Annotated in this window: 47 protein-coding genes, 2 tRNA genes and 2 pseudogenes; 25 read left to right on the top strand and 26 right to left on the bottom strand. The window is 67.9% G+C overall.

All coding sequences use genetic code 11. The annotated features are described in order from the left end of the window. Window positions 1–164: 164 nt before the first annotated feature. Window positions 165–2,759, top strand: coding sequence for an aminopeptidase N (pepN, locus tag H590_RS0102375; RefSeq protein ID WP_028702291.1), 2,595 nt, complete (start codon window positions 165–167; stop codon window positions 2,757–2,759). 85 nt (window positions 2,760–2,844) lie between these two features. Here pepN and H590_RS14475 read toward each other — a convergent pair whose 3' ends face one another. Next, a complete protein-coding gene (locus tag H590_RS14475; protein WP_126412796.1) occupies window positions 2,845–3,159 on the bottom strand; it encodes a hypothetical protein in 315 nt (104 codons plus the stop codon). A gap of 146 nt (window positions 3,160–3,305) precedes the next feature. Between H590_RS14475 and gndA the strand changes: the two genes are divergently transcribed. Both gndA and H590_RS14470 read left to right on the top strand, forming a co-directional pair. Continuing rightward, window positions 3,306–4,757, top strand: coding sequence for an NADP-dependent phosphogluconate dehydrogenase (gene gndA / locus H590_RS0102365; RefSeq protein ID WP_028702290.1), 1,452 nt, complete (start codon window positions 3,306–3,308; stop codon window positions 4,755–4,757). 57 nt (window positions 4,758–4,814) lie between these two features. Beyond that, a complete protein-coding gene (locus H590_RS14470; protein WP_126412795.1) occupies window positions 4,815–5,324 on the top strand; it encodes a helix-turn-helix domain-containing protein in 510 nt (169 codons plus the stop codon). Window positions 5,325–5,542: 218 nt separating this feature from the next. Here H590_RS14470 and H590_RS0102355 read toward each other — a convergent pair whose 3' ends face one another. Genes H590_RS0102355 through H590_RS0102345 form a run of 3 tightly spaced genes read right to left on the bottom strand, consistent with a single transcriptional unit; the run spans window position 5,543 to window position 10,250 of the window. Next, window positions 5,543–6,355 (bottom strand): acyl-CoA thioesterase, encoded by an 813-nt coding sequence (locus H590_RS0102355; RefSeq protein ID WP_036980791.1) that lies wholly within the window; start codon window positions 6,353–6,355, stop codon window positions 5,543–5,545. A gap of 44 nt (window positions 6,356–6,399) precedes the next feature. After that, on the bottom strand, window positions 6,400–8,319 hold the full coding sequence (locus H590_RS0102350) for an AMP-dependent synthetase/ligase (protein ID WP_028702288.1): 1,920 nt from the start codon (window positions 8,317–8,319) through the stop codon (window positions 6,400–6,402). 44 nt (window positions 8,320–8,363) lie between these two features. Next, a complete protein-coding gene (locus H590_RS0102345; RefSeq protein ID WP_036980717.1) occupies window positions 8,364–10,250 on the bottom strand; it encodes an AMP-dependent synthetase/ligase in 1,887 nt (628 codons plus the stop codon). A 326-nt stretch (window positions 10,251–10,576) separates the two neighbouring features. On the opposite strand from H590_RS0102345, the gene H590_RS0102340 reads away from it, so the two are divergent. From H590_RS0102340 to H590_RS19395, 3 genes and pseudogenes are all read left to right on the top strand, one after another. Continuing rightward, window positions 10,577–11,074, top strand: a complete 498-nt coding sequence (locus H590_RS0102340; RefSeq protein ID WP_036980714.1) for a MarR family winged helix-turn-helix transcriptional regulator — start codon at window positions 10,577–10,579, stop codon at window positions 11,072–11,074. Window positions 11,075–11,094: 20 nt separating this feature from the next. Then, window positions 11,095–13,180, top strand: a pseudogene (locus H590_RS0102335) (FAD-binding and (Fe-S)-binding domain-containing protein); the annotation flags it as partial. Between the two features lie 68 nt (window positions 13,181–13,248). After that, a pseudogene (locus tag H590_RS19395) lies at window positions 13,249–13,956 on the top strand ((Fe-S)-binding protein); the annotation flags it as partial. Between the two features lie 696 nt (window positions 13,957–14,652). Here the strand turns inward: H590_RS19395 and H590_RS0102325 are convergent. From H590_RS0102325 to H590_RS0102310, 4 genes are all read right to left on the bottom strand, one after another. Then, a complete protein-coding gene (locus H590_RS0102325) occupies window positions 14,653–15,921 on the bottom strand; it encodes an HNH endonuclease signature motif containing protein (protein WP_028702284.1) in 1,269 nt (422 codons plus the stop codon). Between the two features lie 1,706 nt (window positions 15,922–17,627). Next, window positions 17,628–18,638, bottom strand: coding sequence for a hypothetical protein (locus H590_RS0102320; RefSeq protein WP_126412794.1), 1,011 nt, complete (start codon window positions 18,636–18,638; stop codon window positions 17,628–17,630). Next, window positions 18,623–19,783 (bottom strand): sensor histidine kinase, encoded by a 1,161-nt coding sequence (locus tag H590_RS0102315; RefSeq protein ID WP_028702282.1) that lies wholly within the window; start codon window positions 19,781–19,783, stop codon window positions 18,623–18,625. The genes H590_RS0102320 and H590_RS0102315 overlap by 16 nt, the downstream gene beginning before the upstream one ends. Next, the gene (locus H590_RS0102310; protein WP_028702281.1) at window positions 19,784–20,419 is read right to left on the bottom strand and encodes a response regulator transcription factor; all 636 of its coding nucleotides are present in this window, start codon (window positions 20,417–20,419) and stop codon (window positions 19,784–19,786) included. A gap of 415 nt (window positions 20,420–20,834) precedes the next feature. Here H590_RS0102310 and H590_RS0102305 point away from each other — a divergent pair, with 415 nt between their 5' ends. From H590_RS0102305 to nhaC, 3 genes are read left to right on the top strand one after another with little or no spacing between them, the layout of a single operon-like run. Then, window positions 20,835–22,307, top strand: a complete 1,473-nt coding sequence (locus tag H590_RS0102305; RefSeq protein WP_084149217.1) for a basic amino acid/polyamine antiporter — start codon at window positions 20,835–20,837, stop codon at window positions 22,305–22,307. Window positions 22,308–22,342: 35 nt separating this feature from the next. Then, window positions 22,343–23,590, top strand: coding sequence for an arginine deiminase (locus H590_RS0102300; protein WP_028702279.1), 1,248 nt, complete (start codon window positions 22,343–22,345; stop codon window positions 23,588–23,590). 43 nt (window positions 23,591–23,633) lie between these two features. Further along, on the top strand, window positions 23,634–25,178 hold the full coding sequence (gene nhaC, locus H590_RS14465; protein ID WP_051238091.1) for a Na+/H+ antiporter NhaC: 1,545 nt from the start codon (window positions 23,634–23,636) through the stop codon (window positions 25,176–25,178). Window positions 25,179–25,261: 83 nt separating this feature from the next. Here nhaC and H590_RS0102290 read toward each other — a convergent pair whose 3' ends face one another. From H590_RS0102290 to H590_RS0102270, 5 genes are all read right to left on the bottom strand, one after another. After that, window positions 25,262–25,525: a hypothetical protein gene (locus H590_RS0102290; protein ID WP_028702278.1), complete on the bottom strand. Its 264-nt coding sequence runs from the start codon at window positions 25,523–25,525 to the stop codon at window positions 25,262–25,264. 192 nt (window positions 25,526–25,717) lie between these two features. Continuing rightward, window positions 25,718–27,406: an energy-dependent translational throttle protein EttA gene (gene ettA, locus H590_RS0102285; protein WP_028702277.1), complete on the bottom strand. Its 1,689-nt coding sequence runs from the start codon at window positions 27,404–27,406 to the stop codon at window positions 25,718–25,720. 214 nt (window positions 27,407–27,620) lie between these two features. Beyond that, entirely contained in the window at window positions 27,621–28,214 is a 594-nt protein-coding gene (locus tag H590_RS17770) for a single-stranded DNA-binding protein (RefSeq protein ID WP_084149216.1), read from the bottom strand. Window positions 28,215–28,336: 122 nt separating this feature from the next. After that, window positions 28,337–29,674, bottom strand: coding sequence for a PrsW family intramembrane metalloprotease (locus tag H590_RS14455; protein WP_036980709.1), 1,338 nt, complete (start codon window positions 29,672–29,674; stop codon window positions 28,337–28,339). Window positions 29,675–29,793: 119 nt separating this feature from the next. Next, a tRNA-Arg gene (locus H590_RS0102270) sits at window positions 29,794–29,869 on the bottom strand. Between the two features lie 75 nt (window positions 29,870–29,944). Here H590_RS0102270 and orn point away from each other — a divergent pair. Further along, window positions 29,945–30,559 carry an oligoribonuclease gene (orn, locus tag H590_RS0102265; RefSeq protein WP_028702276.1) on the top strand — a complete coding sequence of 205 codons (615 nt, stop codon included), beginning with the start codon at window positions 29,945–29,947 and terminating at the stop codon, window positions 30,557–30,559. Window positions 30,560–30,658: 99 nt separating this feature from the next. Continuing rightward, window positions 30,659–30,734: transfer RNA gene (locus tag H590_RS0102260), tRNA-His, on the top strand. A gap of 201 nt (window positions 30,735–30,935) precedes the next feature. Here H590_RS0102260 and H590_RS14450 read toward each other — a convergent pair. Next, the gene (locus H590_RS14450; protein ID WP_232020927.1) at window positions 30,936–32,351 is read right to left on the bottom strand and encodes a DHA2 family efflux MFS transporter permease subunit; all 1,416 of its coding nucleotides are present in this window, start codon (window positions 32,349–32,351) and stop codon (window positions 30,936–30,938) included. Window positions 32,352–32,442: 91 nt separating this feature from the next. Here H590_RS14450 and H590_RS14445 point away from each other — a divergent pair, with 91 nt between their 5' ends. The 3 genes from H590_RS14445 (at window position 32,443) to H590_RS14435 (ending at window position 34,356) form a co-directional block, all read left to right on the top strand. Beyond that, window positions 32,443–33,132, top strand: a complete 690-nt coding sequence (locus tag H590_RS14445) for an ArsR/SmtB family transcription factor (protein WP_036980706.1) — start codon at window positions 32,443–32,445, stop codon at window positions 33,130–33,132. A gap of 216 nt (window positions 33,133–33,348) precedes the next feature. Then, the gene (locus H590_RS14440; RefSeq protein WP_028702275.1) at window positions 33,349–33,948 is read left to right on the top strand and encodes a class I SAM-dependent methyltransferase; all 600 of its coding nucleotides are present in this window, start codon (window positions 33,349–33,351) and stop codon (window positions 33,946–33,948) included. Window positions 33,949–33,957: 9 nt separating this feature from the next. Continuing rightward, entirely contained in the window at window positions 33,958–34,356 is a 399-nt protein-coding gene (locus H590_RS14435) for a DUF2200 domain-containing protein (RefSeq protein WP_051238090.1), read from the top strand. Here H590_RS14435 and H590_RS0102235 read toward each other — a convergent pair. Beyond that, entirely contained in the window at window positions 34,350–35,444 is a 1,095-nt protein-coding gene (locus H590_RS0102235) for a VIT1/CCC1 transporter family protein (RefSeq protein WP_197720479.1), read from the bottom strand. The two genes, H590_RS14435 and H590_RS0102235, sit on opposite strands and share 7 nt — an antisense overlap. A 303-nt stretch (window positions 35,445–35,747) precedes the next feature. Next, entirely contained in the window at window positions 35,748–36,422 is a 675-nt protein-coding gene (locus tag H590_RS0102230; protein WP_028702273.1) for an NrtR DNA-binding winged helix domain-containing protein, read from the bottom strand. A gap of 92 nt (window positions 36,423–36,514) precedes the next feature. Here H590_RS0102230 and pnuC point away from each other — a divergent pair, with 92 nt between their 5' ends. Genes pnuC through H590_RS0102215 form a run of 3 tightly spaced genes read left to right on the top strand, consistent with a single transcriptional unit; the run spans window position 36,515 to window position 38,975 of the window. Further along, window positions 36,515–37,114 carry a nicotinamide riboside transporter PnuC gene (gene pnuC / locus H590_RS0102225; RefSeq protein ID WP_028702272.1) on the top strand — a complete coding sequence of 200 codons (600 nt, stop codon included), beginning with the start codon at window positions 36,515–36,517 and terminating at the stop codon, window positions 37,112–37,114. After that, on the top strand, window positions 37,111–38,127 hold the full coding sequence (locus tag H590_RS0102220) for an AAA family ATPase (RefSeq protein ID WP_028702271.1): 1,017 nt from the start codon (window positions 37,111–37,113) through the stop codon (window positions 38,125–38,127). Before pnuC ends, H590_RS0102220 begins: the two co-directional genes overlap by 4 nt. Before the next feature lie 44 nt (window positions 38,128–38,171). Continuing rightward, window positions 38,172–38,975 carry a transglutaminase-like domain-containing protein gene (locus tag H590_RS0102215; protein WP_028702270.1) on the top strand — a complete coding sequence of 268 codons (804 nt, stop codon included), beginning with the start codon at window positions 38,172–38,174 and terminating at the stop codon, window positions 38,973–38,975. A 34-nt stretch (window positions 38,976–39,009) separates the two neighbouring features. Here H590_RS0102215 and H590_RS0102210 read toward each other — a convergent pair whose 3' ends face one another. Continuing rightward, window positions 39,010–39,417: a hypothetical protein gene (locus H590_RS0102210; protein WP_028702269.1), complete on the bottom strand. Its 408-nt coding sequence runs from the start codon at window positions 39,415–39,417 to the stop codon at window positions 39,010–39,012. A 32-nt stretch (window positions 39,418–39,449) separates the two neighbouring features. Continuing rightward, window positions 39,450–41,153: a CocE/NonD family hydrolase gene (locus H590_RS0102205; RefSeq protein ID WP_028702268.1), complete on the bottom strand. Its 1,704-nt coding sequence runs from the start codon at window positions 41,151–41,153 to the stop codon at window positions 39,450–39,452. Window positions 41,154–41,327: 174 nt separating this feature from the next. Between H590_RS0102205 and H590_RS0102200 the strand changes: the two genes are divergently transcribed. Then, window positions 41,328–41,897: a dihydrofolate reductase family protein gene (locus H590_RS0102200; RefSeq protein ID WP_028702267.1), complete on the top strand. Its 570-nt coding sequence runs from the start codon at window positions 41,328–41,330 to the stop codon at window positions 41,895–41,897. A gap of 8 nt (window positions 41,898–41,905) precedes the next feature. Here the strand turns inward: H590_RS0102200 and H590_RS0102195 are convergent, their stop codons facing one another. The 3 genes from H590_RS0102195 to H590_RS0102185 form a co-directional block, all read right to left on the bottom strand. Continuing rightward, window positions 41,906–42,592: an aspartate/glutamate racemase family protein gene (locus tag H590_RS0102195; protein WP_028702266.1), complete on the bottom strand. Its 687-nt coding sequence runs from the start codon at window positions 42,590–42,592 to the stop codon at window positions 41,906–41,908. 169 nt (window positions 42,593–42,761) lie between these two features. Further along, window positions 42,762–43,406, bottom strand: coding sequence for a GyrI-like domain-containing protein (locus tag H590_RS0102190; RefSeq protein WP_028702265.1), 645 nt, complete (start codon window positions 43,404–43,406; stop codon window positions 42,762–42,764). Between the two features lie 15 nt (window positions 43,407–43,421). After that, the gene (locus H590_RS0102185) at window positions 43,422–43,625 is read right to left on the bottom strand and encodes a hypothetical protein (RefSeq protein WP_028702264.1); all 204 of its coding nucleotides are present in this window, start codon (window positions 43,623–43,625) and stop codon (window positions 43,422–43,424) included. A 145-nt stretch (window positions 43,626–43,770) separates the two neighbouring features. On the opposite strand from H590_RS0102185, the gene H590_RS0102180 reads away from it, so the two are divergent. Next, window positions 43,771–44,142: a YciI family protein gene (locus H590_RS0102180; RefSeq protein ID WP_028702263.1), complete on the top strand. Its 372-nt coding sequence runs from the start codon at window positions 43,771–43,773 to the stop codon at window positions 44,140–44,142. A 6-nt stretch (window positions 44,143–44,148) separates the two neighbouring features. On the opposite strand, the gene acuI is transcribed toward H590_RS0102180, so the two are convergent. Both acuI and H590_RS0102170 read right to left on the bottom strand, forming a co-directional pair. After that, on the bottom strand, window positions 44,149–45,135 hold the full coding sequence (gene acuI, locus H590_RS0102175; protein ID WP_028702262.1) for an acrylyl-CoA reductase (NADPH): 987 nt from the start codon (window positions 45,133–45,135) through the stop codon (window positions 44,149–44,151). Window positions 45,136–45,307: 172 nt separating this feature from the next. Further along, window positions 45,308–45,844: an HAD domain-containing protein gene (locus tag H590_RS0102170; protein ID WP_126412793.1), complete on the bottom strand. Its 537-nt coding sequence runs from the start codon at window positions 45,842–45,844 to the stop codon at window positions 45,308–45,310. Window positions 45,845–46,103: 259 nt separating this feature from the next. Between H590_RS0102170 and H590_RS0102165 the strand changes: the two genes are divergently transcribed. Then, entirely contained in the window at window positions 46,104–47,456 is a 1,353-nt protein-coding gene (locus tag H590_RS0102165) for an Nramp family divalent metal transporter (RefSeq protein WP_028702260.1), read from the top strand. Between the two features lie 144 nt (window positions 47,457–47,600). On the opposite strand, the gene H590_RS14430 is transcribed toward H590_RS0102165, so the two are convergent. Continuing rightward, on the bottom strand, window positions 47,601–48,359 hold the full coding sequence (locus H590_RS14430) for a metal-dependent transcriptional regulator (RefSeq protein WP_071161690.1): 759 nt from the start codon (window positions 48,357–48,359) through the stop codon (window positions 47,601–47,603). A 290-nt stretch (window positions 48,360–48,649) separates the two neighbouring features. Between H590_RS14430 and H590_RS14425 the strand changes: the two genes are divergently transcribed. Beyond that, the gene (locus H590_RS14425; RefSeq protein WP_036980773.1) at window positions 48,650–50,032 is read left to right on the top strand and encodes an amino acid permease; all 1,383 of its coding nucleotides are present in this window, start codon (window positions 48,650–48,652) and stop codon (window positions 50,030–50,032) included. A gap of 82 nt (window positions 50,033–50,114) precedes the next feature. Here H590_RS14425 and H590_RS0102150 read toward each other — a convergent pair whose 3' ends face one another. Both H590_RS0102150 and H590_RS14420 read right to left on the bottom strand, forming a co-directional pair. Next, window positions 50,115–50,627: a nitroreductase family protein gene (locus H590_RS0102150; RefSeq protein ID WP_028702259.1), complete on the bottom strand. Its 513-nt coding sequence runs from the start codon at window positions 50,625–50,627 to the stop codon at window positions 50,115–50,117. 57 nt (window positions 50,628–50,684) lie between these two features. Beyond that, a complete protein-coding gene (locus tag H590_RS14420; protein WP_051238087.1) occupies window positions 50,685–51,179 on the bottom strand; it encodes a VOC family protein in 495 nt (164 codons plus the stop codon). A 1,581-nt stretch (window positions 51,180–52,760) separates the two neighbouring features. Here H590_RS14420 and H590_RS19490 point away from each other — a divergent pair. From H590_RS19490 to H590_RS0102125, 4 genes are all read left to right on the top strand, one after another. After that, complete coding sequence (locus tag H590_RS19490) at window positions 52,761–53,660, top strand: AAA family ATPase (protein ID WP_331855836.1); 900 nt, start codon at window positions 52,761–52,763, stop codon at window positions 53,658–53,660. Between the two features lie 56 nt (window positions 53,661–53,716). Continuing rightward, on the top strand, window positions 53,717–55,663 hold the full coding sequence (locus H590_RS0102135; RefSeq protein WP_028702258.1) for an APC family permease: 1,947 nt from the start codon (window positions 53,717–53,719) through the stop codon (window positions 55,661–55,663). 96 nt (window positions 55,664–55,759) lie between these two features. Further along, window positions 55,760–56,191, top strand: coding sequence for a VOC family protein (locus H590_RS0102130; protein ID WP_028702257.1), 432 nt, complete (start codon window positions 55,760–55,762; stop codon window positions 56,189–56,191). Between the two features lie 363 nt (window positions 56,192–56,554). Next, window positions 56,555–56,842, top strand: coding sequence for a transposase (locus H590_RS0102125; protein WP_028702256.1), 288 nt, complete (start codon window positions 56,555–56,557; stop codon window positions 56,840–56,842). The last annotated feature ends 44 nt before the right edge of the window (window positions 56,843–56,886 follow it).

Genomic DNA, 56,886 nt, shown 5'->3' with positions numbered 1-56,886 from the left:
GGCCCGAATCGGCCTGTGGAGCGACATTTCGCCGCGCGCGCAGCTCCATGGTGTGTATCGGCGCCGTTGAGTATCGGCACCCAGGGCAAGTCGATAGAGTCTGCCCTGACAGCCACCCGACGTGGCAGCGGGCGTGTCACAAACACCTTCCGAGGAGCACCAGCATGAACCCGGTGAACATCAGCAGAGACGAAGCGCGAACTCGTTCGGACATCGTCAGGACGCTCGGTTACCGGGTGGTCGTGGACCTGTCGGGTCGCGACCCGCAGGGCAACCCGCTGGCCGATCCGACCGGCACCTTCGTCTCCTCCTCGACGATCCACTTCACCAGCACCGGGGAGCCCACCCACGCCGACCTGATCGCCGACGGGGTCTACGCCGCCGAGCTGGACGGCGTCCCGCTGGACCCGGCGGCCCATCATGACCACCGCTACCCGATCGAGGCCCCGGCCGGGGAGCACCAGCTCACCATCGTGGCGCTGTGCCGCTACTCCCACTCCGGGGAGGGTCTGCACCGGTTCGTCGATCCCGCCGACGGCAAGGTCTACCTGTACAGCCAGTTCGAGATCGCCGACGCCCGCCGGGTCTACGCCAACTTCGAGCAGCCCGACCAGAAGGGCACCTTCCAGCTCCAGGTGCTCGCCCCGACGGGCTGGACGGTGATCTCCAACTCGGCGGAGGTGACCGTCGCCCAGGGACCCTATGACGACATCTCCACCTGGCAGTTCGGCCTGACCCCGCGCATCTCGACCTACCTCACCGCCCTGGTGGCCGGCGACTACCACGTCGACGAGGGCACCGTGCGCACCCGCGAGGGCGGCGACATCCAGGCCAACATCCTGTGCCGCCAGTCGATGAAGGAGTTCCTGGACGCCGATCGGATCCGCACCACCACCCAGCGCGGTTTCGAGGTCTACGAGGCCGAGTTCGGCCACCCCTACCCGTTCAGCAAGTACGACCAGTCCTTCGTCCCCGAGTTCAACGCCGGCGCGATGGAGAATGCCGGCTGCGTCACCCACCGCGATGACTACCTGTTCCGCTCCAAGGTGACCGCGGCGGCCTACGACTCGCGCGACAACACGATCCTCCACGAGCTGGCCCACATGTGGTTCGGCGACCTGGTGACGATGACCTGGTGGGACGACCTGTGGCTCAACGAGTCCTTCGCCGAGTGGGCCTCCCACCACTGCCAGGAGAAGATCGTGGCCCGCTACGGCGGCGTCAACCCCTGGGTGTCCTTCGCCAACCAGCGCAAGACCTGGGGGTACGCCCAGGATCAGCTGCCCACCACCCACCCAATCGCCGCCGACATGGTCGACCTGGCCACCGTGGAGCAGAACTTCGACGGGATCACCTACGCCAAGGGGGCCTCGACCCTCAAGCAGCTGGTCGCCTTCGTCGGGGAGGACGCCTTCCTGGCCGGGGTGCGGGCCTACCTCAACGCCAACGCCTTCGGCAACAGCCAGCTGTCCGACCTGCTGGACCAGCTCCAGCGCTCCAGCGGCCGTGACCTGTCGCGCTTCACCGAGACCTGGCTGCGCACCCCCGGGGTCAACACGGTGCGCCCGGACTTCGATCTGGACGAGAACGGGGCCTTCACCCGGTTCGACATCATCCAGTCCGCCTCAGCGCAGTTCCCGACCCTGCGGACCCACCGACTGGGGATCGGCATCTACTCGCTCACCGACGAGGGGCTGGTGCGCACCGACGGGCTGGACGTCGACATCTTCGGGGAGCGGACGCCGATCGCCGCCCTGGTGGGTCACTCCCGCGGCGATCTCATCCTGCTCAACGATGCCGACCTCACCTACGCGAAGGTCCGGCTGGATCCGGCCAGCCTGGCCACCCTCACCGCCCACATCGGCCAGTTGGTCGATCCGCTGGCCCGGGCGCTGTGCTGGGGAGCGGCCTGGGACATGTGCCGCGACGCCGAGCTGAGGGCCCAGGACTACGTCACCCTGGTGTCCAACGGGCTGGCCTCCGAGCAGGACCTCACCGCCGTCTCCTCGCTGATCCGCCAAGCCACCGCCGCCACTCTCAACTACACCGACCCCTCGCTGCGCGAGGAGGTCCGGACCGGTCTGATCAGCACCCTTGCCACCCTGCTGCGCGACGCCCAGCCCGGGTCGGACCATCAGCTGGCCCTCACCAACGGGCTGACCGGGGCGATCGGCAGCCAGGGGGTGCCGCTGCTGGCGGGCTGGCTCAACGGCGAGGAGGTGCCCGAGGGTCTGGACGTCGATCAGGACCTCCGGTGGCGGATCGTCTCGACGCTGGCCCGGCTGGGAGCCGCCGACGAGTCCTTCATCGCCGCCGAGCAGGAGCGGGACAAGACCAGTTCCGGGGCCGAGCAGGCCGCCGGCGCCCGGGCCGCAGTGCCGACCGCCCAGGCCAAGGAGACCGCATGGAAGCGGGCGACCGATGAGGCGGGGGTGCCCAACGAGACCTACCGGTCGATCGTCAGCCACTTCAACAATCCCGACCAGGAGGAGGTGCTGAAGCCGTACGCGGCGAAGTATCTCCAGCTGTGCGAGGCGATCAACTCCGAGGAGGGTCAGTGGCGCGAGGCCGGCCATGCCCAGGTGCAGAACGCCTTGCAGTGGCTGTTCCCCGGCGAGGTGGCCGATCGCGCCTGGCTCGACGAGCTGAGCGACTGGATGTCCTCGCGGACGCTGTCCAGCACGGTGCGCCGGGTGCTTCTGGAGCAGGCCGACGGCACCGAGCGGGCGCTGCGCTGCCAGGCCTTCAGCCTGAAGTGACCTGAAGTGAGCGGTCGAGGCTGAGCGAGTACCCGCCCGGTGACGTTGCCGACCGGACGGGACACCCGACCGGTCAGGACTCGGTCTAGTGACTGCTGCCCGACTCGCCGGCAGCGACCTGGTCGGTGGGGACCCGGTCGGCCTCGGCCACCTCATCGGCCGGTGCGGCGTCGCGGCGGGCAGGATCGGCGGGCTCTGCCAGACCGGCGGCCTGCTCGGAGGCGTGGCGCTGACGCAGCCACCCCGGCGTCTTGCCGATCACCGCGAACAGGGCGGCCACCAGCAGCGGTCCGATGAAGCACAGCACGATGAAGTGGATCGGGCTGAAGGTGTACGGCGGCCATCCCGGCATCACCTTCAGGGGCACCAGGACATTCATCAACACCAGGGCTGAGCTCATGGCCGCCAGACTAGACCAGCGCGGCCACCGACGGCACCGGTCGACGAACTCCGGGATGTCGGAATCCTCCTGCCGCGAACAGGGTGGCAGAACCGGATTCGGGCCGGGCTGACACAATGAGACCGACCGATCAACAGGAGGAATTGATGTCGCAGACCAGCACTCAAGCCGCCCAGGCGGACGTCGGGGTCATCGGAATGGCGGTGATGGGGTCCAATCTTGCGCGCAACATGGCCCACAAGGGGTTCAAGGTCGCCCTGTACAACCGCACCGACGCACGCACCGACAAGGTCATCGCCGAGCACGGGTCCGAGGGCACCTTCCTCTCCTTCCATCAGCTGGCCGACTTCGTCGCCTCCCTGTCACGGCCCCGCCGCGTGGTGATGATGGTCAAGGCGGGCGGGCCGACCGACGCGGTGATCGACGAGATCGTGCCGCTGCTGGAACCCGGCGACATCCTGGTCGACGGCGGCAACTCCTTCTTCAAGGACACCCGGCGGCGCGAGGCTGCACTGCGCGAGACCGGGATCCACTACGTGGGAACCGGGATCTCCGGCGGCGAGGTGGGCGCCCTGGAGGGGCCGTCCATCATGCCGGGCGGCTCGAAGGAGTCCTACCGTGCCATCGGGCCGGTCCTGGAGAAGATCTCCGCCCATGTCGACGGGGAGCCCTGCTGCGCCTGGATGGGCACCGACGGCGCCGGTCACTTCGTGAAGATGGTTCACAATGGCATCGAGTACGCCGACATGCAGTTCATCGGCGAGGCCCACGCCCTGCTGCGCGGGGTGGGCCTGTCCAACGCCGAGGCCGCCAAGGTCTTCGCCAGCTGGAACACCGGCGACCTGGACTCCTACCTCATCGAGATCACCTCGCGGGTGCTGGCCACCCGAGATCCGCGCGACTCCTCCCGCGATCTCATCGACGTCATCGTCGACGAGGCCGGGATGAAGGGCACCGGCACCTGGACGGTGCAGTCGGCCCTGGACCTGGGGGTCGACGTCTCCACCATCGGCGAGGCGGTCTTCTCCCGCGCGGTCTCCAGCTCCCCGAAGCTGCGCGCCGCCGGCCAGCAGGCCCTCACCGGACCCGACGGGAAGATCTCGGTCGACGACCGGCAGGGATTCCTCGACGATGTCCGTGCGGCACTGTGGAGCTCGAAGGTGGTCGCCTACTCCCAGGGGCTCGACGAGATCCGCACCGCCGCCCAGGAGTACGGCTGGCAGGTCGACATGGCCAAGGTGGCCTCGATCTGGCGCGACGGGTGCATCATCCGGGCGCGTCTGCTCCAGCGGATCCATGACGAGTACGCCGCCAACGACCTCACCACCCTGCTGGAGGCCCCCTCGGTCAAGGCCGAGCTCGCCTCCTCCCAGGCCTCCTGGCGTCGGGTGGTCGCCAGGGCCGCCGAGGCCGGGGTGCCGGTGCCCGGGTTCTCCGCGGCGCTGAGCTACTACGACCAGGTCCGCGCGCCACGGCTCAACGCGGCTCTCACCCAGGGCCTGCGCGATCTGTTCGGCGCGCACACCTACCGTCGCGTCGACGACCAGGGTTCCTGGCACCTGCAGTGGAGCGGGGACGGCTCCGAGGTCAGCGCCTGAGCACTGTGGGTCCACCCGCGGCGGCTCGAGGTCGCCGCGGGTGGAAGAGTGGGGGCCATGAATGCCCTTGTGGAACGCCTCGCCGCAAACATCTCGGCGGCGCGAAAGACCCGCCGCTGGAGCCAGCAGCGGCTCTGCGACGAGCTGGCCAACCGCGGTGCCACCATCACCCCGGACCAGCTCGAACTGCTCGAGAGGGGCGAACGGGAGCCCCGGATCACCGAGGTCTCCGCGATCGCCGAAACCTTCAACACCTCGGTCGAGGCTCTGATGACCGATCCCGACGACTTCGAGCAGGCGCTGGTGTGGACCGCACTGCGCACCACCTACCGTGACACCCGCCGACGTCTGATGCAGGACTCCTCGGAGTACGAGCGGGCGGCCGAGGCGCTGTGCGACTACATGGACGGGGACGACCGGATCCCGCAGATGGAGCGCGAGGAGCTGGGCCGTCAGCTCGCCCAGTCGTGTGCGGCGGTGGCCCTGGACGGATACAACGACCGCAATCCGTGGCGCAAGCGGTGGGGCATTCCGGTGGCCGAGGACGATCCCGTCGCCCGGATGTGATCCTGGGTCCGAAGCGCCCCGGGGGCGATGGAGCCCCTAGATCAGCGCCGAAGCGCCCCGGGGCGATAGAGCCCTCCAGGTCACCGAACCCCCCGAATCACGTGACCCCTGGCAGGAGCGACCTCTGGGAGGAGTGACTCCTGACAGAAGCGACCTCTGGGATGAGCGATCCCTGAGAGAAGCCCGTCGCACACGATCTTCAGAGGGCTCGGTGAGCCTCAGCCGATGAGGTGAGCCCTCATCACCGCCCTGGTGTCCTGGTCGATCGGCACGGCGGAACCGGTGGCCGGGTCAACGCAGACCAGCACGGTGGCGGCCGACACGGCGGTGCCCTCATCGGTGGGGATAAACGCCGCCAGAGTGATCGAGGTTCGTCCCAGCCGGGTCAGGGCGGTGTGCACGGCACAGCTCCCGATGGCGGGGTGCACCTGGTGCCGGTAGGCGATGTCCTGGCGTGCCACCACCCAGTTGCGGCTGCCGGCCCGACGCATCCCCGGCGTCCAGCCGGTGGTGACCTGAATCCTGGCCTCCTGCAGGTATCCGGCCAGGGCCACATTGTTGACGTGGCCGTAGCGGTCCACATCGGACCAGCGCACCGGGATGGCGGTGACCTCCCCCGCGCCGCTGACCTCTGACAGCGGCAGATCCCCCCACACCGTCGCCGGGCCGCTCATCGCCTCGAAGGTGGCGTGCTCGGCGCGGTCCAGACGTCGGGGCCGGCCGGTGTCGAAGTCGAAGGGGCACACCCAGCCCCGGGACCGGGCGACGTCGACCCCGTGATGGCGGGCCCGGTACTCGAGGAAGACCCGCGCGATCCCCAGGTTGGAGCACCAGACATCGACGTCGAGGGGCTTCCCGTCGACCGTGAACGGGGAGATGAACTCGACATCCTGGGTCACCACGATGATCCCGGTGCCGAAGAGCTTCTCCACCGGGGTACCGATCAGCGCCAGGGAGCGGGCCTCCTGGACCAGATCGGCGATCGCGACATTGTTGACGTGGCCCTGGAAGTCCATGTCGGACCACCGCATCGGGATCTGCACCCGCACCGCCGAGGCCGGGCTCCCCTCCTCACTCACCGCTCGGGATCCTCCCGGGAGGCCGTCTGCTCATCGGCGTACAGCTCCTCGATCTCCTTCTTGTAGCGCTTGCGGACCTGGTCGCGGCGCACCTTCTGGCTCTCGGTGACCAGCCCCTTCTGACCATCCAGCTCGTGGTCGAGGATCGCGAACCGCTTGACCGTCTCCCACCGGTCCAGTCGCGAGTTCGCGACGTCGACGAAGCGCTGGATGGATCGGCGGATCTCGGGCAGCTGGGTGAGCTTCTCGTAGGAGTCGCCGGCGTGGCCGTGGTTCTCCGCCCACTTGAACAGCGCCTCGCGGTCCAGGGTGAGCAGAGCCACCGCGAACTTGTGCCCCTCCCCCAGCACCACGGCCTGAGACAAGTAGGGGCAGTTGGCCATCAGGGTGGTCTCGACCTTCTGGGGGGCGATGTACTTACCCCCGGAGGTCTTGATGAGATCGCGCTTGCGCTCGGTGACGACCAGGTAGTTCAGCTCGTCGAAGTGGCCGATGTCGCCGGTGTGGTACCAGCCGTCGGTGAAGGTCTCGGCGGTCTTCTCGGGCAGCTCGTGGTAGCCGCGGGCCACGATCGGGCCGCGCACCAGTACCTCCCCGTCCTCGGCGATCCTGGCCTCGCAGCCGGGGCAGACCGGTCCGGCGGTGCCGAACCGGGGCCCGAAGCGACCCTTCTTGGGGACGTTGAAGAAGGCGATGGCGCTGGTCTCGGTGGCGCCGTAGCCCTCCACGACCGGGATCCCGGCGGCGAAGAACCAGCGCTGGATCTGGGGGGAGAGTTTCGCCCCGCCGCAGATCATCATCCGCAGCCGGCCGCCCATGGCCTGCTTGAGTTTGGAGAAGACGAGCTTCTCGGCGAGCAGCTGCTGACCGGACAGCCGGGCCGGCAGCGGCCGGTCCTCCAGCCGGTAAGGGGCGGTGCGCTCGCCGACCCGGAAGGCCCATGACGAGATGGTGCGAGCCAGCCCCCGCGAGGTGATGACCTTGGCGCGGACCTTCTCGAAGATCCGCGGCACCCCGCACATGAAGGTGGGGTGCACCTCGCCCATCCCGGTGACGATCCGCTCCACCCGGCCGTCGACCGCCGAGCTGAAGCCGATGGTCATCTGCACCGCGATGAGGCACTTTCCGAAGACGTGGGCCAGCGGCAGCCACAAGTACTGCAGGTCTCCGGGCTCCAGCGGGTCCCAGGACTCCATCGCCACACCCATGTAGGTCCACGACTGGTGGGTCAGCTCGACCCCCTTGGGCTTACCGGTGGTGCCCGAGGTGTAGATGAGGGTGGCCAGGTGGTCGGGGGCGGTGGCGTCGATGACCCGCTGGACGGCTCCGGGATCGGCCTGCCGGGCGGCGTGTCCGCGGGCCGACAGGTCGGCCAGGGAGATCACCCGGGTGTCCTCGGCGACCAGCCGTCGGTCGGATCCGGGAGCGCCCTGGATGAGCCGGTCGTCGTCGACCAGGATGATGTGGGTGACCAGCTCGTCGAGGGCGGAGCTGTGCTCCACCTTGGCGGCCTGGGCGCTGTTCTGGGCGACGTAGATCCGCGACTCGGAGCTGGTGAGGATGTACTCGACGTCCTCGGGCTGGGAGTTGCCGTAGACGGTCGTGGTGGCCCCGCCCGCGCAGCCGATGCCCAGATCGGTGAGGATCCACCAGACGGAGGTGTCGGCGCAGATCGCCACCCGCTGCTCGGGTCCCAGTCCCAGGTCAAGCAGCCCGGCGGCGATGTCGTGGGCCCGGTCCTGGACCTCGCGCCAGGTCAACGGCGTCCACTTCTCGGGACCACTGGCGTTGTTCTCCGGGTACAGGAAGGCGGTGGCGTCGGGGGTCTGATCCACCCGGCGGCGCAGCATGTCCCCGAGGTTGCGGGCGCTGCGGGACAACAGCTCGTCTCGAATCGCCAGCGTGTCGGTCGTCATTTCTGGAATCCTCCTGCGGCTGGACGTGGCGGGCTGGGGTGGCCTCAGCCCTCGGGAACCTCATCGCCCTTGTACAAGGACTCCCACAGGTCACGATAGCGGTTGGCGACCACGTCACGCCGTACCTTGAGGCTGGTGGTGACCAGCCCCTCCTCGTCGTCGAGGTTGTGGTCGAGCATGGCGAACTTCTTGACGGTCTCCCACCGGTCCAGGTGGGCATTGGCGCGGTCGACATATCCCTGGATGGTCGATCTCACCTCGGGCTGACGGGTCAGCTCGGCGTAGGACATCTGGGGGTGGCCGTGCCGGCGTCCCCAGACCGCCAGCTTCTCGGGATCCAGGGTGAGCAGGGCCACCGCGTACTTGTGGCCCTCCCCCAGGGCGACGGCCTGGGCGAGGTAGGGGCAGTTGGCCATCAGCGCCGCCTCGACCTTCTGGGGTGCGACGTACTTGCCCCCGGAGGTCTTGAACAGATCGCGCTTGCGGTCGGTGATGTGCAGACTGCCGGTCTCGTCGAACTCGCCGATGTCGCCGGTGTGGAACCAGCCGTCGACGAAGGACTCCGCGGTCCTCTCGGGAAGGTTGTGGTAGCCGCGAGCCACGATCGGGCCGCGCACCAGCACCTCCCCGTCCTCGGCGATCCTGGCCTCGCAGCCGGGGCAGACCGGCCCGACGGTGCCGAACCGGATGGTGGAGGGCTCGGAGAAGAAGGCCACCGCGCACAACTCGGTGGCGCCGTAGCCCTCCACGATCGGGATGCCGGCCGAGTAGAACCACTCCTGGACCTGCGGGGAGAGTTTCGCCCCTCCCGAGATCATGAACCGGACCCCACCGAGCTTGCGCTTGAGGGTGGCGAAGACCAGCGCGTCGGCGATCCGGTAGCGGGCCGCCAGGGCGAGCGGCATCCGGCTCCCCGACAGCCGGTAGGGCCGCGAGTCGCGCCCGACGGCGAAGGCCCAGTGGGAGATCCGGGTGGTCAGACGCCCCTGGGGGGCGGCGGTCATCACGCCGGCGCGGATCTTCTCGAAGATCCGCGGCACCCCGCACATCACGGTGGGGCGGACCTCGCCGATGCTGCGGACCAGTCGGGGTATCCGCCCCTCGACGGCCTGGGCGACGCCGATCTGGATGCAGATGGCCAGCAGGCACTTGCCGAAGGCGTGCGACAGGGGCAGCCACAGCAGGTGGAGGTCGTCGGGGCCGATGAAGTCCTTGTACTCCCAGGCCGCACCCATGTAGGTCCACGAGCCGTGCTCGATCTCGACCCCCTTGGGGGTGCCGGTGGTCCCGGAGGTGTAGATGAGGGTGGCCAGATCGATGGGCCTGATGGAGTCGATCATCCGCCGGACCAGCTGCGGGTCGTCGGCCAGCAGACGGCGTCCGGAGGCGATCAGCTCGGCCATCGTCAGCACCCTGGGGTCGAGGGTGTGGACGTCGGCACCGGTGCGCTCGTCGGTCCCCGCGAAGGTGACGATCTGCTGGATCTGGTCGGCGAGCTCGGTCCGGGAGACGATCTTGTCGACCTGAGCGGCGGTGTCGACGAAGACGATCCGGGAGTCGGAGTCGGTGAGGATGTACGCGGTCTCCTCGGGACTGGTGTTGGGGTAGACGGTGGTGGTCGCACCGCCGGCGCAGGAGATCCCCATGTCGGCGATGATCCACTCGGTGCGGGTGCCCGACATGATGGCGACCCGCTGCTCGCGCCCCAGACCGAGCCCCAGCAGGCCGGCGGCCACGTCGTGGGCCTGCCTGCGGAACTGGGCGAAGGTGATCGGGGTCCAAATGTTGACCTGGTCGTCGGCACCGTGCGGCACCAGCAGGGCCACCCGGTCGGGATGGGCGTCGGCCTGCCGGTCGAGCAGGGCCCCGAAGTTGGGTGCCGATCGGTCGATCAGATCCTGTTCGAGACTCACTGGTCCCCTGCCCTTCATGGATGCCGGCGCTCTTCACAGATGCTGGCGCGCTTCGCAGATGCTGAGTCCTCGCCCTTCAGGAACTCTGGCGCTGCGGCGTCCCGGGCCGGCTCGGCGGTGCGCGACATCAGATCATGATCGACTCTAGGCAGGACCCTGATGGGCAGATCCCACAACGATCCGGGGGCAGTGTTAGACAGACCCGCCAACTCCTCACCCGGAGGTGACGGTCGACGTCCCCCCTCATCGGGTCCCATCCCGTCCCATCCCGTCCCATCCCGTTCTGCCAGATGGACGGGAACGCTCGATCGTCCAGGGAGGTTGCCAGGTCATACGATGCAGCCATGCCCGAAGACAACGTTGCCCGGCAGGCACCCGCACCTGTACACCCGGGCACCACCCGCTGGCTCGACGAGGAGCAGCAGAGGGTCTGGCGGGACTGGCTCAAGGCGAGTGCGACCGTGGACCGCGTCCTCGACGCCAACCTGCGCGCCCAGGGGTTGGGGCTGGGCGAGTACGAGGTCCTGATCCACCTGTCGGAGGCCCCCGACCGCAGCCTGCGGATGGGCGCCCTGGCCAAGCTGGTGAGGGCCTCCCGGTCCCGGATGACCCACACCGTGGCCCGGCTGGAGACCCTCGGGATGGTCGAGCGACGGCCCGCCAGTCACGACCGTCGCGGGGTGATGACCCACCTCACGGACGCCGGCTACGCCCGCCTCGTGGAGGTCGCCCCGCTCCACCTGCAGGCGGTCCGAAGAGTCTTCATCGACGTCATCGATCCGGCCGACCTGTCCGCGGTGGGCAGGGCCCTGCGCACCGTCCTGGGGGCCGTGGGAGACTGAGGCACATGTCCGCTCCCAGCATGATTGCCGACAGTGAACTTCTCGGGGACTTCGTCTCCACACTCGGCCGGCTCGATTCCGGGGCCCCCGACTGTCTGGACAGCTCGACCCTGGCTCGTGCGCTGTACTCCAGCGACGCCTCCATATACCGGGTCGTCCCCACCGCTGTCGCACGGCCCCGCAGCGTCGAGGAGGTGACCGCCCTGGTGCGGGCGGCCGCCGAGGTGGGCCTTCCGGTGACCACCCGCGGCGCGGGCACCAGCTGCGCGGGCAATGCCATCGGTGAGGGCCTGGTGATCGACCTGGCCCGTCATCTCCACACGATCCATCAGCTCGACCCCGAGGCCCGCACCGCGGTGGTGGACCCCGGCGTCATCCAGGCCTCCCTGCAGGACGCCGGCCGTCCGCACGGGCTGCGGTTCGGGCCCGACCCGTCCACCTCGACCCGCTGCACGATCGGTGGGATGATCGGCAACAATGCCTGCGGTCCGCGGGCGCTGGGATACGGCCGTACCTGCGACAACGTCGTGTCGGTCGACCTGCTGACCGCCGCCGGGGATGTCCTCACGGTGCGCGCCGGGGAGTCCGCCGATCCGCGTCTGACCGGGCTCAGGGAGCTGGCGGAGGCGAACCTGGGGGTCATCCGCACCGAGTTCGGCCGGTTCTCCCGGCAGGTCTCCGGCTACCAGATGGAGCATCTGGCCCCCGAGAACGGCTTCAACCTGCCGGCCTTCATCTGCGGCACCGAGGGAACCCTGGGGATCGTCACCCGGGCCACCGTCAGGATGGTCGCCGACCCGCCCTACGGCGTCACCGTCGCGCTGGGATACCCCACCATGCCCGAGGCGGCCGACGCCGTCACCGCCCTGCTGCCCTTCAAGCCGGTGGCCTGCGAGGGGATGGACCGCCGGATCGTCGACGTCGTGGCCCGCGCCAAGGGGGCCTCGGCGGTGCCGGACCTGCCCCGCGGGGACGGCTGGATGTTCCTGGACCTGCGCGGCGACGACCCGGCCGAGGTGACCGCCCGCGCCCAGCAGATGACTGCCGCCTCCGGGGCACTGGACGCCCGGGTGGTCTCCGATCCCGTCGAGGCCGCCGCCCTGTGGCAGATCCGCTCCGACGGCGCCGGACTGGCCGGGGTCAGCCTGGAGAAGCTGGCCTGGGCCGGCTGGGAGGACGCCGCGGTTCCGCCCTCCGATCTGGGCGCCTATCTGCGCGACTTCGAGGAACTGCTCACCGCCCACGGGCTGCACGGCATGCCCTACGGTCACTTCGGCGAGGGATGCGTGCACTGCCGCATCGACTACCCGCTGGACGCCGACGACGGTCCGGCGCAGTACCGCTCCTTCGTGGAGGACGCCGCCGCCCTGGTGGCCCGCCACGGCGGATCGGCCTCCGGCGAGCACGGCGACGGACGGGCCCGCTCGGCCCTGCTGCCGGCGATGTACTCCCCCGAGGCGATCTCCCTGTTCGGTCAGGTGAAGGGGATCCTGGATCCCGACAACCTGGTCAACCCCGGCGTGCTCGTCGATCCGCGGCCGGTGGAGGCCGACATCCGGGTCTTCGCCGCCCGCAACTCGCCGCTGACCCTCAGCCACCCGCAGTTCGCCCACGACGTCCACCAGTGCACGGGGGTCGGCAAGTGCATCGCCGAGAACTCCCAGCACGGCGGCGTGATGTGCCCCTCCTACCAGGCCAGCCACAACGAGAAGGACTCCACCCGGGGCCGCGCGAAGGTCCTCCAGGAGATGGTCAACGGCACCCTGGTCAACGGCTGGGACTCCCCCGAGGTGGCCCAGGCGCTGGACCTGTGCCTGGCCTGCAAGGGCTGTGCCCGCGACTGCCCGACCGGCATCGACATGGCCAGCTACCGCTCGCGGGTGTTCTTCGAGAAGTACCGCGGCCACCTGCGTCCCCGCTCCCACTACGTGATGGGCTGGCTGCCCCGCTGGGAGCGGCTCATCTCTGCAGTTCCCGGGATGGCGACGGTGACCAACACCGCGTTGAAGATCACCGGCATCAAGCATCTGGGCCGCTGGGTGGCCGGGGTGGACCAGCGCCGTCCGCTGCCGACCTTCCGACCCGGCGGGCCGGCCCGCAAGGGGCTGAGCGCCGAGCACTCCACCACGGCGGCCGACGCGGTGCGGGCCGGACGGTCCTCGACCGCCAAGCACGGCCGGGTCGTCATCTGGGTGGACTCCTTCTCCGACATGCTCGGCGACTGCGACCTGTCGGCCGTGGTCGCGGTGCTGGCCGACGCCGGCTACCAGCCCGAGGTGCTCACCGATGACGTGTGCTGCGGACTGACCTGGATCACCACCGGTCAGCTCGACGGCGCCGCCAAGAAGCTGCGCAAGGCGCTCGACGTGCTGGCCCCGCTGGCCGAGGCCGGTATCCCGATCGTGGGTCTTGAGCCCTCCTGCACCACGGTGTGGCGTGCCGACGCCCAGGAGCTGGTGGGCGATGATCCGCGCACCGCGGTGGTCGGCAAGGACATCCACACCATGGCGGAGATGCTGGAGGCCGCCGGGTGGCAGCCGCCGAGCCTGGCCGGGCACACCATCGTCGCCCAGCCGCACTGCCACCACGCCTCGATCCTGGGCTTCGGCCCGGACCGGCGACTGCTGGAGGCCTCCGGTGCGACCGTGACCACGGTCGGCGGGTGCTGCGGCTACGCCGGCAACTTCGGGGTGGAGATCGGCCACTACGAGACCTCGGTGGCGGTGGCCGAGCACGACCTGCTGCCCGCCATCGAGAAGGCCGGCCCGGGGGCGATCGTCGTCTCCGACGGCTTCTCCTGCCGCCGTCAGACCTCCGACCTGGCCGGACGTCGCGCCCTCACCCTCGCGGAGCTGTTCGCCTCCCACCTTCAGCACCACTGAGCCTGACGGGCGGGGTGGTTCGGGACGGTGCAGAACGAGACTGTGTGGGACAGGACCGTGCAGAACCGGACCGTGCAGAACCGGACCGTGCGGGGCGGGACCGTGCGGGGCGGGAGCGGGCGGGTCTGAGGTCCCAGAAGCACTGAGTATCCAGGCCTGGGATCGCCGCCCACCTGCAGCCCATTGGACGCCCCACCCGGCACCCGCTCCACCGCCTTGCACCCAGTTCGCCGGACCGGCTGACAGTCTGAGCCCGGGGAGGCGCTGAGTCTTCCCGGTCCCGTTCGCCACGAGACTCGCTCGAATCCCAGGACCTGCTCAAGTCCCACGGCCCACTCAAGGCCCGGGCCCCACTCAACCCCCCGCGATCTGCTCGCCCCGCCCGACACAACCCCCAGGGACCGCTGAGTTCCAGGACCCGCTGAGCGCCAAGACCCGTGACCCTGTGGCTCCCGCCATCAGCGACTACAGCAGGGCAGCCTGGTGCTGGTGCTTGTTGGGGTCACGCGGCCGATCGGCGGCGCCACTTTGGATCTCGCCACCCATGCGGACGGAGTCCTCCCCCTGATCCGAGCTGCCCGGTCTGGCGAGGCGAGTGCGGTAGTTCCGCATGCGCTCGGGTTCGATGACGCGGGGTCGTCCAGTGGTCGGGTCGAAGACGATCCTGGGCTGGTCTCGGTCGCGGTGCGGGTCGGGTTAGACAACGGCGTGGTGGTGGCGGCACACCAGCACCAGATTGTCCAGTGAGGTGGCCCCACCGTCCCAGAAGGGACACACATGGTGTGCCTGGCACAGATGGCCTGGAACGGTGCAGCCGGGGTAGATGCATCCTCCGTCTCGGTGCTCCAGCGCCCGACGGATCCCTGGGGTGACCAGACGCTCGGAGCGTCCCACATCCATGGTCTGAGAATCTGAACCGAGCACGACGGGCAGGATCTGCGCATCGCAGCACAAGCGACGCAGAGTTCCGGCATGGACGGGTACCTCACCCTCGAAGGTGCCCGCGTCGATCATGCCCTGCAGGGCGTCACGCAGGTACTGGTAGCCGATGGTGACCACGATGCGGGGCGGCTGTCCCCCGGCCGAGGGGACGAGGCCCTTTCCGGCCAGCAGATGGGCGGCATCAACCAGGGCGTCTGCCATCCGCTGGGCGGTGGTGCGGGCGCCGCGCGCATCAGTCTCCCGGCGCAGCGCCAGGTACTGCCTGCTGGAGATGACCCCTTGATTGCGCTGGGCGCGCAGTGCCTCCCGTTCGGCGCGCTCGGCCTGCCGGCCCTTCTCTGTGAAAGCCTGAAGGGTGCCGATGAGGGTTCGACCCTCCAGCTCGGGCAGCTTGCCGGAGAACCAGATGGAGCCGTTCCCGTCCTCACCCCAGCAGAACCGTCGTTCGGCCACCGCGTGCTTGCGTCTGGCGGCGGTCCGCCCGGCCCGGTCGCGAGGCGAGGGAGCCAGCCGAGGTGCGGCGGTCTCGAGGATCGAGGCGGTCTTGCGCGACAACTGGCCCGGCGCTGTCGAACGCGCCGCATCGATGAACTGACCGGCCGCGGCATCTTCCTCGTCGCGCGTCATCTCACCTACCGGCAGTGTGCGCATCTGCTGGCCGATGGCCACCGCATGTTCGGGCGTGATCGTTCCTGCCAGTGCAGCATCACGAACCTGGGAGTTCGCGGTGATCGCTGCGGCACGATGAACCTCGCCAAGCCCCTCACTGGCGGAACGACCCTCCTCCCTGGCCAGGAAGTCCGAGAGCATCAGACCGGTCGCGCGGTCGACGGCACATGCCTTGGACACCACATCAGTGACGACCCGTGCCGAGACGTCAAGTCGTCGGGAAAGGGTCCTCAGGCAGGTCATGGCCCGAACCTTCTCAGTATCGGACATGTGGCTGACCGCGGCGTGATCCAGGCCATCGAGGGCCTCTGAGATCACCCGGGTCGCCGCCCAGAAGTCCGATACCTGTTCCATGGATCAATGGTATGTTCACGGCGTCCATCACACAAGAGTCGGGAGGATATTTCCTGCCTCTTTTTTTGGAGTTCCACATTGTCATGCACACACTCCGACGGCGCCTTCATGATTACCGCTCTAACCATACTTGACACCTAACTAATTAACTCTACCCGGCAGCACTGACAGTTTTTTGTTGGGACTTCGAGTAGTGACACATCGGCAAACCGACAAAAGGCTACCAAGAAGGTGTGACAGTTTCCGGACACCAGAACCGCACGACAGCATCCGGACGCCGGGCCGTCTGCACATGCAGGTCCGCGGGACGCTCATGAGCACCCGGACGAGCCGGCACGACCACAACCGCCAGCGCCGCACAGGCGCACCCCTACACTTCAGCACCCTCACCGACGCACAGCCCAACACGTAGCGCGCTGGAGATGACCGAGTGGCGATCTGTCGGGGACCCCTGGTGCAGCAGACGCAGGTGTGGCGCCTCCGGACAGCACGGCGACGAGAGCGGGACCCGTCCCCGCCCGGCCTCGGCAACCACTGTCCCCTCACGGGTTGCCGTGCCGTGGCCACATGACGAGCATGGCCAGATGACGGGCGTGGCCACATGAGATGGTCGCCGCGGTCAGGAGCACAGAACCAATCCCACCTGGGCCGTTGAGTCGCGAAGGAGAGCCGACGAGACGGCGGGGAGCAGACCGAGAGAGGACTGCCTGTCGATCTGACCCGCGAGGGAAGTCACGTCTCATAGGAGGTGTTCTTTGGTCAGGCGGTCAAGGCAGGGGGATCGGGAACATACCACCGCCCAGCCGAGCCCCGGGAACTACCGGCCACACCGCGGACGGTATGGCGGGATGGTCAGCTTGGACGGGTCGATCGTTGGTCGATTCAGGGGGCCTGATGATATACCGAAACACCGTGAATCCAGCTCGATATCGAATCCGTCACTCGCGCGACCGATCATGCGAGAAGACCGAGAGCATATTCCTTCCGATCACAATCTGACACTGAACGCGGAAACACACACAAGTGCGAGAACTATTCACGTCCCAGCCGACGCAGATCAAGGCCGGCCACGTTCGACTGATGCAACGCACTCCACCAGGGATAACCGGCGCCATCCGCCTCCAACACCGCCTTTTCTACACCACGAGCATGCGCTCAAGGCGAGAGCGATTTCCCATCAATCACGCCGGCACTCACCAGAGCCGGAAACCGACTCCCCCAGACACCTCTTGTCACGCGTCTCGTGGAGTCGAACGTCGCGCGCTCATTGACGGCAATGTCTCACGCGTTCGGAACCAGCAGAGTGCGGTCAGGGCCCTGGGACGAGAATCCACCAGGGTTCGCGGTGACCCGACCCTGCCCGACACAGGTACTCGCAGCCCGACCCTGCCCCACTCGAGCCGACCCTGTCCGGCATGGGTACTCGCAGCCCGACCCTGCCCCACTCGAGCCGACCCTGTCCGGCATGGGTACTCGCAGCCCGACGCCGCCCGGCGTGGGTACTCGCAGCCCGACCCTGCCCGACGTGGGTACCCGCGGCCCGACCCTGCCCGACGAGAGCTCCCGCAGCCCGACCCCGCCCGAGACGGGCATTCACGTCCCAACCCATGCCCGACACAGGTACTCGCGTCCCGGGACTCCGGTTGCCAGACACTCCGGTGGCAACGGTGAGGCACAACCAGCGCTACCAGCACCAGCCACCACCACTACTCCGCGTCTGAGCGGCTCACCGCCGGCAGCACCTGGACGATGTGCCTCTCGCTGCGATCTCCGTGCCGGGCCACGATGCTCACTCGCTCCGGCTCATTCCAGGTGACCACCAGTGAGTCAGCCCCAGCCTCATCGCGAACCACGGCGGCAATCTGTTCTGCGGCCCGATCCCCCAGTTCTGGAGCGCTCTCGGAGGTTTCCGCCAGGACGTTCACCGATGTTCCACCGGCCCGCAGCGCTGCAATGGCCCGGTTCAGCTCGGGGTGCTGCAACCGGGGCGATCGGAGACGATCTCGGATCTCTCCCCCGACAACCGCGATCTCACCGCGCAACTCCTTGTCGAGAGGAGCACCGTCGCGAAGCAGTGCGAGGACATGCCCGGTCTTCGCGCGCACGAGGGCCAGCTCCCTGCCGATACGTCTGGCAGCCTCACGCTCGGCCCTGGTCTGTCGTACGTGTTCGGCCGCCTCGGATCGGTGTGTGCGTTCCTGCATCACGACGCGGCGCAGTCCGAACAGCCAGGTCACCGCCAGGAAGTACACAACACACGGGGCCGTCAGCACGGTCAGGAGCCACGAGACGGGCATTGAGTACCACAGGGCCCAGACGATGAATATGGCGCTGTGCAGTGCCGCGCCAATGACGGCGTGCACGAGATCTCCCCGCACGAAGAGCAGCGCGAGCAGCGTCGCACCGAACTGGAGCTGCCAGATCGAGGCTCGATCCGGAGGCACCGAGAGCGCGAGAACCATCGCGGTCAACACGAGTGCGGTGACCACGGTCGCGAGCACACCGCTGAGTGGCAGGTCCTCCCTTCGCGTCAGCACCACCGCTGCGACAAGGCACAACAAGCACGCCACTGGGAGTGTGACGTACTGGGGATTGAACTGCCCGTCGACGAGCGCCTTCACCGCCCCCATCAGCCAGGCGAAGACGAGCGCCCAGCGGGCGGCAGGAGTGGCGAGCCCGCCGGCACCAGTACCCCTGGCGGTCACTGTGTGGTCCACGACAGCCTCACCTCTGTGCCATGGCCGAGCGAGGACAGGACCTCCGCATGCCCACCGATCTCGCGAACTCGGGCGAAGATGCTCTCTCGAACCCCCAAGCGCTCGGGCGGAATGGAGTTCACGTCGAAGCCGGTGCCGTCGTCACTCACCGAGATGTCGACCGACTGCTCGAGGATCGTCATGCGCACCGACAGGTGGTTTCCCTCAGAGTGCCGGAGTGCGTTTCGCACCGCCTCGGCCGCCGCGTCGCCCAGAGTCTCGACAGCGCCTGTATCGATCGGCATGTGGTCGGCCTCCAGGTGGACCACCGCCGTCGGCGCGAGGCGAGCGATCCGAGCGCGCAGCCGCTCCCCCGCCTCCGTCGAATCGACTGGATCGACAGCGCGCGCGTCCTCGGCCGCCGAGGGCCGTTCGACGGCCAGCGCCCGAATGGTGGCGGCCGCCTCGGCCCGCAACTCGGGCGGGGGTGTACCGCTGAACAGTTGTGCCGCGGTGAGCACCGAGAGCACCTCGTCGTGGACGAAGCGAGAGAACCGTGCCCGCTGCCGGGTCTCGGCCGCGCTCAGTGCTCTCCTGTCTGCCGCCATACGCGCCTCCGTCTCGACCTCGAAGAGCGATGACAGACGATGTCGCACGCCGATGAGCAGCACGACGAACAAGACATTGCTGAGTCGTACGGGAGTGTTCGAGAGCACGAGCTGCGAGACCCCTCCGGTGAAGAGCCACGACGACAACGGCACGCTCAGCGAGAAGACGATCGAGACAGCGACGGCGGCAACCCGCCTCAGTTGCAGCACCAGCAGACACACGGTGGTCGACTCGAGTGTCCACACCCAGGGCATCACGTCGGACGGATTGCCGCGGATGGCGGCGAAGGAGAGCACCTGCAGCAGAAACTGAAAACTGGGGATCGCGGCCCACAGTCGACGCAGCCACCACATCGGCAACCGCTGCCCCAGTCCCGCCAGCAGCAGCCACAGCGCAATGAGACCCCACGCTCCGACAGTCCACCAGATGGCGAAGCGGTTCCGCTGCATCAGGGCGTCGGGCAACCACCACACGCTGAGCAGCAGGGCGGAGACTGCGATGAGTGAGCCAGCCCAGCGATCCGCGCGTCGCATGTGGGTGGAGGAGAGCTCCGTCACCTATCGCTCCGCCTCAATGAGACCGTCCTCGACAGCGCGTCTGAACAGATCGACCTTCGTGACAGCCACGCGGTCGACGGCGGCGTACTTGGCGCGAATGCGCTTGACGTTGTCGATCACGGTGGTCCGCGAGACGAAGAGCTCCTCGGCCACTCGTTCGGCAGTCTCTCCCGAGGCGTACAGGGCCAGAACCTCGGACTCGCGATCACTGAGGTGCGCGCTGATGAAGGCGTGATCCGCGAGGATCGCGGTGGCCCAGTCAGGCGTCGGCACCGGATCCCCCTGAAGCACCCCACGGACCGTCTGCACGATCATTTCGGGGGACTCGGACTTGCGGATCATGCCCGCAGCTCCGGCTCGGGCAGCCTCGCGAACAAGCTGTGGTTGATCGCCGCTGGTGAAGGCGAGGGTGGTCACTCCGAGAGCGGTCAGCCGACGCACGTTGTCAGCCGGTGTCGATCCGTCGACGAGCACGAGGTCGAGCAGGACCAGATCCAAGGTCGCTCCACACTGCAGAAGGGCGTCGATCGTCGCCCCTCCGGCCACCACACGCATATCCGGCTGCTCGTTGAGGATGGCTGTCACACCAAGAATCACCGCTGGATGATCGTCGACAACCCCTATCCGTGCCTTCATCAGCGACCCCTTCAGGAGACCCCAGGACTCTACGACAAGGCTATCCTCCGCACGCCCCGGACGGGCCGCATTGCAACCCTCACAACTGGGGGATCTGACGCCGATGGGTCCATTGGCGCGGGATGTGGCCAGGGCTGTCTGCAATGGACGCTGACAGGCGCGTCGACTGATACCGCGGGCGGTCCACGATCCACACGGTTTTGGTGGGACGAAGTGTTACGTGATCCCCACCGTAAGTTCACTTCTCTGATAGCCAAACATGCGTGAGTTAAGCACACCAAACAGGCTCGAATCCCGAATTCCCCCACAAATGAGGGTGCGTGTCGGTCGTGTCCACCAACCCCCCTCGATAAACTCCTGATCGCAGGCACACACGAGTGCGACCGCGATACCGGGGAAACGGAGAGGCGGCGCGATGTCGGAGGACAGAGAGGCGGGGGACTCCCCCGAGGAGACCCGGTCGGTGGACAAACTGTCGGTGGCCGCGTTGACCGCATTGGTCGCGGGTTCGATGGTGGGCGCCGGAGTGTTCTCACTTCCCGGCAGATTTGCCCGGGAAGCCGGAGTTGCCGGCGCGCTCATCGCATGGGTCATCGCCGGTGTGGGCATGCTCATGCTGGCATTCGTCTTCCAGATGCTCGCCATCCGGGAGCCGAAGCTCGACTCCGGCGTCTTCGCGTACGCGAAGGCAGGTTTTGGCGAGTACCTCGGTTTCTTCTCGGGCTTCGGCTACTGGGCGAGCGCCTGCGCGGGAAACACCTTCTACTGGGTCTTCATCATGTCGACCCTCTCCGGGCTCGGCGTACGCGGACTCGGAGGCGGGGACACCGTCCTCGCCGTGGCAGTCTCCTCGGTCGGCCTGTGGGGATTCTTCCTGCTCATCCGCAAGGGCGTGCAGAACGCGACGTTCATCAACACGATCATCACCATCGCGAAGATCGTGCCCATCGTCATTTTCGTGCTGCTGTGCATCTTCGTGTTCAAACTCCATGTCTTCCTGCAGAACTGGGCCGGGGCCGACTACGCGGGCTCACTCGGCGAGCAGATTCGCGGGACGATGCTGGTCACCGTCTTCGTGTTCCTCGGCGTCGAGGGAGCGAGCGTCTACTCCCGCCACGCCAGGAGCCGCGAGGACGTCGGCAGGACGACCGTGCTGGGCTTCCTGTCCGTGTTCGCGGTCTTCGCGTCGGTGACGATCGCGTCCTACGGGATCATGCCGATGGCAGACATCGCCGCACTGCCCCAACCGTCGATGGCCGGTGTGCTCGAGCACGCCGTGGGCCCATGGGGTCGCTGGTTCGTCAGTATCGGGCTCATCGTCTCAGTGCTCGGTGCATATCTCGCGTGGTCGCTGATGGCTGCCGAGGTACTGAGCGTCATGGCCGAGAGCCAGGACATGCCTCGCTTCCTTGCCAGAACGAATCGCAATGGCGTGCCCGAGAATGCGGTGCTCCTGAGCTCGCTGCTCGTCCAGCTGCTCCTTGTCATCCTGCTGTTCGCCAGCAATGCCCTGGACCTGGCCCTCGACCTCACCAGCGCCCTCACACTCATACCGTTCTTCCTCGCGGCTCTGTTCGCACTGAAGCTGGTACTCTCCCGAAACGGCGGCACCGAGAAGAACACCGGGAAGAACACACTGGTTCCGCGCGACATAATGCTGGCGATCCTGGCCTGCCTGTACACGGCCTTCCTGATATTTGCGGCTGGCCTGCAGTTCCTTCTCCTATCATTTGTCATATACGCTCCCGCTTCTATTCTTTTCGTGATGACCCGACGTGAACAGGGACGCACCTTGTTCACCGCCCGGGAGTTTGTCATCCTCATGGTATCGCTGATAGGCGCAGCCGCTGGAATAGTTGCCCTCGCGACCGGTTTCATCCAGCTCTGAGATCACTCAACAATCCACCAGAAAGGGAACAGACAATGTCTGAGACGAATACGCCAGGGGTATACTCCGAGGTCGGCGTGCTGCGCAAGGTTCTGGTGTGCGAACCGCGTCTGGCTCATCGCCGACTGACCCCTTCCAACTGCGATGAGCTGCTCTTCGACGATGTGATGTGGGTGGAGAATGCGCAGAAAGATCATCACGAGTTCACCGACAGTCTGCGCTCCCACGGAGTGGCGGTCGTCGAGCTGCACAGCCTGCTCGCCGACACCCTGCGGGACCCCTCCGCGCGAGCGTGGCTGCTCGACAGGAAGATCGTGCCGAACGAGGTTGGCCTCGGTCTGATCGAGGGCACTCGGGCCTACCTCGACTCCCTTGATGAGGCCCAGCTGGCCGAGTTCCTGATCGGCGGTCTGTCGACCGCGGATCTACCGGCCGACTACCGCACGGACTACCTGAGCCTCGCCCGGGAGTCGACCGGCGTCAACGAGTACCTCATGCCGCCGCTCCCGAACACCCTCTACACCCGCGACACGACCTGCTGGATCTATGGCGGCGTCACCCTGAATCCTCTCTACTGGCCCGCCCGGCACGATGAGACGCTGCTGATGCAGGCCATCTACCGCTTCCACCCGGACTTCCGCGACTCGACCGTGTGGTGGGGCGACGCCGAGCGCGACTGGGGCCAGGCGACCCTCGAGGGTGGCGACGTGATGCCGGTCGGCAACGGAGTGGTGCTGATCGGGATGAGCGAACGGTCCTCCCGCCAGGCGATCACCCAGCTCGCCACCGAGCTGTTCGCACAGGGCGCTGCCGATCATGTGATCGTCGCCGGGATGCCCAAACTCCGGTCCGCGATGCACCTCGACACCGTGTTCACCTTCGTCGACCGCAACGTCGTCACACTGTTCCCCCGGATCATGGACGCCGTCCACACCTTCTCGCTGCGCCCCTCGGACCAGGCACCTGGTGCAGAGGTGATCGACCACGGATCGCGGCCCTTCGTCGATGTCGTCGCCGGAGCACTCGGACTTCCCGCTCTGCGCGTGGTGGAGACCGCCGGCAACAACTACGAGTCCGAGCGCCAGCAGTGGGACAGCGGCAACAACGCCGTGGCTCTGAGCCCGGGAGTGGTCTACACCTACGATCGCAACACCCTCACGAATGAGCAGCTTCGCAAGGCCGGCATCGAGGTCATCCCCATCGTCGGCGCGGAACTCGGCCGCGGCCGTGGCGGCGGGCACTGCATGACGTGCCCGATCCTGCGCGATCCCGTCGAGTTCTGACCGATGCCCGCCCTGGTACGCAGCGAGAATTGAGGCGCCAGCCATGAAGGGCTCACAGCCGGCAGAAGCACAGCCGAAGGCGCGGCAGAAGCGGGATCCGTCGATCGCCGACTCGCTGACACCACTGATCGCGATGGTGCTCCTCATCGCGTCCTCCCTCCTGATCTTCGGCCTGGACGCCCTCGACGGACCGATCCAGGTGGCCCTCGTCGCCTCCTGTCTGGTGGCTGCGGCCGTTGCCCTGAAGAATGGACATCCCTGGGGCGAGGTGCAGGCCGCGGGCCAGTCGGCGATGGCGTCGATCACCTCGGCGGTGTTCATCCTGCTGTCAGTGGGCGCCCTGATCGGAACCTGGAATCTCTCAGGCACGATCCCCACCCTCGTCTCCTACGGGCTCCATGTGCTCAGACCGGAGTGGTTCTATCCGGCGACTGCCCTGATCTGCGGCATCATCGCGATGTCGATCGGTAGCTCGTGGACCACTGTCGGCACGATCGGCGTCGGACTCGTCGGCATCGGCAGCATGCTGGGAGTCTCCCCCGGGATCGCGGCCGGCGCGGTGGTCAGCGGCGCCTATCTCGGCGACAAGCTCTCCCCGCTGTCGGAGACGACGATTCTCACCGCCCAGCTGGTGAAGGCCGACGTGATGCGGCACATCAAGGCTCAGGCCTGGACCTCGATCCCCGCCTTCGGCATTGCAGTGGTGCTCTTTCTCGTCATCGGACTCTTCACCAGCGGTTCGGCCCAGCCGCCGGCACCGACCTCCATCGAGCTGGAGAAACTCGACCAGGTGTTCCTCATCACCCCGTGGAACCTGTTGCCGTTGGTGCTGCTCGTGGTGCTCTCCGTGCGCAAGGTCTCCGCCTCCATCTCGCTGTTCCTGGCAGCTGTGTTCGCGGGCATCAGCGGTGCGATCCTGCAGCCCAGAGTGTTCTCCGGCTTTGTCGGCGCGGACCACCTCACTCCACTGGGAGCGATTCGGGCGACCTGGCTGGCGATGTCGAGCGGGTTCTCGGCCCACACGGGTATCGCCGACATCGACCGCCTTCTCTCCCGGGGCGGCATGGACTCCATGCTGCTCACACTGTGGCTGATCATCGGGGCGGTGACCTTCGGAGCACTCCTCGACGAGCTGGGACTGATCCGACGACTCACCGATCCGCTGCTCGCGCGGGCGAAGAGTCGCGGAGGTCTCTACGTCGCCGTGTTCGGCTCGGCGTTCGGCCTGAACATCGTGGCAGGTGACCAGTACATCGCACTCGTGCTGCCGGCCCGCACCTATCGCGCCGAGTTCGCCAAGCGCGGGCTCGCCCCCACGAACCTCTCCCGGTTGTGCGCCGACTCCGGCACAGTCACCTCGCCGCTTGTGCCGTGGAACTCCTGCGGTGCCTTCATGAGTTCCGCTCTCGGTGTGTCGACACTGCTGTATCTGCCGTTCGCATTCTTCAACATCCTCAGCCCGCTGCTCAGCCTCCTGTACGGGTTCACTGGATTCAAGATCGAGAGAACGAGCGAGACCGACCTGGTGACTGAGTCAGATGGCGCCCCGGACCCATCTGAGACCTCGCCGGAGGACGACCACCACTGAGCCCCCCGACCTGCGTCACAGGAGCCGGACACGGACACGGCCATCGCCTCAAGGCCCGACAGCCGGTCCCGGACCGCACGCACTCACCGGGAGAGAGCGCGTGCGGTCCGACGGCGCTGCCATGAAGATGCGGCCATCGTCCACACGGACTCGGCCATGCACCCGGCGGCCAGCACGGAGGCGGCGAACCGCGACGGGATGTCACCGGCCAGCAGGGCGGTCACCGTGGTGGCCACCGTCGCGCCGGCCAGCGCCCATCCGCTCGCCGGCGGCACCTTCTCGGCGATCGCCGACCACACCACGGCGGTGCAGCAGGCCACCGCCAGAACGACGAGCACGATGATCACGTGACCTCCCGGACTGATGTCCTGGACGCTAGATGCCCACTGTTACGAACGATTGACGTCCGATCGACCGGTCGCCGGCCGCGGACGAGCCTTCCGTGACGGAAGCGCCCCGAGGAGGCCCCGCCCGAAGGGGCCCCGAGAGGCCCCCGACGCCCCGCGAGGCTCCCCCGGAGGGACCCGACGCCGAGCGAGTCACTCCCCTCGGGTGAGCCTGCGGTGCTTGGAGGCGTGCGGGCGAGCGGCCTCCACGCCGAGGCGGTCAACCTTGTTCGCCTCGTAGTCGGCGTAGTTGCCCTCGAACCAGAACCATCGGGGCGCGCCGTCCTCGTCCTCGCCCTCCCAAGCCAGGATGTGGGTGGCGATCCGGTCCAGGAACCACCGGTCGTGGGAGGTGATCACGGCGCAGCCGGGGAACTCCAGCAGGGCGTCCTCCAGGCTGGACAGGGTCTCGACGTCCAGGTCGTTGGTGGGCTCGTCGAGAAGCAGGACGTTGCCGCCCTGCTTGAGGGTGAGCGCCAGGTTCAGGCGGTTGCGCTCACCGCCCGACAGCACCCCGGCGAGCTTCTGCTGATCGGGCCCCTTGAACCCGAAGCTGGCGACATAGGCGCGCGAGGGCTCCTCGAAGTTGCCGACCTTGATGTAGTCCAGTCCGTCGGAGACGACCTCCCAGAGGTTCTTGTCGGGGTCGATCCCGGCACGGTTCTGGTCGACGTAGGAGAAACTGACCGTCTCCCCCACCCGCAACGTGCCGGAGTCGGGCTGCTCCTGGCCGACGATCATCTTGAACAGGGTCGTCTTGCCGACGCCGTTGGGCCCGATCACACCGACGATGCCGGCGCGGGGAAGGTCGAAGGTGAGGTCCTTGTAGAGGACGTGGTCCTCGAAGGCCTTCGTGAGCTTGGTGACCTGAAGGACGGTGTTGCCCAGTCGGGGGCCGGCCGGGATGTTGATCTCGGCGGTGTCGATCTTGCGGTTGCGCTCCGCCTCGGCGGCCAGCTCCTCGTACCGGGCCAGCCGGGCCCGGTTCTTGGCCTGGCGGGCCTTGGGCGAGGAACGCGCCCACTCGAGCTCGCGCTCCAGGATCTTGGCCCGCTTGGCGTCCTTCTTGCCCTCGATCTGGAGGCGCTGGCGCTTGGTGTCGAGGTAAGTGGAGTAGTTGCCCTCGTAGGGGTGCAGCTTGCCGCGGTCCACCTCGCAGATCCACTGGGCGACGTTGTCGAGGAAGTACCGGTCGTGGGTGACGGCCAGCACGGCGCCGGCGTAGCTGTGGAGGTGGCCCTCCAGCCAGTTGACCGACTCGGCGTCCAAGTGGTTGGTGGGCTCGTCGAGAAGCAGCAGGTCGGGGGCCTGGAGCAGCAGCTTGCACAGCGCGACGCGGCGTCGCTCACCACCGGACAGCACCGAGACGGGGGTGTCGGGCGGGGGGCACTGCAGGGCGTCCATCGCCTGGGACAGCTGGGCGTCGATGTCCCATGCGTTGGAGGAGTCCAGCTCGGTCTGCAGCTCCCCCATCTCGGCCATCAGGGCGTCGAAGTCGGCGTCCGGATCGGCCATCGCCGCCGAGACCTCCTCGAACCGCTGGAGCTTGGCCTTGATCTCGCCGACTCCCTCCTCGACGTTCTCCAGGACGGTCTTGTCCTCGGTGAGCGGGGGCTCCTGGAGCAGGATCCCCACGGTGGCCCCCTTGGCGAGGGTGGCGTCGCCGTTGTTGGGCTTCTCGATGCCGGCCATCAGCTTGAGCATGGTGGACTTGCCGGCGCCGTTGGGGCCGACCACCCCGATCTTGGCGCCGGGGTAGAAGGACAGCGTGACGTCGTCGAGAATGACGTTGTCGCCGATCGCCTTCCGGACGTTGTGCATGGTGTAGATGAACTCAGCCATCGGCGCTCCTCGGGGTTGGCGTGTCTTCGGCGTCGTGATGACGCAAGGTCTGTGTGGGGTGGCCGGGCCGGCACGGGGCGGCCACGGTCACGACCGGGAACAGGGATCGTGTGGCCCCACGCCGCACAGGGCTGGTCGGAGGGCCGCACGCCAGTATGCCAGTCGCCTCCGACCGCGACCACCGCGCGAGGCCGCCGCACCGTTGGTTCCACCGCTATCCGACCGGGATCTCACCGGTGTGGCGGTCGGCCGAGGCGATCTCCCCCTCCATCTCGATGGCATCGAGATCCGTCTGGTCGCCCTCGACTCCGGCGGGGTCGCTGCCCTCGACGTCTGTGGCATGAGTCCCAGAGCCGTCAGGGTCCCGGTCGGCGAACCCCCCGGAGCGGTCGGTGAGCAGCTCGGTGGTCGCATCGACAACCGCACCGGGCTCCATGATGGGAGCCTCCTCGGGCCTGGGCGTCGGGCGGACGAACATGCTGGTCCCCCGCTGCAGGTCGTGACCGACCGAGGAGGCGAGAATGACCAGCTGTTCACGGCGCACGCCGTCCTCGGTGACCCAGGCCTGGGTCCGCAGCCGTCCGACGACCACGACGGGGTCGCCCTTGCTGAGACTCTGCCGGCAGTTCTCGGCGAGTCGGCCGTTGACACGCACCGACATCCAGGTGGTCTCGCCGTCCGACCACTGCCCCTCCCGGAGGTACCGGGGGGTCTGGGCGATGCGGAATCGGCCGCCGCACCAGCCGTCCTTCCTGATGAAATCGACCTCGGTGCCGAGGTTTCCGGTGATTGACACGTTCGCGTCCATGTGAGTTCCTTTCCTCTCACCGACACGTGTCGTGGCGCAGGCCTCGATCTGCCGCCTCCGCACAGATCTGTGGACAACTTCTCCCACCCCGCCTCGGTCCCGACCCTCCTGTGGAGAACCGGTCAGGGACGCGGCGGGACCCAGGAGACCGCCGGGCGCGAACCGGGTCCGGGCGGGGCGAAGGCCGGCATCCGACCGGCCCTGCCGCGACGCCACGGCCACCAACCGGGCAGGTGCGGGGCGACCGGTCGGGCCCCCTTGGACTCGGTGATGGCCACCGGCCTCAGGTCGCGGAGTCGATCCACCAGGGCGACCTCACGGTCCTGGGTGGCATCGGCGGTGCCGCGGGTGACGGCGTCCCGCAGGTAGGCCAGCTCGGTGGCGGTGCGCAGGAATGCCAGTGTCGCCCACCAGGTGGCGAACCCGTGGGAGGTGGCGACCACAGTGATCCACCAGCGCCTGGCGAGGCTGCCGACCACGGTCGGGTCGCGCGGTTCCAGCCATCCCATCACGACGTAGTCGGCCAGCCGGTTGCGCACCATGGAACCCTCGCGCAGCAGCCGGACGATGAGGAAGATCACCAGCGAGGCGACGATCCCCAGGGCAACGAACCAGTAGACCTTGAGGTCCTTGCTCGGCACCACCGAGGAGATCCCGTTGAAGGCCATGTGGCCGATCACGGCTCCGAGGAAACCGGTGACCGGGGCGAGGATCCGCACCAGCCGACTGCGTGAACGCAGGCCGATCGCCAGGCCGATCCCGGCCATCGAGGTGAACAGCGGGTGACCGAAGGAGGTGAGGACGCCGCGCAGCAGGACGAGCTGCCGGACGGCCTGGGTGGGGTCGCCGGCCTGGACGGTGATGCGGGCGTAGTTATCGGCGCGGGCGTAGTAGATGATGTTCTCCACGAAGGCGAAGCCGATCGCCGACAGGCCCGCCAGGCTCACCGTCTGGAGCATCGAGGTGAGGCGGTTGCGCATGAAGACGGCGAACAGAAAGAGCACCGTCACCTTGCAGGTCTCCTCGACGAAGGGCGCCGAGTAGATCGCCGGACCCGCCCCGCCGCTCGGGTCGTAGCCGCCCTGGACCGACAGCATGCCGGCCATCCAGGTGTTGACGACCAGGGAGATGGAGGTGGCGACCGCCGCACCCCAGGCGAAGGCGGTGAACCACATCGCCATGTGCTGGGTGCGGAAGCGGTCCAGCCAGATGAACACCAGGGACCAGACGGCGGCGGTGGGCCAGGCGTAGTGGGCGGCCAGTGTGAACGACCGCATGGTGATGCCCGGGATCACTCCCTTGCGGCCGTCGCGCTCGACCTCGACGTCGGCGTGCAGCTGGAGGTACTGGGCGTACAGCAGCCCGACCGACAGGAGAATCATCGCCAGCACGATCCAGGCCCAGGGGTTGCGCAGCAGGCGCATCCACCAGGGACGGCGAATGGTGGCGGACTCGGGCATGCCAGCCACTGTACCGGCGGATCGGCAACAGGAGGCAGACCGCTCGCCCGGGAGCGATCGACAATCGGCCCCGGGGGCGCCTGCTTGGCAGCCGCCCAGGCACGGGGAGGGCGAGGATGTGGCGGCCCGGGTGGGAATCGAACCCACGCGCGACAGATTAGAAGGCTGCTGCTCTATCCGCTGAGCTACCGGGCCAGCGCGGCAAGTCTAGAGGATGACGCCGTCGGGGCGACATGCCGCGTCGACGTAGGCTGGTTGCCCGTGAACAACATGCTGGTGTGGATCGACTGCGAGATGACCGGGCTCGACCTGGCCCATGACGGGCTCATCGAGGTGGCCGCCCTGGTCACCGACGGTGACCTCAACGTGATGGGTGAGGGGGTCGACGTCATCATCCGCCCCAGGCCGGAGTGGTTGGAGCACATGAACGACTTCGTGCGCGGCATGCACACCCATTCGGGACTGCTCGACGAGCTGGACTCCGGGATGTCGATGGAGGAGGCCCAGAAGCAGGTCCTCGACTACATCAAGGAGTGGGTGCCCGAGGCCGGCAAGGCCCCGCTGGCCGGCAACTCCATCGGGACCGACCGGTCCTTCCTGGCCAAGGACATGCCCGAGCTCGAGGGGTACACCCACTACCGCAATGTCGATGTCTCCTCCATCAAGGAGCTGGCGAAGCGCTGGTACCCGGCCGCCTACCGGAACTCCCCGACCAAGCAGGGCAACCACCGCGCGCTGGCCGACATCGAGGAGTCGATCGAGGAGTTGATGTACTGGCGCGAGGCGCTCATGGTGCCGGCCCCGGGGCCGGACGCCGCCACTGCCAGGACCATCGCCGCCAGGTGCCAGGGGGCTCTCACCGGAGCCGGTCGCACCGCCGACTGACCTGGCACCGTGCGCGTCCCGGTGGACCCGCACGGATTTGCCAAGGATCTCGGGGGTTCGATATTCTCTCCGAGTTGCCCGGAGCTTGTCGGGCAGATGGTGGATATAGCTCAGTCGGTAGAGCACCTGGTTGTGGTCCAGGGGGTCGCGGGTTCAAGTCCCGTTATCCACCCCAGATGGGTCAGGTTTGAACTTTCGACCAAGGGTCCACGCTTGGTCTCAGATTCTCACCTGGCCCTCTTTCTCTGCCTGCGGCGGCCCAGCTCGGTGCGTCGACATGCAGCTCCCGAGAGGCTCCGCCCGTCGTACCGGTTACGTCAACCGACGCGTGCCTCGTTGTCCTTGTCGACGCATATCGTCTTCAACAGCGCCTGGTTCATGAGTTGGACTGCTCGGTGTCCCTCGGGCACGTCCGAGATGCACCGAGCAGTCCACTGGAACGCCGGTGCCGGACCAGTGTGACTGCGACGAGGACGGCGGCGACGAGGAAGACGAGGCTCGCACCGGTGACGGCGCGTTGAAAGCCGGGCAGGAAGCCGCTGCTCCCGGTGGCGAAGGTGCCGAGAGTGGCGACGCCGATCACGGTGCCGGTCTGTCGGGCGGTGTTGATGACGCCGCTTGCGGTACCGGCGAGTTCGGCGGGTGCTGTTGCGACGGCCGCCGCCGTGGCAGCGGGCATGGCGAATGCCATGCCGAGTCCTCCGGCGAAGGACAGGGCCGCGATGATCGGATATGCGGTCGCGCCAGAGACGAAGGCAAGTCCACCGAATCCCACCGCACCGACCAGAAGGCCGATCAGCATGACCGGGAACGGGCCGAACCTGGCTGAGGCGCGCCCGCCGAGCGGGGAGCCGACAACGGCACTACAGGCTTGCGGTGCGAGCGCGAGTCCGGCCAGCCACGGTTCGTAGCCGAGGTATCGCTGGAAGAAGAGCGAGAGCACGAAGAGCTGCCCGAAGAAGCTGACATTGAGCGCGAATCCCACCACGCTGGCGACGGAGAAGCGGCCACTGTGGAACAGACTCAGGGGCAGCATCGGGGCGGGCACCCGATGCTCGACCAGCACGAAGCCCGCCAGCACCAGCACCCCGAGTGCCAGGCCGAAGACCGGGGCGAGCATCCAGCCGTGCTCACCGGCGGCGATCACCGCCCAGGTGATGACGGCCAGGCCCGGCACCGACAGCGCCAGACCGGGCAGGTCGAGCCCCCTACGCGCATTGCCCGGCCGCGCGGCGATGTCGTGCAGGGCAGCCCAGCAGGCGAGCACGACGACCGGGATGTTCACCCAGAACACGACGCGCCACCCGATGACGGAGACCAGGAAGCCGCCGATCACCGGTCCGACGGCGGCAGCCACCCCGCCTGCCCCGCCCCAGAGCCCGATGGCGCGTGCGCGCCTGCCGGGTTCGGGGAACAGCTGCGCCAGCAGGGCGAGCGAGCCGGGAATGATCGCCGCCGCACCGACTCCCTGCAGTGCGCGGGCGATGACCAGCAGCAGCGTCGTCGGGGCGAGCGCACAGCAGATCGACATCAGCCCGAGCCAGCCGAGCCCGAACACGTACACGGTTCTGGTGTCGAGCCGATCGCAGGCAGCACCAGCTGTCAGCAGCAACGCAGCGAGCACCAGCGTGTACGCGTCGACGATCCATTGCAGCCCCGACACGCTCGCGCCGAGATCGCTACCGATGTCCGGCAGGACGACGTTGACGATGGTCGTGTCGAGCATGACGATGAAGAAGCCCGCCAGTACACCGCCAGTCGCTGCTGCGCGCCGCTTCTCGACTACCGCCACGATTGTCCTCCCGTTCGCTGCCCGTCTCCTCGATCCTGGTCTGCCGAGAGTTCGGTGGGAGTCGAACCTTCTCCCCGCTCATACTGGAGGGGTGAGTGGTCGCAGCTTTCCCGAGGCAGTGCCGGACATCGCGGCGTCCGCCGCCGCGTTGGCCGATCCGTCGCGCGCCGCGATGTGCGCGGCGCTGATGGACGGGCGTGCCTGGACCCTTGGCGAACTCGCCACCTACTGCGGCATCGCCCGATCCACCGCCAGCGAGCACGCCACTCTCCTGGTCGCTCGCGGCCTGGTCACCGAGGTCCGGCAAGGCCGGCACCGCTATCTCCACCTCGCCGGGGAACGCGTCGCGCGAGCAATCGAGGACCTGGGCGTCATCGCGAGAGACACGGTGCCCACTCCGCCGAGCCTGCGCGCCACGACCGCACACGAACGACTCCTGGCTGGACGCACCTGCTACCGACACCTCGCAGGCAGGCTGGGTACCGGCCTGACCACTCAGATGCAGGAGCGTCGCCTCCTTGACAGCGCCTGGCAGCCGACCGACGCGGGCCGTGCCCTCCTCGCCGAGTGGGGAGTCCCCGAGGCCGAGGCGACCCGGGCACGAACATGCATGGACTCCACGGAGCGCCACTACCATCTCGCCGGTCCCGCCGGGAACGCCCTGTGTCGCACTTTCTTCGCCCAGGGCTGGATCGAGCGCATCGGCACCACCCGCGCCGTGCGACTCACCCCGCCCGGTACCAACGCCCTCGCACAAGCGAACATCACGATCGCCAGTTGAAGCCCTGACACGCTCCGAGAAGAGACTCGCCTCGACTTGGTTCAGGGCGTCGGCGGGACGGCCGAGATCGCCCCTCGCAGCAGTATCCTGACCCCTTCGAGAGACCAGGAACCGACCTCCGACGAGGGAGGATGCCGGTTCCTGGTGTCCCAGTACATCGACGCCGTGGACGTGTGCCGGGTTCGGTGACGCCGACGGAAATCTGCGGGAGGAACCATGCAACCATCGGGTGCGGGCGGGTTCAACGTCGCCGCCGAGGCCTACGACAACTTCATGGGCAGGTACTCCACTCCGCTGGCGACCCAGTTCGTCTCCTTCGTCGGGGTCGGGTCAACCGACCAGGTGCTCGACGTCGGTTGCGGACCCGGCGCTCTGACGGCCGAACTGGTCCGCCTGGTGGGTGCCGCCAACGTCGTCGCGTGCGATCCCTCGCGGCCGTTCGCCGCCGCGTGCGCCAGGCGGAACCCCGGCGTCGACGTACGTACCGGTGCCGCTGAGCACCTGCCGTTCGACGACGGCTCGGTCGACGCAGCCCTGTCAGAACTCGTGCTGCACTTCGTCGGCGACCCCCCGGCGGCAGCTGCCGAACAGGCGCGGGTCCTGCGCGCCGGCGGCATCTCGGCCGCCGTCGTGTGGGATTTCGACGAGTTGTGGGCCGGGTTCGACCAGGGCATCGGGCCGGCGGGCAGCTACCTGAAGGCCCTGAGCGCCCCCTCTCAGCAGGCGGTGCGGGCGGCGCTGTTCAATCGGGTCGGACCCGGTCCGTTCACGATGACAGCCCTGGCCAGAGCGGCGAAGGGGCACCCCCCTCGGTAGGCTCACCGCATGAGGACCGACCCGAAGACCCTCGCACGAGTCCATGCCATGACCTTCTCATCGGTCTATCCGCTGCTGCTCAACAAGGTGGTGCGCAAGGGGCGCACCGAGTCCGAACTGCACGAGGTGATCAGCTGGCTCACCGGCTACGACGATGCCCAGATCGACAGGCTCGCCTCCGACCAGATGACCTACCAGGAGTTCTTCGCCGGCGCCGACCTCAATGCGAATGCCTCGCTCATCACCGGAACAGTCTGCGGGGTCCGGGTCGAGGAGATCGAGGATCCGGTGATGCAGCAGGTCCGCTACCTGGACAAGCTCGTCGATGAGCTCGCCAGGGGCAGGAAGATGGAGAAAATCCTGCGACAGGCCGGCGCCCCCTCCGCAACCCGGCCCGGCAGTCAGTGAATCTCGGTGCCGAACAGCATCCCCAGCAGGTAGGTGGCGGCAGCTGCCCCGTACCCGATGGCGAGCTGGCGCAGCGCCCGCTTCACCGGTGACGCGCCAGACAGCAGCCCGACGACCGCACCGGTGCCGAGCAGGCTGATACCGACCAGCCCGGCGGCGGTGAACACTGCCGGCATCCCTGACACCCCGAAGAGGTACGGGAAGATCGGGATGATCGCGCCCGAGGCGAAGAAGCAGAAACTCGACAGTGCGGCTCCCATTCCGGTGCCGATCTCCTCGTGGCTGACGTCCTCGGGCTGATCGAGGATGATGCTGGAGTCGGCCGTGCGCTCCTCCAGCACGAGATGGGCCCGAGCCCTGGCCTGCTCCTCGCTCATGCCATGAGCGCGGTAGAGCAGCTCCAGCTCGTTGTTGCCGACGGCAAGGATCGGAATGATCTTGAGCACCGCAGGATTAGGCCGCGACGCCTCCAGGAGTTCGCGCTGGGAGTGCACCGAGACGTACTCACCGGCACCCATCGACAGTGCTCCGGCCAGTAACCCGGCGGCACCGGTGAGCAGGATCACATGCGTGGAGACGCCGCTGGCACCGACCCCCAGGATGAGCGAGAGATTGCTCACCAACCCGTCATTGGCCCCGAAGACGGCCGCCCGGAAGGATCCCGAGAGTCTCTTGCGTCCGCGTTCGGCCAGCCCGCGGACGATCTCCTCATGCATCTGCTCGTCGGCAGCCATCTTCGGGGTCGCATCGGGATCTTTGGAGTACGGGGAGCGCGCCTCGGCCCGCTGCATCAGTGCCAGCACGAAGACCGAACCGAACCATTTCGCCAACAGCCCCAGGACCTGGGTGCGCAGGGCCGGGCGAAGGGGGCGCCCGACCTCATCGCCGAGCAGGTCGAGCCAGTGCTGCTCGTGGCGCTTCTCGGCGTCTGCCAGGGCCATTAGGATCTCGCGTTCCTCGCCCTGGCGACGCCGCCCCAGGGACCGGTACATCGCGGCCTCGGCGCGCTCGTCCGCGAGATAGCGGCGCCATCTGTGCTTCGAGCGTGCGAGGGCGTGTGAGTGCGACTGGGTAACGGCCCGAGGCATGGCATTCCTTCGGTCATCACTGCCCCGGGGCCAACACAGGGTCCTGAGCGGTGAGCGGTCGAAGGTCTCGCCCGCCCGCATGCCGCAGGTGATGCACCGGGCAGGCTCACAGGCCTGCCATTGTGTCGACGCATCGCTCGACCTGGGTCTGCGCCGCTCGGCAGCGCCAGCTCAGGGATCGGGAGCTACTCCCCTTCGTCGGCCTATCCTGCCACAGCGATCCTCACATCCACAGCGAGTGCTGCGACCTGATCCGGGTCGAGCGGAGGCCTCCAACATTCCCGCGGACGCCCCACAGATCGATCAGCGGCGATCGATCCGGTAGAGCTCGGCGGGTTTTCCTCTGGTGCCGCGGCGAACCCGCCCGGTCCCGCGAAGACCCGGCAGCATGGTGCGCCTGAAGGTGTCGGGGACCAGCCTCTCCCCCAGCACCTGCTCGTGCAGCAGGCGCAGGTCGCGGATCGTCACACCCTCCTCGCTGGGCTCCAGCAGCCGCCAGGGATCGGGGAGACGTCGGTACCCGTCGCGCAGGACCGCCGCGGCATGGGCGATGATCGCGGTGTGGTCATAGGCCAGCGGGGGGCACTCGTCCACCGGCACCAGATCGCTGCGATCGGTGAGCGGGATGAGATCGGCCCGCACCGCGTCCAGATGGGCCACCGACAGCACCCAGCCGCGACTGTCGCGGTCCGGATCGTCGAAGACCTTCAACTGGTGCGGGGCCAGCCCCTCCACCTGGGCCTTGTCGCGAAGGGCCCGCAGGGACGCGTCCGCCAGCGTCTCGCCGGGATGGAGAAAGGTCCCCGGCAGGCCCTCGCAGCCGTCGGGGCCGCGCACCAGCAGCACGCACAGCCGGCCGTCCTCGACGGTGAGGACCGCGGTGTCGACGGCCACCGAGGGACGCGGATAGTCCGCCAGGGTGCGACCGGACTCGTCACAATACGCACCCTGGCGGTCGCGATCCTGCGGCTTCTTCATGAGGCCAGATTAGGCGACTGTTGCGCAAACTTCCATCCCGGGGTTACAGTCTCCTCACGAGTTAGGCGAATCTTGCGCTAAAGGAGCAGCTCATGAACTGGACAGAGATCCTCGGTTTCGTCTCCGGGGCGGTGTGCGTGTGGTTGGCCGTGCGCCAGAACATCTGGAACTTCCCCGTCGGCATGGCCAAAAACGTCTTCTTCTTCATCCTGTTCATCGGCTCGGGCCTGTACGCCGACGCCTGGCTCCAGGTGCTCTACCTGGTCCTCGGGGGGCTGGGTTGGTACTGGTGGCTGCGCGGCGGGCAGGATCGCAGTCACCTGGTGGTTCGTCGCACCCCGGCCTGGGCCTGGCCCGCGATCGGGGTCGCGGTGGCCGGAGGCGCCTGGGCGATCTGGGCACTGCTGTCGGTCCACACCGACTCGACCGTGCCGTGGGGAGACGCCACCACCACCGCCCTGTCGCTGGGCGCGCAGGTGATGTTGAACCGCAAGTGGATCGGCAACTGGCTGCTGTGGATCTGCGCCGACGCCATCTACATCGGCCTCTACGCCTACAAGGGGCTCTACCTCACCGCCGGTCTCTACGGACTGTTCCTGGCGATGTGCTTCGTCGGGGTGGCGCAGTGGCGGGCCACCCTGCGCGAGGAGAGTGCAACTGCCCGCACCGAGCGCGAGAAGGTGGCGGCATGACCTCCTTCCGTCACGGCCTGGTGCTCGGCAAGTTCTATCCCTTCCACGCCGGCCACGAACACCTCATCTGCGCCGCCGCAGCCCGCTGCGAGCAGGTCACCGTCCAGGTGCTGGGGTCCTCCCGGGAGTCGGTCCCCCTCCAGGTCCGCCGCGACTGGGTGGCCGAGAGGTTCCCGATGCTCGACGTCGTGGCCGCGATGGACGAGGCCGATGTCGACTTCGACTCGCCGGCCGCCTGGGATCAGCACATGGGGGTCATCGAGTCGCTGCTGAAGACGCCGGTCGACGCGGTGTTCACCTCCGATGACTACGGGGCCGAACTGGCCCGGCGGCTGGATGCCCGGTGGGTCCGGGTCGATCCCGGTCGGGCCTCGCTGCCGACCTCGGGAACCGCGGTGCGCGCCGACCCCGCCGGCTGCTGGTGGGCGCTGTCACCAGCGGTCCGCCAGTGGTTCTGCCGCCGAGTGGTGGTCCTGGGGGCCGAGTCGACCGGCAGCACCACCCTGGCCCGGGCGCTGGCCGACCACTACCGGACCCGCTGGGTGCCCGAGTACGGGAGGACCTGGTCGCAGATCCGCCCCGGCGGCCTGGAGGCACCCTGGCACACCGCCGAGTTCGATCTCATCGCCGCCGAGCACCGGCGCGAGGAGCGCGAGGCGATGGCCTGCGCACCGATCCCGCTGATGATCAGCGACACCGATGTGCTGGCCACCTCGATCTGGCACGAGCGATACCTGGGCCGCCCCTCCCCCTCGGTGACCGGCCAGGCCGGCCGGTGGAGGCCGGATCTCTACCTGCTCACCGGGGACGAGATCCCCTTCGTCCAGGACGGCATGCGCGACGGGGAGCACCTGCGCCACGACATGCAGCAGCGGTTCCGCGATGTGCTGGCCGGCCAGGAGACCCCCTGGACAGAGGTGCGCGGATCCCTCCGGGACAGGGTGCGCGCGTCGGTCGAGCTGATCGACGCCGTGATGGCCGAGGGCTGGCGGCTGGCGGATCCGCTCGGCTGAGATCGATGGAGTCCCGAGCGGGGCAGATCTGCAAGACTTCGCCCATGCAACGCTCCGTCTCCGCCCACCTGTCCATCGACGTCACCGAGCCCGCCACCCTGGTGCTGGAGATCGCCGTCGCCCAGGACTACCTGGATGCCGGCGCCGCCACCGAGACGCTGACCGTCAACGGCGGGGCCGGCGACCTCGCCCCCAACGAGATCCTCGTCCAGCACGGCACCAGGGTGCACGTCATCGAGGCACCCGTCGGCCCGCTGACCATCGACTACACCGCCACGATCACCGGACGCATCCCACCCGCCCCGGTGACCCGGTGGGACACCCTGAGATACCTCCGCCCCTCGCGGTACTGCGAGTCCGACGTCCTGGCACCGACCGCTCTGGCGCAGTTCAAGGACGTGCCCCACCAGGACCTGCTGGCCGCCGTCAGCTCCTGGGTCGGCACCCGGCTCAGCTACGTCCCCGGCTCCTCCCAGCCCACCGACGGAGCCACCGCGACCCTGCTGTCGCGCCAGGGAGTCTGCCGCGACTACGCCCACCTGGTGGTCGCACTGTTGCGCGCCCTCGACGTCCCGGCACGCGTGGTCGGGGTGTACGCGCCGGGGATCGACCCGATGGACTTCCACGCCGTGGCGGAGGCCTGCATCGACGGCGGCTGGCACGTGGTCGACGCCACCGCTCTCGGACCCCGGCAGTCCTTCGTGAGAATGGCGACCGGCGACGACGCCGCCGACATCGCCTTCCTCTCGATCCATCACGGCCGGGCCACCGTCACCGACCAGCAGGTGAGGGCCACCGTCGACGAGCTTCCTCTCGACGACGTCACCCGGCTCACCGCCATCGGCTGATCCGCACGGCCCGGAGGCCGGCCACCGGGCCCGATCACTCCTGAGGTTGTGCGCCGGTCTCCGGGAACAGCTTCCGCACACCGCCGCGCGCCAGCATCAGCACCACGATGAGGAGAGTCACCGGGACGAACCCTCCCAGTGAGGCCGCGTCCCCGAAGGCCCAGTCCACCAGCTCGAGCACCACGAACTTGCTGCCCGGCAGGACCAGGATCAGCGCCAGGACGTTGAGCACCCGGATCCATCTCTCGCGACCGTTCCGGATCCGCCCGACGATCCGCCGCTTCACGAGCAGGACGACCTCCAGGACGGCCTTGAGCAGCACCGCGGTGAGCAGGGCGATCAGGAATGACTCCGAGAGGACCGCGGGGAACAGCTGGATGAACACTCCCAGCACGACGAGGTAGACGAACACGTCCACGAGGTCGGTGGGTCGAATCCGCATGCCGGGAGTGTAGTGAGCCGGGGTGCTACCGCTCACCGACCCGGCACCACGGCGCGGGCCGGGATGACGGGGATCTCCAGGGTCGAGGGCCGGTCGGGCGTCCAGCTGATGACGGCGATTCCACCGCGGCTCGGCTCGTAGCGGGTGGGGAAGTGCCCGAACAGCGGGTTGCGCGGCTGCGGGTAGCGGCCGCACACCAGCAGACGCAGGCTCTCTCCGGCGTGGAACAGGGTCGCCGAGGGAGTCAGGGCGATGACCACCTCCATCTCCTCGCCATCGCGCACCGGCACCAGCCTGTCAAAGGCGTGCTCGGGCTGATGGGCGGTGCTCAGCCTCTCGTCGATCTCCCGTACCGCCAGTCGGAGGCGTCCCTGGGCGATGTGGTCGCGCCCGTAGCCGTAGGACCCCTCGAACGGCACGGGGCGGCCCTGGGCCCACTTCTCGACGGCGACGAACAGCCGAGGATCCCTCGCCCCCCGAGTCGCCACCTGCAACCGCAGGGTCATCGGGCCGCTGAGTTCGGTGTCCTGGTCGAACCGGTGGTCGAACCTCGCCGCGTTTCGCCTCAGGTCGAACGCCGTCCGACCGGTTCCGGGCTGGGTCTGGCGCAGGGTGCCGTCGCCGGCGAGGTGGAGCCGCCGCCACTCGGTCCGGGCGAGCGGCCACTCCTGCTCGTCGCGCACCTCGACGATGTGATCGCCCCGGTCCCGGATCTCCAGCCGGAGCGGCGGCGGCTCGGCGACGTCCTCCCCGCGCAGATACCGGTTGAGGAACGCCAGCTGGCAGGACCTCGCCTGCTGGGAGTAGAACGTCGCCCACTTGGGGCCGCGGTGGGCATAGGCGTGACGATGCCGGGAGCCGGCCTGCTGGAAGGCCCGCATCGATCCGGCACTGTGCAGGTTGGCGTCGGAGAAACTCGTGCACACCAGGATCGGCACCCGGATCCGCGCCAGGTCGGGGGTGATCGCCCGCCACCACTGGTCGCGCAGTGGGTGACGGCGTCGTTCGGCGGCGACACCCCCCTCGAGTCTGGCCACCCGGGAGCTGAGGAACAGCCAGACGCGGGCGAAACCGTTCTCCACGACCCCGCCGGGGGTGAAGAAGTCGCGGTAGGCGTCGGTGAACCCCTCCCAGGGGCAGATTGCCCGCAGAGCGGGCGGACCCAGCGCCGCGACCTTGTACTGGGAGATCGCCAGGTAGGACACCCCCAGCATCCCGACCCTCCCGTTCGACCACGGCCTGGCCGCCGCCCACTCGATCACCTGGGCGATGTCATCGGCCTCCTGGTCGGAGAAGAGCCGTCCGCTGCCCTCGGAGCGCCCTCCCCCGCGCACGTCCAGGTTGATCACCGCGAATCCCTGCTGCGCCCACCAGACAGGATCGGGGGCCTCCCAGCTGGTCTGGTCCGAGATCTTCAGCGGCGCCGGCTGATTCATGATGCGGAACTGCGGGTTGAGCGACCATCGTCCGCGCCGTCTTCTGGGGACGGCGTCCTTCCCGTAGGGGTGCGCCGACACGATCACCGGGAGCGGGTCGCTGCGCCCCGCCGGGCGGAACAGGTTCAGTCGCAGGGTGACGCCGTCGCGCAGCCGCACCTCCACGTCCTGGTCCTTGCGCACATCGGCGGACATCTCGTACACCGAGACCGGAGGGTGCAGGAGGGCCCGGACCCTCCTCAGGGCGTAGCCGGCACGTCCGCTGCGTCTCCAGGGCTTGTCCAGCGAGTTCGACGTCATCGTCCTGCTCCCATCGCGCCGCACGACTGTGGTTGGCGTCCATTGTGACCGGGGACCGGGGCACCGGATCAGCGTGCGGAGTGTCCTGGAACCTCGGCTCGTATCGTTGCCTGCCTGATCCACCCCCCTGCCTGATCCACCCCCCTGCCTGATCCACCCGCCTGGAGGACTCCCATGAGACCGCTCCGATACTCGATCAACACCACCCTCGACGGCTGCTGCCACCACGAGGCGGGTCTGCCGCCCGATGAGGAGTCGATGGGCTACTGGACGGCGCAGATGCAGCGGGCCGATGCCCTGCTCTTCGGGCGGGTGACCTACCAGATGATGGAGCAGGCCTGGCGTCGGCCGGCCTCCGGCCAGTGGCCCGACTGGATGGACGAGTGGGAGATTCCGTTCGCCGAGGCGATCGACCAGACGAGGAAGTACGTCGTCTCGAGCACCCTGAACACAGTCGACTGGAATGCCGAGCTGGTGGTGGGCGATCTGGAGCAGGCGGTCCGCCGACTCAAGCAGGGATCAGGGACGGAGATCTCGGTGGGCGGCGTCACGCTGCCCCTGGCGCTGGCCGACCTGGGGCTCATCGACGAGTACGAGTTCGTCGTCCAGCCGGTCCTGGCCGGTCACGGCCCGACCCTGCTCGCCGGTCTGCGCCACCGCATCGAGCTCGAACTGGTCGACCGCACAGAGTTTCGCTCGGGAGCAGTCGCGCTGAAGTATCGGCCAGCACAGCCGGCCAGGTGAGACGAGGGTCAGATGGCGTCGATGAGCGCTCGGGTGTGCAGCTCGACGACGTCGAGGAGGGGCACCTCGACGTCCATGCCGGTGAACAGCAGGGGCAGTTCGGTGCATCCCAGGATGATGGCCTCGACGCCGTCCTTGCGGTGCATCTCGTCGGCAATTCCGAGGAAGTCCTGCCTGGTGGAGTCCTTCACTCTGCCGAGTTCCAGTTCGCTCTCGATCCGGTGATGGACCAGGCGAAGGGTCGCCTCCTCGGGGACGACCACGTCGATGCCGGCCGCCGCGAAAGCGTCGCCGAAGAAGTGCTCGCGCATCGTGAACTCGGTGCCGAGCAGTCCGATCCGGGTGTACCCCGCCGCCACCGCGGCGTCGCAGGTGGCCGAGATGGCGCTCACCAGCGGCACCGGGGATGCGGCCTGAAGGTCGGGGAACACCACGTGCGGGGTGATGCCGGTCAAGGAGGCGACCTCGACATGGGCGGCCGCCAGGTTCTCGATGGAGGCCAGCAGGTATCCGGTGAGGTCGTCGAATCGACGGTGCTCGAACATGTCGAAGACCTCGAAGGGGCTCAGGCTGTCGATGGTGATCTTCGGGATGACCCGGGACCCCTCGCGCTCACCGATCCCCTCGATGATGCGCCGGTAGTACAGCACCGTGGATTCGGGGCCGGTGCCACCGACGAGACCGAGTTTCTTCATCGCACATCCTCATGAGGCGAGCTGGATCATTGCTGCGGGTCGGCGTCCCCACCACCGTCCCGCGGTGTCGCTCATGCTAAGTGGCTCCTCACCGACCGGGCAATGCGTCCACCGTGCGTCCCCGCCGCGTCCGGTCGGCGCTGGCGCGAATCCAGCGTGACAGGACAGCTCAGCGTGGCAGGACAGGTTGGCGCAGGATCGTCCTCAGCTTCTCCGGCGCCACCCTGCGGGGGTCGCTGAGGTAGATCTCGTGATGGCGCCCGGTCATCTGCAGGCCGTGCTCGGGAATGAAGACGTCGTGCATCCGCTCCAGCACCGGACCCTCGTCGTCGAAGGATCCGAGGTGCAGGGTCTGGACGCACAGGCCCTCCGAGAGGGTCTGGAGGCGTACCTCACGCAGACCCTCGAGCCGTTCCCCGGCTGCCTTGTCGGCGGTTCTGGCGACCGCCTCGTCGACCATCCCGGACCCGATCCAGTCGGGCACCATCAGCATCATCGTCCACTGCCAGCGGCTCTTGTCGGGCACCCCGGTGAAGGAGTTCATGTCGTCGGCCCACCACAGCCCCTCCAGCGGTGGCACCACGTAGTCGCGTCCGAGCTCGCGTCTGCTCGCGAACTTCAGCGCGTAGGCCACCGGGTAAAGGGCCACCAGCGCCCGGGCGTAGGCCGGAGCGGTGTTGGGGTCGCCCCGGCCATCGATCATCAGGTAGCGCTGGTCCGCCAGCTCCACCAGGGCGAAGGTCCCCCTGGGCGCCCGGTATCCGGCCATCGTCTTCTTGACGTCGATCTTGGGGTGGACGGCATCCTCGCTCATCGGTCCGGACCGGATCTACTTCTTGAACAGGTCCCAGACGCTGAACGTCGTGCGCCGGTAGACGGCATTCCTCGCCGCCCGCTTCGGATCCTTGATCCAGCCCATCCCCTTCTTCCCGTAGCCGGGAATGATGGCCCGTTTGACCGCCCGGGTGGCTCGACCCGTGGTCCGTGCCCTCAACGACTTGGTGAGTGAGGGGGTACGCATACCGATCTTCATCGTTGATCACCTCTTCCGTTTCGAAGCCTAGCGGCGAGGGGTCACAGGTCTCCCCACCGATCCCCGCCCGCCGGGCTCGAGGCTGAGCCCGCGCCGTCCTACACTCCCTCGAACCCGGCCGACGGCCGGCCCGTCTGGAGACCCCATGCCCCGCTATCTGCTGTCCGTCCACCACAGCGCCGATGTCTACAACGGCACGAGGAAGTACCTGGCCTACGACTCGGAGGAGGAGATGAACCAGGCCTTCGCAGACACCGGGGCCTTCAACGACCGGCTGGCGGCCAGCGGCGCACTGGTCTTCGTCGGGGGCCTCGAGCCTCCCGAGACCGCCCGGACGGTGGACGGGCGGGCCGGCGGCACCAGGGTGGCCGAGGGTCCCTTCGCGCCGTCCAACGAGTACATCGGCGGGTTCTGGGTGGTGGAGACCCCCGACATCCAGACCGCGGTGGACCTGGCGGCACAGGCCTCGAAGGCCTGCCGCTCCGCCGTGGAGGTGCGGCCCTTCGCCGGCCAGTGAGTCCGCTCAGAACCGGTTGACGTCGACCACGACGCGGCCGCGCACCGTGCCGTCCAGCAGCCGGCTGGAGGCCTCGATGGCCTCGTCCAGACCGATCTGGTGGGCGATCTCGCCCAGTGTGGCGAGATCCAGATCGGTGCCGAGCCGTCGCCAGGCCTCCATCCGCTCCTGCCGGGGACACATCACACTGTCGATTCCGGCAAGGGTCACTCCCCGCAGGATGAAGGGTGCGACGGTGGCGGGCAGATCCATGCCCCCCGCCAGACCGCAGGCCGCCACGATCCCCCGGCGTCGGGTGCCGGCGCACAGGTTCGCCAGCGTGTGGCTGCCAACCACGTCGACCGCCGCCGCCCAGCGCTCCTTGGCCAGCGGTTTCCCTGGGCCGGCGAACTCGGCGCGGTCCAGGATCTCCGAGGCCCCCAGCGCGGTGACGTAGTCGCTCTCCCGGGGACGCCCGGTGATCGCGACCACCCGGTAGCCCAGGCTGGACAGCAGGGCGATCGCCACCCCGCCCACCCCTCCCGAGGCGCCGGTGACCGCGATATCACCGTCCCCGGGAGTCACCCCGTGCCGCTGGATCGCCATCACGCACAGCATGGCGGTGTAACCGGCGGTCCCGATGGCCATCGCCTGCTCCGGGGTGAACCGGGCGGGAAGAGGCACCAGCCAGTCTCCGTCGACCCGCGCCCTCTGGGCCAGCCCTCCCCAGTGCCGCTCTCCCATCCCCCAGCCGTTGACCAGCACCCGGTCCCCGGTCCGGTAGTCGGGATGGGTGCTGTCCTCCACCACCCCGGCCAGATCGGCACCGGGAATCATCGGGAAGACCCGTGCGATCTTCCCCCTCCCGGTGATGGCCAGGGCGTCCTTGTAGTTCAGACCCGAGAAGTCGATCCGCACCGTGACATCGCCCGCGGGCAGCCGCTGCTCGTCGATGTCCTGAAGGCTCGTGCGATATCCGGCCTCGTCGTTCTCGATGAGCAGGCCCTTGAACATGGTGTCTCTCTCCTCGTTGCAGAGTCCGGCATCCCTCACCGGACGCCGTCTGTGCTCCGAACAGCTCCGAACAGCTCCGAACGGCGCGGACGGCGTCGGGGGCCGGAGCCGACTCTCACACTACCGAGGCCGCACCATCTGCCAACGACCTGGAGTGGTGAGGGCCCCGGGGTCAGCGGGCCGAACCGACCAGGTCCGCGAGGCGGTCCACATCCGAGGGACGCAATCCGATTCGCGGCTCCGGGGATTGGGCGTGGACGAACCCGGTCCGATCGGCCCAGGCCCGGGCGTCGTCCTGAATCGCCAGGTCGTCGTCGAACCAGATCGCCATCGACGGCCGGGTGGTGCGCACGTGCCGCCTGATGCTGGCGAACTTCTGCCACTGACCGGCCGAACTCATCCCCACAGCCGGCAGCCAGGTCCACTCGCGGGCGTCCCGCAGTCCGACATGGGCCCCGAACCAGCCGGCCTGCGACTCCCAGGTGGTGAGCCAGTAGGGAGTCACCTCGGGATCCTCCAGAACCGTGTTGAGCCGCTCGATCATGTCGGGAGAGTAGGTGACCATCATCGACTGGCTCCGGTAGGACCCCCACAGGTCCTGGTCGTCGGGAGAGTCCGGTCGCGGATCGCGGCCGTAGAGATTGAGCACCCCGTCGATGTCGAAGTAGATGTTGATTGCCTGCCCGGCCCTCCTTCTGCCCAGCACCATGGTCGCCTCCTCGCTTCCGGTGCCGATCCTTGCCCACCCATTGTCGCCCATCCCCGCCCCGACGTCCCCTGCCCCTCCCGGAGGGGATCGGATCGGCCCAGCGGGGACTCTCCGGCCCGTCCGGAGGCCGCCGGCACCAGGCATTGTTTGGAGTATCAAACAATTTTTCTTTAGAGAACGAAAAGTATGATACTGATATCCGGAAAGGTAGTTCCGGGGAGGACGGCCCATGATCGGCAGAACAGGATCGGCACCAGTCTTGGAGAAGCCACGACGGATCATCCGACCGTCCGATGACATCTCACTGGGAGAGATCAACGCATCGGTGCCGGTACCCCCGGCCGGGGCAGGGTTCGCCAAGACCCTGGCCAGTTATCTCGGACCCGGCGCCCTGGTCGCCGTCGGCTACATGGATCCCGGCAACTGGGTGACGTCGATCGGCGGCGGAGCCCAGTACGGCTACGTCCTGCTGTCAGTGGTCCTGCTGTCCAGCCTGGTCGCGATGCTGCTGCAGTGCATGTCGGCGAAACTGGGCGTCGTCACCGGAATGGACCTGGCCCAGGCGACCCGCGCCCACACCGGGCGCAAACTCGGCTTCGCGCTGTGGATCGTCACCGAGCTGGCGATCATGGCCACCGACATCGCCGAGGTGATCGGCGCCGCGATCGCCCTCCACCTGCTCTTCGGAATCCCGCTGACGATCGGCGTCATCGTCACCGTCCTCGACGTCTTCCTGCTGCTTCTGCTGCTGAAGGTGGGGATGCGCAAGATCGAGGCCCTGGTGGTGGTCCTCATCGCGACCATCATGGTGATCTTCGTCTACCAGGTGATCCTCGCCCGTCCCGACATCCCGCAGATCCTCACCGGCTTCCTCCCCTCCCCCTCGCTGACCCACAGCGGTCAGCTCACCATGGCGCTGGGCATCGTGGGAGCCACCGTGATGCCGCACAACCTGTACCTCCACTCCGCGATCGTCCAGTCGCGCAACTACGAGCGGACCTCGCTGGAGTCCAAGCGACAGGCGGTTCGCTTCGCCACCATCGACTCCAACCTGCAGCTGTCGGTCGCCTTCGTCATCAACACCCTGCTGCTCCTGCTCGGCGCGGCGATGTTCTACGGCAGGGGATCCGACCTGGGCACCCTCGGCTCGGTCTTCGACGCCCTCAAGGACTCCAAGATCGCCGGAGCAGTCGCCAGCCCGGTGCTCAGCATCCTCTTCGCGGTCGCCCTGCTGGCCTCGGGCCAGAACTCCACGATCACCGGCACCCTCACCGGGCAGGTGGTGATGGAGGGATTCATCAAGATGCGCATCCCGCTGTGGCTGCGCCGGGTCGTCACCCGTGTGATCGCCATCATCCCGGTCGTGATCTGCACCATCATCTTCGGCGGCGAGGAGGCGGCGCTGGACAACCTGCTGGTGTACTCCCAGGTCTTCCTGTGCATCGCCCTGCCGATCTCGATGGTCCCGCTGGTCTGGTTCACCTCGTCGAAGAAGATCATGGGCGAGTTCGCCAACCGCAAGTGGGCCGTCATCCTCGGCTGGCTGGCGACCGCGGTGCTCACCGTCCTCAACATCCAGCTCATCTGGCAGACCCTGTCGGGCCTGTTCTGAGGTTCCGCGGCAGTCCCTCCGGGCCGGCCCGGCTGAGACTTGTGCGGGTCGACTGAGGCTGTGCAGGCCGGCCGAGACTGTGCGGGTCGACTGAGGCTGTCCGGACACGACCTGCGGGGCGGTCAGCACAGGTCGGGCCGCGGATCAGCCGCGCCCCCGGGGGCCGTCGATCGGATCGGTGAGAACCTCCTCGGCGGCCGGCTCCCCCAGCACCACCGGCGCTCCCCCGTCGATCCGGATCCGGACGTCGCGGGTGAAGGGCGGCGGCACGAGAATCTCCACCCGGGCTCCCGGGCCCATCCCCAGGGCCGAGAAGTACCTCAGCAGTTCGGCGTCGTCACTTCGGATCCGACTCACCACCGCGGTCGCCCCCGGCTCCAGTTTCACGATCGAGGTGCCCCGCGACAGGGCCGGGAGCCGGCCCGAGGAGTCGGGGATCGGGTCCCCGTGAGGATCCCGGGAGGGGTGCCCGAGCTTCTCGTCGATGCGCTCGATGAGCTTGTCGGAGGCCACATGCTCCAGGACGTCCGCCTCCTCGTGGACCTCATCCCAGGTGTAGTCGAGGCTGCTCACCAGGAAGGTCTCCAGAAGGCGATGGCGGCGCACCACCTGGACCGCGATCTGCTCACCGGCGGAGGTGAGCGCCACCGCACCGTAGCGGTGGTGCTCGACGAAGCCGTCCTCGGCCATCCGGCGCACCGCGTCGGAGACCGTGGAGGTGTGCAGCCCGGCATGTTGGGCCAGCAACGAGTTGGTGACCCGGAGCCCCTGCTCCATCTCCAGACCCCACAGCACCTTCAGCAACTGCTCGCGGGCGGGGGTGACCGCCCCGGCCAGCGGTGTGCCGGGGCCCTCGGAGGAGTCCGGATCCCGGGGACGGGGGTGGGAAGGCTGAGTCGTCACGTCCTCGACGGTATCCGCCCCGTCACCGGTCCACCACACGAGAAGTGCCGTCCCGCCGACATTCCCAGCATGTGGACCCTGGTCGACCTCACCGCGCCCAGAGCGAACACTGGCCCCATGTGTGGAGCAACAGGGCATGGACGCCCGGGGTACGGACGATCGACAAACAGCACGGACCGTCGGTCCTCGGGAGTGGTGATCGGTCAGTGAGCAGCCCCCAGACCACCACCCACAACGCGGACGCCGGCCAGTCAGGATCACCCGAGCGGGACAGCTCCCACCCGGACCACCTGCGCCGCAACCTGTCCAACCGCCACATCCAGCTCATCGCCATCGGCGGTGCCATCGGGACCGGCCTGTTCATGGGATCGGGCAAGACGATCCACACCGCCGGTCCCAGCATCGTGGTGGCCTACCTGGTCATCGGCATCATGTTGTTCTTCGTGATGCGGGCGATGGGCGAGGTGCTGCTGTTCAACCTCAGGTACAAGAGCTTCCAGGACTTCGCGGCCGACCTGCTCGGCCCCTGGGCCGGGTTCTTCCTCGGCTGGACCTACTGGCTGTGCTGGATCGCCACCGGGATGGCCGACCTCATCGGGGTCACCAGCTACTGGGACTACTGGGTCCACTCCAAGGGCGCGGCCGTCGCCCTGGCGGTGGGCACCCTGCTCCTCCTGCTGGGTCTGAATCTGCTCACCGTCAAACTCTTCGGGGAGCTGGAGTTCTGGTTCGCCATCATCAAGGTGATCGCCATCTCGGTGCTCATCGTCGCCGCCATCGTGCTCGTGGTGATCCACTACCAGTCGCCGGCCGGCCACCGTGCGGCCGTCTCCAACCTGTGGACCCACGGCGGGTTCATGCCTGCGGGCTGGACCGGACTGTTCGCCGGATTCCAGATCGCCGTCTTCGCCTTTGTCGGCATCGAGCTGGTGGGTACCACCGCCGCCGAGACCAAGGATCCGGTCAAGACCCTGCCCAGGGCCATCAACGCGGTCCCGATCCGGGTTCTGCTGTTCTACGTGCTGGCCCTGCTGGGAATCATGTCGGTGACGCCCTGGGACCAGGTGCACGCCGACTCCTCCCCCTTCGTCCAGATGTTCGGACTGATCGGCTTCGGGGCGGCCGCCACCGTGATGAACTTCGTCGTGCTCACCTCGGCGGCCTCCGGAGCCAACTCGGGCATCTACTCCAACTCGCGGATGCTCTTCGGGCTGGCCCACAAGGGCATGGCCCCGGCGCGGTTCGGCCGGCTGAGCCGGTCCGGGGTGCCCACCTGGGGTCTGATCTTCACCGTCGTCCTGGTGGGCTGCTCGGTGCTGCTGACTCTCTCCCAGTCGATCATGGAGGCCTTCACCCTGGTGACGACGGTGGCCTCGGTGCTGTTCATCTTCGTGTGGAGCATGATCCTCATCAGCTACCTGCGCTACCGGAAGCTCCATCCCCAGGCGCACCGGACGTCGGTCTACCCGATGCCCGGAGGACGGGTGATGTGCTGGGTGGTACTGGCCTTCTTCGCCTTCGTGCTGGTGCTTCTCACCCAGCAGCCCGACACTCTCGAGGCCCTCGAGATGACGCCGTTGTGGTTCATCCTCCTGGGGGTGTGCTGGCTGGTGGTGCGCCGCCGCACCCGGGTCGACGACTCCGGCACCGAGGCGGTGCCGCCGCAGCGCTGACCCGCTCCCGAACCGGCGTCGGCCGGGCACAGCACCCGGGACTGCGTCCCGGAGCCGGGCCCCGGTTCAGTCGAGCACCGGCTCAGTCAGTGGGCCAGACCAGTTCGGAGAGATCCGCGCGCTGGCGGCCCGCCGGCTCCAACCCGGCAGCGGGCCGGCCGATCGCCGTCATGGTGAAGGCCGTCCACGGCGCCGTGATGCCGAACTCCTGGCTCAGCCCCCGGTGGTCGAAGCTGATGAACTGTCGGGCGTGCACACCCAGCGCCTCGGCCTGCAGGCACATGTCGGCCACCGCGTTGCCCAGGTCGTAGTGGGCGACCTCCAGGTGGTCCTCCCCGGACCGGCAGATGTTGACCACCAGGGCGCTGGCGTCCAGGGCCCAGTCGGAGTGGCCGACGACGAACCGGTCGACACGCGCCCGCACCGGATCGCCGCGCAGACCCATGATGAACCGCCAGGGCTGGAGATTCATCGCCGAGGGCGCCCAGCGCGCGGCCTCCAGCAGCAGGTCGGCCTCCTGCGAGGAGAGGGTGTGGTCCGGGTCGTAGCCGCGCGGGCTCCAACGGTTGCGCAGCAGCGGTGTGATGTCGGTCATGGCCGTCCAATATATGAACCCGCTGCGGACCACTCCCCACCGCCCCCGGCGCTCACCTCACCCGTGCTCGTCCATCTGCTCGCCGTGCTCGTCCTCGTGCCCGCCGTGCATGGACCGGGTGGCCCTCAGATCCTCGCTGAGCATCACGATGATCCCGCTGGGACCCCTCAGATAGGTCAGCCGGTAGAGGTCCCGATAGGTCGCCACTCCCCGCAGCGGGTGACAGCCATGACGGGCGGCGATCTCCACAGACCGGTCGATGTCGTCGACCAGGAGTGCGACGCGGTGCATGCCGATCTCCTGAGGACGGGTCGGCTGGGTCTCGATCGCCTCCGGATGGATGTACTCGAACAGTTCGATGCGACCCTGGCCGTCCGGTGTCTGGAGCATCGCGATCCTGGCGTGATTGCCATCCAGTCCGACGGCGGTGTCGGCCCACTCGCCGCTGACCGTGTCCCGGCCAAGCACCGACAGGCCCAGGTCGGTGAAGAACGCGACAGCCTCATCGATGTCGCGCACGGCGATGCCGACGTTCTCCAGTCTGGTGGTCATGGCGCGCACGGTATCAGCGCTCGCGTCACAGTCTGTGAGATTGCTCACAGCTAGGCTGTCCGCCATGTCTGCTGACGCCCACGACCTCATCCGGATCCAGGGGGCCCGCGAGAACAACCTGCGCGACCTCACCCTGGACATCCCCAAACGTCGGCTCACCGTGTTCACCGGGGTCTCCGGGTCGGGCAAGAGCTCACTGGTCTTCGACACCATCGCCGCCGAGTCGCAGCGCCTCATCAACGAGACCTACACCGCCTTCCTCCAAGGGATGATGCCCAGCCAGTCGCGCCCCGAGGTCGACCGGCTCCAGGGACTCACCACCGCCATCACCGTCGACCAGAGCCGGCTGGGCGCCAACCCGCGCTCCACCGTCGGCACCGTCACCGACGTCGACGCCATGCTGCGGGTGCTGTTCAGCCGCCTCGCCGAGCCTCACATCGGCGGCCCCAAGGCCTTCTCCTTCAACGTCGCCTCGGTCAGCGGGGCCGGCGCCCTCACCGTCCAGACCGGCGACCGGAAGGGACTCAAGCAGCGCAAGGAGTTCCACGTCACCGGCGGCATGTGCCCGCGCTGCGAGGGCCGCGGATCGGTCTCCGACATCGATCTCAGCCAGCTCTACGACGACTCCCGATCGTTGGACCAGGGAGCCCTCACCATTCCCGGATACAAGCCCGGGAGCTGGAATGTGCGGTTCTTCACCGAGTCCGGATTTCTCGACCCGGACAAGCCCATCGCCGACTACAGCCGGCGCGAGCTCAACGACTTCCTCTACAAGGAGCCCACCAAGGTCAAGTTCCAGGGGATCAACATGACCTACGAGGGTCTGATCCCCCGGATTCTACGGTCCATGCTGGCCAAGTCCCCTGAGGCCATGCAGCCCCACATCCGGGCCTTCGTCGACCGGGCGGTGGCCTTCGCGCGCTGTCCCGAGTGCCAGGGCACCCGGCTGTCGGAGGGGGCGCGCAGCGCCACCATCGGCGGCCGGTCGATCGCCGACCTGTCCGCCATCCAGGTCAGCGACCTGGCCGAGTGGGTGCGCTGCCTGGACGAACCCTCCGCCGCCCCGCTGCTGGATTCCCTGGCCGAGGCCCTCGACGCCTTCTCCGCCATCGGTCTGGACTACCTGTCGCTCAACCGGCCCTCGGGCACCCTGTCGGGCGGTGAGGCCCAGCGGGTCAAGATGATCCGCCACCTCGGATCGGCCCTCACCGACGTCACCTACGTCTTCGACGAACCCACCGCCGGCCTCCACCCGGCCGACATCGACCGGCTCAACGGCCTGCTCACCCAGTTGCGCGACAAGTCGAACACGGTGCTGGTGGTCGAGCACAAGCCCGAGACCATCGCCATCGCCGACCACATCGTCGACCTCGGCCCGGGAGCCGGGCCCGAGGGCGGCACGATCTGCTACCAGGGGGACGTCGAGGGCCTGCGCACCTGCGGCACCCTCACCGGTCGCCACCTGTCCACCCCCGTCGCCCTCAAGGAGTCGGTGCGCACGGCCACCGGGACCATCCCCGTCCGCCACGCGAACCTGCACAACCTGCGCGACGTCTCGGTGGACATCCCGCTCGGGGTGCTGTGCGCGGTGACCGGGGTCGCCGGGTCCGGGAAGAGCTCCCTGATCGGCGGCTGCCTGCCGACCGGTGCCGGGGCGATCACCATCGACCAGACCCCCATCAGGGGATCACGGCGCAGCAACCCCGCCACCTACACCGGCCTCCTCGACCCGATCCGCAAGGCCTTCGCCACCGCCAACGGCGTCAAATCCGCACTGTTCAGCTCCAACTCGCAGGGAGCCTGCCCGACCTGCAACGGCAACGGCGTCGTCTACACCGAGCTCGGTTTCATGGAGACCACCTCCGCCGTCTGCGAGGACTGCGGCGGCAAGCGCTACCAGCCGGGCGTCCTGGAGTACCGACTTGCCGGACGCGACATCAGCCAGGTCCTCGACATGACCGTCGAACAGGCCCACGAGTTCTTCAGCTCCCCGGACTCCACCGTCCGCCAGGCCGACCGGATCCTGTCGAGGATGAGGGACGTCGGACTGAACTACCTCACCATCGGCCAGCCGCTGAGCACTCTGTCGGGAGGGGACTGCAACGGCTCAAACTGGCCATCCAGATGGCCCAGGACGGCGGCCTGTACGTCCTCGACGAACCGACCAGCGGACTGCACCCGGCCGACATCGACATCCTGCTGAGACTGCTCGACCAGCTGGTCGACGCCGGCCGCTCGGTGATCGTCATCGAGCACCACCTCACCGTCATCGCCCATGCGGACTGGGTGATCGACCTGGGGCCCGGGGCGGGCCACAACGGCGGGCTCGTCGACTTCACCGGGACTCCGCGCGAGCTGGCCGCCGGCGAGACCGTCACCGGGCGGTACCTGGCCCGCCGGCTCGGCTGGTCCTCGGCGCTCACGGGGCCCGGACGTCCGGGATATGACCCCGCGTCTCATCGCCGAACCAGCCGAGGATAGCCTTTTGACCTTGGGCCGATCACGACTGGTCGGCCTCAGGACGGGAGGACGAGCGAATGTCGCTGCTGGTCAGAAAAGGGTTGCACCAGGTCGAGGAGGATCTCGGCGACCCGGAACGCAGCCTCAAACGTGAACTCGGGGCGATGGACATCGCCGTGATGGGTGTCGCGGTCGCGGTGGGCGCCGGAATCTTCTCGGTCGGAGCCCAGGCCGCCGCCCTCTACGCCGGCCCCTCGGTGATCATCTCCTTCGTGGTGGCCGCCCTCATCTGCGGCCTCGCCGTGATGAACTACGCCGAGTTCGCCTCATCGGTGCCGGTCTCCGGCTCCGCCTACACCTTCTCCTACCTGTCGCTGGGAGAGCTGCTCGCCTGGGTGATCGGCTGGGACCTCATCCTTGAGATGCTGATGGCCGCCTCGGTCATCTCGAAGTACTGGGGCATCTACCTGTCCAACGTCTTCGAGTTCCTCCACATCAACATCGCCACCGAGTTCACCATCGGCTCGGTCGCCGTCTCCTGGCCGCCGGCGGTGATCGTCGCCTTCTTCACCGTCCTGCTGGTGCTGGGCACCAAACTCACCTCTCGCGTCAACGGGATCCTCACCGCCATCAAGATCGGCGTGACCCTGTTCATCATCGTGGCCGGCGCCTTCTACGTGAAGGCCTCCAACTTCACCCCCTTCTTCCCGCCCTCCGAGCCCATCAGCAACGGATCGGCCACCGGGGTGCTGGGCCAGAGCCTGTTCTCCTTCCTCTCCGGAGCCGAGCCCACCCGCTACGGCGCCTACGGACTGATGGGTGCCGCCGCTCTGGTCTTCTTCGCCTTCATCGGCTTCGACATCGTCGCCACCACCGCCGAGGAGGCCAAGGATCCGCAGAAGACCCTGCCGCGCGGCATCTTCGGCGGACTGGCGCTGGTCTCGGCGCTCTACATCGCGGTGACCATCGTCGTCACCGGGATGGTCTCCTACAAGAAGATGGCCACCCAGAAGGACGTCTCGCTGGCCACCGCATTCAAGCTCGTGGGGGCCGACTGGATCGGCACCCTCATCACCATCGGCATCCTCATCGGGTTGACCACCGTCATCATGGTGCTGCTGCTCGGACTCACCCGCGTCGTGTTCTCGATGAGCCGCGACGGTCTGCTGCCGCGCCGGGTCTCGCGCACCTCCGACCGCGGCACCCCCGCCCTGCTGCAGATCATCTGCGGCATCGTGGTCGCGGTCGTCGCCGCTCTGGCCGATGTCGACCAGCTCTCCGAGATGATCAACATCGGCACTCTGAGCGCCTTCGTCCTGGTGAGCTTCTCCATCCCGGTGCAGCGCAAGCGGTTCCCCGACCTCAAGCGGGGTTTCACCGTCCCCTTCTCCCCCGTGCTGCCGATCATCTCCGGGGTGCTGTGCCTGTGGCTGATGTCCAATCTGGCCGTGGAGACCTGGCTGCGATTCGTCGTGTGGCTGCTGCTCGGCTTCGTCATCTACTTCGGCTACTCCTACCTGCACTCCCGGGTGCGGCTGGAGGGTCACCAGGAGAATGTGCTCTCCCAGTTCGGTGAGGGAATGCTCGTCGGCAATGCCGCCGCCCCCGACGACACCGGTTCGATCGTGGTCCCCGCGACTCCGGACATGACGATGCTCAACGACGACGCCGAGCCGATCCGCCACCACCGGGTGGCCCTGGTCCTCACCGCTCTGGCGGCCATCGCGGTGCTCGCCGAGGTGGTCCTCACGGTGACCGGCGCGGTGGACGTCACGACGATGTCGACCGGCCTGGTGTGGCTGTGGATGCTGACCCCGGTGCCCGGCATCGTCGTCTCCCACCTGGCGCTGTCGAGGGCCGAGGCCACCGAGCAGTCCTGGGACACCGTCCCCCGCGAGAAGCTGCCCACCTGGGCCACGCTGGGGGCGGCGATCCGCCAGCCCCTCACCCTGCTGTCGATCGGCTACGGACTCACCACGGTGGCCATGGTGGTCGCCATCGTCCATCTGGTCGAGGTGCTCTGAACCCCTGGGCCATGTGACCTCGGGGCTGTCTGAACTCGGGGCTGATAGCGTCACCGCCTGTCAGCGCCGTCATCGGGAGCCTCGAGGAGACCACACATGTCCCACAGCTTCACCCCCTACATCAGCTTCCCCGGGAATGCCGACGCGGCCTTCCACCACTACCAGGAGGTCTTCGGCGGAGAGCTGGAGATCGGCCACTACGGCGACTTCCCCACCGACGGGTTCCCCTTCACCCCTCCCGCCGACGCCGTCTCCCACGCCCAGCTCCACGGCGGCCTGGTGACCCTCGCCGGCGGCGATGCCATCGCCGAGGACGGCCAGCCCCTGGCCCCGCTGGAGTCGCAGGTCTACTCCTTCCTCATCGGCCTGGACACCGTGCCAGAGGCCGAGCGACTCATCGCGACGCTGACCGCCGCCGGCGCCACTGTCACGATGCCCTTCGCGGTGGCCCCTTGGGGAGACCACTACGGTCAGGTCACCGATCGTTTCGGGGTGCTGTGGGCCCTGGTGGTGCCCGGCGCCCACTGAGCCCGATCCACCACTCGGGGTGCCGAGTGACGGGGCGGATGGCCCGCCATGTACAAGGCGGTGGTGCAGCTCAGCGCGTGGTAGGAGTCGGCCATGCCGACCTGAACTGCAGGTCCAGCTCGGCAGGCCGATCGCGACCTCGTCGCAGGTCGCGGTAGGCGTCCAGTCTGCCGGCCAGATGTTCCCAGCGGGCGGCCACTGGGGTCGGCATCCGGGTCGGCGATGACCGTGAATCTGATACGCAACGTCCTTGCCCTGGCACGTGTCGGCACAGAACACGGGCCCAGTAAGCATCTGGACTGAGTGAAGCTTCCCGGACTTCTGAGGAAAGTCATAGTTTCGAGAATCGGGTAGGATCACATCATGTCAGGATCGAAGTACAGTCCGGAGTTCAAGAACCAGGTCGTTCTTGAAGTCGTGGACAAGCATCGCACCATCAAAGCCGTAGCAGAATCATACAATCTTGTCGCTCAGACTGTCGGTGTATGGGTCAAGGAGTATCGCAAGAAGAATCCGGACCCGGAAACCGAGAACCTCACCAGTGCCGAGTCGGCCGAACTCGAACGGTTGAGGAAGGATCTCCGTGAGGCCCGGATGGAGAACGAGTTCCTAAAAAAAGCGGCAACCTTCTTCGCGAAGGAATCACAGTAGCTGTCCGCTACACGTACATCTTCTCACAAGAAGGCAACTACCCC

The organism is Acidipropionibacterium jensenii DSM 20535 (assembly GCF_000425285.1).
GTDB classification, from domain to species: Bacteria; Actinomycetota; Actinomycetes; order Propionibacteriales; family Propionibacteriaceae; genus Acidipropionibacterium; species Acidipropionibacterium jensenii.
The sequence above is the reverse complement of the archived record's forward strand: the minus strand, read 5'-3'. Positions and strand labels throughout refer to the sequence as shown.

Excerpts from the sequence above, each read along its gene's own strand:
- H590_RS0102135 (WP_028702258.1), top strand. The coding sequence starts at position 53,717 with ATGTCGCTGCTGGTCAGAAAAGGGTTGCACCAGGTCGAGGAGGATCTC.
- H590_RS14420 (WP_051238087.1), bottom strand. The coding sequence starts at position 51,179 with ATGACCACCAGACTGGAGAACGTCGGCATCGCCGTGCGCGACATCGAT.
- H590_RS0102150 (WP_028702259.1), bottom strand. The coding sequence starts at position 50,627 with ATGACCGACATCACACCGCTGCTGCGCAACCGTTGGAGCCCGCGCGGC.
- H590_RS0102190 (WP_028702265.1), bottom strand. The coding sequence starts at position 43,406 with ATGAGCGAGGATGCCGTCCACCCCAAGATCGACGTCAAGAAGACGATG.
- ettA (WP_028702277.1), bottom strand. The coding sequence starts at position 27,406 with ATGGCTGAGTTCATCTACACCATGCACAACGTCCGGAAGGCGATCGGC.
- H590_RS0102345 (WP_036980717.1), bottom strand. The coding sequence starts at position 10,250 with ATGAAGGGCAGGGGACCAGTGAGTCTCGAACAGGATCTGATCGACCGA.
- orn (WP_028702276.1), top strand. The coding sequence starts at position 29,945 with ATGCTGGTGTGGATCGACTGCGAGATGACCGGGCTCGACCTGGCCCAT.
- H590_RS0102205 (WP_028702268.1), bottom strand. The coding sequence starts at position 41,153 with ATGACGTCGAACTCGCTGGACAAGCCCTGGAGACGCAGCGGACGTGCC.
- H590_RS0102200 (WP_028702267.1), top strand. The coding sequence starts at position 41,328 with ATGAGACCGCTCCGATACTCGATCAACACCACCCTCGACGGCTGCTGC.
- H590_RS14440 (WP_028702275.1), top strand. The coding sequence starts at position 33,349 with ATGCAACCATCGGGTGCGGGCGGGTTCAACGTCGCCGCCGAGGCCTAC.
- acuI (WP_028702262.1), bottom strand. The coding sequence starts at position 45,135 with ATGTTCAAGGGCCTGCTCATCGAGAACGACGAGGCCGGATATCGCACG.
- H590_RS0102195 (WP_028702266.1), bottom strand. The coding sequence starts at position 42,592 with ATGAAGAAACTCGGTCTCGTCGGTGGCACCGGCCCCGAATCCACGGTG.
- H590_RS0102310 (WP_028702281.1), bottom strand. The coding sequence starts at position 20,419 with ATGAAGGCACGGATAGGGGTTGTCGACGATCATCCAGCGGTGATTCTT.
- H590_RS0102350 (WP_028702288.1), bottom strand. The coding sequence starts at position 8,319 with ATGACGACCGACACGCTGGCGATTCGAGACGAGCTGTTGTCCCGCAGC.
- H590_RS0102130 (WP_028702257.1), top strand. The coding sequence starts at position 55,760 with ATGTCCCACAGCTTCACCCCCTACATCAGCTTCCCCGGGAATGCCGAC.
- H590_RS0102215 (WP_028702270.1), top strand. The coding sequence starts at position 38,172 with ATGCAACGCTCCGTCTCCGCCCACCTGTCCATCGACGTCACCGAGCCC.
- H590_RS0102220 (WP_028702271.1), top strand. The coding sequence starts at position 37,111 with ATGACCTCCTTCCGTCACGGCCTGGTGCTCGGCAAGTTCTATCCCTTC.
- H590_RS0102185 (WP_028702264.1), bottom strand. The coding sequence starts at position 43,625 with ATGAAGATCGGTATGCGTACCCCCTCACTCACCAAGTCGTTGAGGGCA.
- H590_RS0102355 (WP_036980791.1), bottom strand. The coding sequence starts at position 6,355 with ATGCGGTGGTCCGACATGGACTTCCAGGGCCACGTCAACAATGTCGCG.
- H590_RS0102125 (WP_028702256.1), top strand. The coding sequence starts at position 56,555 with ATGTCAGGATCGAAGTACAGTCCGGAGTTCAAGAACCAGGTCGTTCTT.
- gndA (WP_028702290.1), top strand. The coding sequence starts at position 3,306 with ATGTCGCAGACCAGCACTCAAGCCGCCCAGGCGGACGTCGGGGTCATC.
- H590_RS0102235 (WP_197720479.1), bottom strand. The coding sequence starts at position 35,444 with ATGCCTCGGGCCGTTACCCAGTCGCACTCACACGCCCTCGCACGCTCG.
- H590_RS0102180 (WP_028702263.1), top strand. The coding sequence starts at position 43,771 with ATGCCCCGCTATCTGCTGTCCGTCCACCACAGCGCCGATGTCTACAAC.
- H590_RS0102340 (WP_036980714.1), top strand. The coding sequence starts at position 10,577 with ATGCCCGAAGACAACGTTGCCCGGCAGGCACCCGCACCTGTACACCCG.
- H590_RS0102170 (WP_126412793.1), bottom strand. The coding sequence starts at position 45,844 with ATGGTGCTGGGCAGAAGGAGGGCCGGGCAGGCAATCAACATCTACTTC.
- H590_RS17770 (WP_084149216.1), bottom strand. The coding sequence starts at position 28,214 with ATGGACGCGAACGTGTCAATCACCGGAAACCTCGGCACCGAGGTCGAT.
- H590_RS14475 (WP_126412796.1), bottom strand. The coding sequence starts at position 3,159 with ATGAGCTCAGCCCTGGTGTTGATGAATGTCCTGGTGCCCCTGAAGGTG.
- H590_RS0102300 (WP_028702279.1), top strand. The coding sequence starts at position 22,343 with ATGTCTGAGACGAATACGCCAGGGGTATACTCCGAGGTCGGCGTGCTG.
- H590_RS14435 (WP_051238090.1), top strand. The coding sequence starts at position 33,958 with ATGAGGACCGACCCGAAGACCCTCGCACGAGTCCATGCCATGACCTTC.
- H590_RS14470 (WP_126412795.1), top strand. The coding sequence starts at position 4,815 with ATGAATGCCCTTGTGGAACGCCTCGCCGCAAACATCTCGGCGGCGCGA.
- nhaC (WP_051238091.1), top strand. The coding sequence starts at position 23,634 with ATGAAGGGCTCACAGCCGGCAGAAGCACAGCCGAAGGCGCGGCAGAAG.
- pepN (WP_028702291.1), top strand. The coding sequence starts at position 165 with ATGAACCCGGTGAACATCAGCAGAGACGAAGCGCGAACTCGTTCGGAC.
- H590_RS0102305 (WP_084149217.1), top strand. The coding sequence starts at position 20,835 with ATGTCGGAGGACAGAGAGGCGGGGGACTCCCCCGAGGAGACCCGGTCG.
- H590_RS0102325 (WP_028702284.1), bottom strand. The coding sequence starts at position 15,921 with ATGGAACAGGTATCGGACTTCTGGGCGGCGACCCGGGTGATCTCAGAG.
- pnuC (WP_028702272.1), top strand. The coding sequence starts at position 36,515 with ATGAACTGGACAGAGATCCTCGGTTTCGTCTCCGGGGCGGTGTGCGTG.
- H590_RS0102230 (WP_028702273.1), bottom strand. The coding sequence starts at position 36,422 with ATGAAGAAGCCGCAGGATCGCGACCGCCAGGGTGCGTATTGTGACGAG.
- H590_RS0102210 (WP_028702269.1), bottom strand. The coding sequence starts at position 39,417 with ATGCGGATTCGACCCACCGACCTCGTGGACGTGTTCGTCTACCTCGTC.
- H590_RS14455 (WP_036980709.1), bottom strand. The coding sequence starts at position 29,674 with ATGCCCGAGTCCGCCACCATTCGCCGTCCCTGGTGGATGCGCCTGCTG.